This window comes from Treponema saccharophilum DSM 2985, assembly GCF_000255555.1.
Lineage (GTDB): Bacteria > Spirochaetota > Spirochaetia > Treponematales > Treponemataceae > Treponema_D > Treponema_D saccharophilum.
In genome coordinates, this window is record NZ_AGRW01000042.1 from 1 (window position 1) to 56,175 (window position 56,175).

Below are 56,175 nucleotides of genomic sequence, written 5' to 3' on the forward strand. Positions count from 1 at the left end.
CCGACCGAGTAGGAACGGCGGGGTTTTTTTCACTTTTGATTCTGGATTCCGACTTCTTTTTCCACGCAGGCGAATGCGTCCATTCGCGCCTGTATCATGATTTCCCTGTCGCGCGACGGGTCTGCAATCTTGAACGAAAGCTCGCCGCTTTGCGACGTTCCCGTAATTTCCCCAGGCCCGCGCAGCTTCAAATCTTCCTCGGCGATTTTGAATCCGTCTGTCGTCTCGTAAAGCACTTTCATCCGCGCGATTCCGTTTTCCGTAATGTCCTTCCGGTAAATCAGGAAGCAGTACGATTGCGCATCCCCGCGTCCGACGCGCCCGCGCAGCTGGTGAAGCCCCGCAAGCCCGAAGCAGTCCGCCTGCTCGATGACGATGCACGTCGCGTTCGGGACGTCGACGCCGACTTCGACGACCGTCGTCGCCACGAGAACCTGTATATCGTTTTTCCTGAAATCGTCGAGAATCCGCGCGGTCTCGTCCTCGTCGACTTTTCCGTGCACAAGCCCGACCTTGAATTCCGGGTAGATTTGCGTCCGCAAAAATTCGTACATCTCCTCGGCGCTTTTCATTCCCTTTTTGTCGTCTTCTGAAAATTCCCCGCTTTCGATTGCCGGATAGACGAAATACGCCTGATGGCCCGCGCGAAGCTCGCCGCGGACTGCCTCGTATGCGTTCCGCTCGTTTCCCTCACGCGTGAGGAACGTGCGGATTGGTTTCCTTCCGTTGGGCATCGTTTTTATCGTCAGCACGTCGAGGTCGCCGAAAACGGTCAGCGCGAGCGTTTGCGGAATCGGGGTCGCGCTCATCATAAGAAGGTTCGGTTCCCTGAGCGTCGCGTCCGCGCTGTCGCGTCCTTTTTGCAGAATTGCCGCCCTCTGCACGACGCCGAAGCGGTGCTGCTCGTCGATTATCACAAGGGCGAGGTCCTTGTAGACGACGCTTTTGGAGAAGAGCGCGTGCGTTCCGATAACGATGTCGATGTCGCCCTGCGCGAGCGATGACAGAAGCGGCTTCCGTCCCTTCGCGTTGATGTTCCCCGTGAGGAACGCGACTTTCACGTTGAGCGAGCCGAGCGTCTTCGCGGCGTTTTCCGCGTGCTGCCGCGCAAGAAGCTCTGTCGGTGCCATGAGCGCGCATTGACCGCCGTAATCGATTACCCTGAGCGCGGCGAAGAACGACACGAGCGTCTTTCCGCTTCCGACGTCGCCCTGAAGGAGCGCGCGCATGGAGAACGGACGCCCGCCGCTTTTTCCTGCCGCGGAATAGTTCCTGTCGATGTCGATGTTCATCTGCGTTATCACCGATTTCTGGTCGTCGGTCGGGGAGAAGGGAAGCCGTCCCAAAAGCTCAAGCTGCCGCGGCGAGAGCGTCTTTTGGAATTCCTCGTCGCTGTATTTTTTCTGCTCGTCAATCTCCGTCAGCCCCGTCTCCTCGTTCACTTTGGGGATTTTCCCTTTGTGCATCAGCGCAAGGTGCGCGATTTCCTTCTGGAAAAGAAAAAGTTCCTCGTATATGAGCGTCCGCCTTGCGTCCATCGCATCCTGAAGCGTTTCCGGCAGATGGATTTTTTTCAGCGCGTCCTGCTTCGTCATGAGCGAGCGCTTCTGCGCGATTTCCGGCGGAACCTCGTCGTCGATTCCGATTGCGTATTGGGCGATTGCGCGCTCGATGAACGCGCTTATCTGCCTGCTCGAAAGCCCCTCCGTCTGTCGGTAAATCGGGATGACGCGGCTGTTCGGAATCGGATGCGTGACGAAATCGGCGAGCCGCCCGCCCTCGCTTATTTTGACCGCCTCGAACTGCGAGCTTTGCAGCGAATTGTATTTTATGGAGAAAATGCCGTCGAGCGCGATAATCATCCCGTCCCTGAGCGATTTTTCGAGCCACGGCCTGTTGAACGCGACAAGCTCGGCCTGGGCGCTTCCGTCCGTCACGGTGAGCTTGAGCGTTTTCATCGTGCCGTAGCCGAACCAGCTGTGCTCCGTAATCTGCGCGATTGTGTGCGCTTTTGCCTGCGAGCCTGATTTTGCCGCGGAAAGGCATTCGAAAAGCGAGACCTTCCTCGTCCTGTCGTCGTAATCCCTCGGATAGAAATGGAGGATGTCCGCGATTGTGAAAATGTTGAGCCGCTTGAGCAGTTCCTCCGTGGAACGCCCGACTTTCGGAATCGTTGTGACCGAATTCAGTATTTCAGAAGATTTCATGCCGTTTTTTAATGAAGCCCGTGCGGAAATCCCCGTCATTTTCCGGTGCGGGCGGGTTCTCGTGTTCCGTTCGGCGGAGGCCCGCGGGGAAAGGCGTCCGCCGGAAAATCCGTCAGCGCGCCAGCAGCATAAACAGCCGCTCCGTCCCCGTTCTCAGCACGATATAGGAGACCGCCAGCGCCATGAGCGATATGACGAGCGCGCCCCTGAACGAAATCGAGCGCCCCTTGTAGAACGGCGCCGCGATTCTGAACAGCATCGGCGAGATTGAGCGGTCGAGCGTGTCCCAAATCGTTCCGTATGTCGATTTCGTCATGAAAAGGACGATGAGCCGTATCGCGATGACGACAATCAGAAGAATGAGAATCGACGAGATGATGTTCCAGACGAGCGAGAGCGCGAGGATTGCGATTGTCTTCGGCGTTATCGCGTTTGCCTGCGACAGCGAGCCGAGAACGTATGAGATTCCCCACAGCACGCACAGCGCCACCGCCGCCGAAAAGTCGAACCCCGCGAACCTGAGCGGCAGATGCCGGAACAGGTCGAGAAACGGGTCGCATATCCGCGAGAGCGTCCGCCCGAATTTGCTGTAATTTGCCTGCGGAATCCACGTCATGAATATCCGCACGAAACATACGAACGCGTAAACAGAAACTACCGTCGATGCGTAGCGAAAAAGTGCGCTGAAAGCCATTTTTTGTTCTCCTCCGGGACATATATATCGTCCCGTATTTCATTTTTTTTCAAATTTTCCGGAATTTCCGCTTCCGGAACACAAAAAGTAAAAAGCCGGACGCGCTGCCGGTTACGGTAAGACCTTTTTCGTCCTCATACCGTCCAGACGTTCTTGACGAGCGGATTGTCGCGCAGTCGTTCGAGGTATTCTTTTCCCGCCTGCGCAGTGATTTTTTCCGACGCCTTTATCATGTACGATTTTCCCTCCGAATTGACGTGTATGAAAAGCGAGCAGGGACCGGAACTGCCGAAGAAGAATTCCTTGAGGTCGAACAGCATTTTGTCGTTCGCGACATTGTCGGCAACCTGTATGTGGACCTCCGTCACGGCCCTTTCCTCTATCTTTTCGGGCAAGTCGATTTTGTCCACGATGAACGACGGCTTGTCGCGCTTCTCGTCCGTGCTGACTTTGCCGATGAACGCGTAGACCTTCTCGTTCACAAGTTTGTCCTTCACCTCGTTCCACGTGCTTTCGAAGAACGTGAGGTCGAATTCGCCGTTGAAATCCTTCGCCTTCGCGAAAGCCATGTTCTTTCCCGTCTTCGTCGTATACGGGTGCAGGTCGGAAAGCATTCCCACCGCGGTGAACGTCTTCCCCACGAACCTGTTCTGCCACGATGACTGGCCGGAACTCTCGAACGCCTTCCGCGATGCCTTCTCCGACTGCGTGACCTGCGCGATGTTCGCCGAGCTTAAATTCGCCTTGTCGAATGCGCTGCGGTACTCGTCGAGCGGATGGCCGGAAATGAAGACGCCGATGATTTCCTTCTCCATGTTCAGTTTCTCCAGGTTCGAGATGTCGGGAAGCTCCCTGTACTTGAAATCCGAGTACACTTTCTCGTCCGTGCCGCTGAACAAGTCGAGCTGCCCGTTGTCCGAGCCCGTCGTGACGTCCTCCGCATACGTGAACGCGGCGTCGAGGTTTTCGAGAAGGGTGGGGCGGTTCTTGTCGAGGCCGTCGCAGCCGCCGCACCTGATGAGAACTTCGATTGCCTTCCTCGTAATCGGAAGCTTGCCCGTTGCGTCCTTCCTCGACACGATTCTCTTGAGGAAATCGATGAAGTCGGTGAATTTTCCGTTCTCGTTGCGCTCGTCCACAATCGTGCGCGCCGCCGCCTCGCCCATTCCCTTGATGCCGAGAAGCCCGTAGACAATCTCGCCGTTCACGACGTCGAAATACACGTCCGATTTGTTCACGTCAGGCGCGAGGACTTTTATCCCCATGCGGCGCGACTCCGCAATGTAGAACGGAAGACCGTCCGTCGTCGAGATTTCGTTTCGGAGGTTTGCCGCCATGAATTCGGCGGGGTAGTTCGCCTTGAGCCAGCCCGTCCTGTACGCGAGCACGGAATACGCCGCCGCGTGCGATTTGTTGAAGCCGTATCCCGCGAACGGAATCATAATCTCGAAAATATCCTCGGCGTGCTCCTTCGTGAAGCCCTGCTTTATTGCGCCCTCGACGAATTCGACTTTTTTTCCCATGAGGACTTCCGGCTTTTTCTTTCCCATCGCGCGCCTGAGCATGTCCGCGCCGCCGAGGCTGAATCCCGCAATCCGCTGCGAGACCTGCATGACCTGTTCCTGATAGACCATGACGCCGTACGTTTCCTTGAGAATCGGCTCAAGGCACGGGTCGGGATAATGCACCGTCTCGGGTTTCCATTTTCCGTCGATGTAGTTCGGGATGTAGTCCATCGGGCCGGGGCGGTAGAGCGCGTTGAGGGCGACCAAATCCTCGAGTTTTTCCGGCTGGAACTGCCTGAGGATTTTCTGCATTCCCGGCGACTCGAACTGGAAGACTGCGACGCTGTCGCCTCTCTTGAAAAGGTCGAACGTCTTTTTGTCCGTCTCGCTCACGTTCGCGCAGACAAAATCCGGCTCGCCTTCCTTCTTGTGCCTGTTGATGATTTCCTCGGCGTAGCGGATGAGCGAGAGCGTCTTCAGCCCGAGGTAGTCGAATTTCACAAGCCCGCACGGCTCGATGATGTCCATCGTGTACTGGACGCCCACCTCGCCCGTCTTCGAGTCCTTGAATACCGGCGCCCAATCGGGGAGGGCTGTCAGCCCGATTACCATTCCCGACGCGTGGAGTCCCGTGTTCCGCTTGCAGTTCTCGAGCTTGAGCGCGATGTCGAACAGACGCTCGTATCTCGGGTCGTGCCGGTATTCGGCAAGCTGGCCGCCGTCGGGGAATTTCTCGTTCGGCGGGTCGAAGCAGTTCTTGAATTTCGCCTTGAGGTTCGTCGAAACCTTGCTTTTGAGCATGTTCACTTCGGGAATCGGGATGCCGAGAACGCGCCCGACGTCCGCGATGCAGTTCTTCGGCTTGAGCGTTCCGAACGTGACGATGTGCCCTACCTGCGGTTCCCCGTACAGGTCGCGCGTGTGCTGGATTATGTCCTGCCGGTAATCGAAGTCCATGTCGACGTCGAAATCCGGCATCGAGACGCGCTCCGGATTCAAAAATCGCTCGAAAATCAGCTTGTAGCGGAACGGGTCGATGTCCGTAATCGTCATGCAGTACGCGACGAGCGAGCCTGCGCCCGAACCGCGTCCCGGCCCAATCGGAATGTACGGCTTTGGGCGGTTGTTCACGTTGTCGTACGTCGATTTCGACCAGTTGATGAATTCCCAGACGATGAGGAAGTAGCCGGAGAAGCCCATCTGGAAGATTACGCCGAGCTCGTATTCCGCACGCTCGCGGATTTCCGGCGTGATTTCCTTGTAGCGCATCCGCAATCCTTTCTCCACGATGAAGCGCATGTAGTCGTCCTGGTTTTTCGTGTAGTCGTCGTGCTTCTGGAATTCCTTCGGAAGCTCGAACCGCGGGAGGCACGCTTTCAGTTCCGGCGTCGTGTACTGATGGATTGTCAGGTTGCACATGTTCGCGATTTTTATCGTGTTCTCGTACGCTTCCGGCAACTCGGGGAAAAGCGCCCGCATCTCTTCCTCGGTCTTGAAGTAGAATTCATCCCTGCCTTCGACGCCCATTTTCTGATGCGGCTCGTCGAGGAGGCGTTTGAAGCCGATACATCTGAGCGCGTCCTGCGCAATCGCGTCGTCCTTCTCCACATAATGGATGTCGTTCGTGACGACGAGCGGGATGTCCAGCTCGTGCGCCATCTTGATGAGCTTCTCGTTCACGAATTTCTGCTCGGGAATGCCGTGGTCCTGAAGCTCGATGTAGTAATGGTCCGGCCCGAAAAGGTTCTTGTACTTGAGCGCGAGCTCCTTCGCCTCGTCGTCCTTTCCCGCAAGGAGCAGCTGCGGAAGCTCTCCCGCGATGCACGCCGAGCAGCAGATGAGCCCCTCATGGTATTTTTCGAGAAGCTCGAAGTCGATTCTCGGCTTTCCGTAATAAAGCCCCTCCGTGAACGCGATTGACGAAAGCCACGACATGTTCTTGTAGCCCGTCTGGTTCTCGCACAGGAGGATGAGGTGGAAGTAATGCGCGTGCCTTCCGCCTTCCTCGCCCGATTTTGAGTATGGAACGTCGTTCTTTTCGGTGTGGCTTCCGTACGCGACGTAGAATTCCTCGCCGACAATCGGGTTGATTCCGTTCACGTGGCACAGCTTCTCGAAATTCAGCGCGCCGAACATGTTCCCGTGGTCCGTGAGCGCGAGCGCGGGCATGTTCAGTTTCTTCGCCTTCGCCACAAGGTCGTCGATTTTCGCGCACGAGTCGAGCAGCGAGTAGTCCGAATGCACGTGCAGGTGGACGAAGTTCGCGACGGGCGTCCCTTCCGGCGCATCCTCGAATTTATGATAATCAGCCATAATGTTTCCTTTCGTCGTTTTGTTTGATGTTTCCTGATGATTCTAGCAAAAAACGACATCGTTTTGCACAATTTTTTGCGCCGTGACGCGGGAGGAAGAAAAGTTTGTGAGTTTTCAGTATGACATATAAAAAGCCCGCGCTTCATAGAAGTGCGGGCTTTTTCGTTTAGCGAAGTTGGAAGGATTATTCCTCTACGACCTCGTCAGCAGCATAGTCTTTTGCAAGGTTCCAAGAGCCTGAAAGTGTTTTTTCGGGCTGGACATTAGCATAGACTGCCAAAGTGTGCTGTGTCGGCTCTGCTGTGTATCCTGTGATGTTTGTCGCGATTGTCTTCACGAAAACAGGATCACCGGGGGTGTCTCCTGTCGGATCAGCGGCGTAAACTTCAACAACGTAAGAACCTGCTGCGAGGTTGGCATGTGCAGCATAGTTTACACCGTATTTTGAGTTCTCAAAAACAGGATAGATATCGACCCAGAAGGTCAATGTCTTGTCGCTGGCTATGTCGATGTCGCTCAAATCTGCGACGTTCCATGCTTTGACAACTTCAAGCTCTTTCGGTTCCGTAGCTGTAATTCCTGCCTGATGTGTTGTGACAGTGGTCTTCGCGCCAAAGTTGTCTGCCTGAAGATCGCTGACGTTGAAGAACTTTGAGATATACATCTGCGGAGCGGTGGAGTTGTTCCTGAAGCCAACTACGAAGAAATTCTTGAGGTTTTCATCTGTGGCTACTGGGGTTATTGTTTCTGTGCCACTCGTGACAGGTGCGGCATCCTTTGATTTGCAGAGATCCCAGATGAATCCCATTGCACCGTTGTGTGTCGTGGTTTCCTGATTATTGAGTGTGATTTTTACAAGCTCGCCTTCATGCTTGAAAGTTGTTGTCTTGTATGCACGATAGATATCTGTCTTTGAAGAATTCGCATAGTTGATTTCGTAATTGCTTCCTGAACCCGTAATTGCGTTCTCAGGATCGTCGTCATCCTCTGCACAAGACACAAACACGCCAGCTGTCGCAAGCAATGCCGCTGTAGACAGTGCTGCCAACACTTTCTTTGAAAGTTTCATAATAATCTCCCTGAGCCTTCCGTATTTGCGCGGGGACGCCAAATCCGCTTTGCGTGCGCAAAAACCGCTGACCTTTGCGTTTCTTGCGCGTGGATTTCAGGTATTCCTTTGCTGAAAGACTCTGTGATAGAGGGTAACACAAAAAAAAAGGATTTGTAAAGTTTTATTCAGATTTTTTACAGAATGATGGAGCCCTCCCGTCCTTAGGTCCAAGCATTCTATGAATGGAGCTGTTCGATAACTTGGTTGCCGCTCAGGTCGACGGGTTCAAAATAGCCTGTTCTGAAACTGAAGTTTTCCGAACAGGTTTGCTATGGGCAAAAATGTGGTTGCCCGCGCCCGTCCTTCAAGGGGCTTTCGGCTTTTTCCGCTTTTTTCTATAATCTCGCATTATGAATACTAAACGAACAGTTGATGAGACAACGCTTGAGAATTTGTTGTATCTCTCACGGCTTTCCCCGGAAAGCACTGATATGGCGACGCTTAAGAAGCAGGTGGATGAGATAGTCGGCTATTTCGACATCCTTTCAAAGTACGACGACAGCGAGAATCCCTACGATGCGTATCCGTCCACCGATGCAGAGAAATTGCGTGAGGATGAAATCGTTCCCGGCCTTGAGATGAAGGACGTCAAGAAGATTAACGAGGCGGAATTCATGGACGGCTATTTCCAGGTTCCGAAAGTCCTCGGCGAGGGCGCGTAAAAATACTGCTCGGGAATTTTCCTGCGCCGCGTCCTGCCGCTTTTTGCGGATTTCGAAAATTGACGATTTGATAGGGGATTTTTTGCTATGATAAACATTTCGAATGATTCTGTGTTCAACCTCAAGCCGATTCCGCTTTCGGATGTCCGCGGGGAGCTTCCCGCGATGCTCATTCCGGGAGAGCAGATTGTCGCCGCGTTCAGGACGGTGCGCGACCAGCTTTTGTTCACGGACAAGCGCATAATCAGCGTGGACGTTCAGGGACTGACAGGAAAGCGCAAGTCGTACACGTCGCTTCCGTATTCGAAAGTGCAGTTCTACACCGTTCAGACGCCCGGGCTTCTTGAGCTTGTCGCCGATTCGGAGCTCGAGCTTATGTTTACGAACGGATTCACCGCGAAGTTCGAGATAAAAGGGAATTTCGACATCCTCGGACTTTGCAAGGTTATTTCGCAGTTCGTCCTGTAAAGGGAATGTCCCGTTAGATTCCGCCTGCGTTCTGCGATGGCGGACATTTTTTTGAGAAGGAAGGAAAAATTTATGTTCCATACAATAGAAGAGACCGTCGCGGCGCTCAAAGACGGAAGCACGACTTCCGCGGCGCTCGTCAAGGAATCGATTGACACGTTCGAGAAGGACAAGTCGGGTGAAAAGCCGCTCAACGCGTTCCTTGAGATTTACGCGTCCGCGCTCGAAAAGGCAAAAGCCGCCGACGAGGAAATTGCGGCGGCGCGGAATGAGGGAAAACTCGACGCGCTTTTTGCGGAGAAGCCGCTTTTGGGTGTTCCGTTCGCGAACAAGGACAACATCTCCGTGCGTGGCGAGCGCCTCACCTGCTCGTCGAAAATCCTTGAGGGATACCGCGCGCCCTACGATGCGACCGTCATTTCCCGCCTGGAGAAAGCGGGCGCGATTCCGCTCGGGCGCTGCAACCAGGACGAATTCGCGATGGGTTCTTCCACCGAATATTCGATTTACGGCGCGACGAGAAACCCGATAAACCGCGACTACGTTTCAGGCGGCTCATCCGGCGGCTCGACCGCGGCTGTCGCGGCCAACCAGTCGCTTTTCGCGCTCGGAACGGAGACGGGCGGTTCTGTCCGCCTTCCCGCAAGCTACTGCGGAGTCTACGGTCTCAAGCCGACGTACGGCGTTCTTTCCCGCTGGGGAGTAGTCGCCTACGGCTCGTCTCTCGACCAGGTCGGAATTATCGGGCACACGCCCCGCGACATCGCGCTTCCGCTTTCGGTGATGAGCGGAGTCGATTTCTACGACGACACGAGCGCGGATTTGCCCGAATCTTCAAAGCTGAAGAATCTTGAGGCGTTCTCCGATTTCGCTTCTCTCAAAATCGCCGTTCCGCGCCAGTTCGAGGAGACGAAGGGACTCGACGAGGACGTGAAGAAGGTTTTCGAGGGCGTGAAATCGTGGTTCGAAAAGAAGGGCGCGAAAATCGAGAGCGTCGACTTGCCCGTTCTTGACGCGTCAATCGCCTCATATTACGTCATCGCGCTTTCCGAGGCGGCGTCGAACCTTTCCCGCTTTGACGGCGTCCGCTACGGCCGGCGCGTTGACGAGGGCAAGGGCTACGACAACCTCTACGTCGACACGAGAAGCGACGGTTTCGGCCCGGAGGTCAAGCGAAGAATCATCATCGGAAACTATGTCCTTTCCGAGCAGTTTTCTGGCGACACGTACAAGAAGGGAATGAGCGTGCGCGCCCGCATCCAGCGCGAGGTTGCCGCTCTTTTCGAGAAATACGACCTCATCCTCTGCCCGACATGCCCAACCGCGGCGTTCCGTCTGGGCGAGAAATACGACGACCCGCTCGCGATGTATTTGAGCGATTTGTACACGGTATTCGTGAACCTCGCGCGCATTCCGTCCGTCTCCGTTCCCGCCGGATTTACGAGCGTGGAGAACAAGGCGTCGTCTTCAATGCCCGTCGGAATCCAGTTCGCCGGAAAAATGTTCAGCGAGGCGAAAATCCTCTCGATTGCACAGGCGTGGGAGAACGAGCACGCAGGCTGCGGTATCCCGGTGAAGGAGTAAATCAAAATGGCTATAGACAAATATGAAATCGTAATCGGCTGCGAAATCCACACGCAGCTTCTGACAAAGACGAAGGCGTTCTGCGCCTGCGAGAACCGTTACGGCGGAATGCCCGACACGCGCGTCTGCCCGGTCTGCCTGGGGCTTCCCGGCGCCATGCCGCGCATTTCGAAAGGCTACGTGGAGCTCGGAGCCGTCGCGGGACTCGCGCTGAACTGCGACATCGCGCGCTTCACGAAATTCGACCGCAAGCACTATTTCTACCCCGACCTTGCGAAGGGCTACCAGATAACGCAGTACGACATCCCGCTCTGCACGAACGGCCACGTCGACCTGCCGATGAGCCACTATCCGGCAGATTCGCTCGAAGGCGGCTCGAACTACCGCCCGAAGAATTTCAAGGGCGAGGACTGCATCGTCGAGTCCAACGGAAAAAAATACCGCCGCGTCAGAATCGAGCGCATCCACCTTGAGGAGGACGTAGGAAAGTCCCTCCATTTGCAGGGCGCGCACTCGTACATCGACTACAACCGCTGCGGAACCCCGCTCGTGGAAATCGTCACCAAGCCGGACATGACAAGCCCGGAGGAGGCGGCGCTCTTCATGCAGACCGTCCAGGAAATCCTCCGCTACGTCCGCGTGACGAACGGAAACCTCGAAGAGGGAAACATGAGGTGCGACGCGAACATCAACTTGAACGTGTGGGAAGACGGGAAACTCTACCACACGCCGATTTCCGAGATAAAGAACCTCAACTCGTTCCAGAAAATCAAGGACGCGTGCGCATACGAGGCGAAGAGGCAGCTTGAGGAATTCATCAACGACAGGCAGGAATTCAACGCCGGTTTCAAGGTCACGATGGGATGGGACGACGCGAAGGGAGAGACCGTCGTTCAGCGAACGAAGAATTCGTTCGTCGACTACCGCTTCACGACCGAGCCTGACATCAAGCCGTTCACCGTGGGCGACGACCTCATCGAGCGTGCCCGCTCCCGCGTAGGCGAGCTTCCCGAGGCGAAGAGAATCCGCCTCAAGAACGAGTTCGGGCTTTCCGACTTCGACGTGGAGACGCTCACGTCGAGCCGCGACCTTGCGCTGTGGTTCGAGGAGGCGGCGAAGGGCGCGAAGAACGTCAAGAAAGTCGCCAACTGGATTCTCGCCGAGCTTCTCGCCGTCCTCAACGAGAAGGGAATATCGATTTCCGACGTCAATATAACGCCCGCGCACATCCGCGACCTCGTCAACGCAATCGAGGACAAGAAGATTTCGAACGCGCAGGGAAAGACCGTCTTCGCGAAGATGCTCGAATCGGGAAAGATGCCCGCCGAAATCATCAAGGCTGAGGGCATGGAGACCGTAAGCGACACCGGCGCAATCGACTCTATCGTCGCCAAGGTAATCGCCGACAACCCGAAGGCCGTAGCCGACTTCAAGGGCGGAAAGACAAACGTCGTCGGCTGGCTCATGGGCCAGGTGATGAAGGCTTCCGGCGGCAAGGTCAACCCAAAAGTCGCGACGGAACTCGTGCAGAAGCATTTGGCAGCACTGTAAAACGCTTTTTAGTATTTTGTAAAAACAAAAAGCACACTTGAAGATAAAACTTTGAGTGTGCTTTGATATATATTTTATTTCGAGGGAATAAAATGAGTATCTTAAAAGATGAAAGCATTACAATTTATGAAGCTTTGCAAAATATCGAAAAAGGTAAATATGTAATGCCTGCTTTTCAGCGACAGTATGTTTGGAATATGTCCCAAATTGAAAAATTATGGGATTCTATTTTGCTAGGCTATCCTATCTCAACATTCTTATTTTGGCATGTCGATGATGAAAATATCACACGAGATACATATTTTTGCTCATTTTTGAAAGAATGTACATTCAATGCACAAAAGAAATCTGTTAGCCCAAATTATGAACTATCTGCCATTAATACAACCATTTCAGATACAGCAGTTCTTGACGGACAACAGAGACTTACTTCACTTTATTTGAGCCTTTTTTCTGATGACATATTTATTCGAGACCGATACGAACGCGGTCAAGGCGGGAAATTTACAAAGCTTTTAATTGAGCTTGATGAGAATAAGATTGAATCTGAATCAACAGAATTCAATTCAAAAAAGTTTGACATTGCATTCACAGAAAAAATAATGCGAATAAGTCCTACTCAGTTTGAATTGAGAAAATTGATTTCCAATTCTGATTTTCGAGACAGCCAAAAGAGAGATAATGCTATAGAAGACGCTATAAAAAGTGTGCCAGTTTCAAGTCGAGATTATGCCAGAAATCTTTTATCTGAACTTTGTGTAAAGGTTTTCGATGAAAAATTGATTCGTTTTACAGAAATCTACGGCATAAATCAAGATGATGCACTCGAGATGTTTGTTCGCTTCAACAGCGGCGGAAATAGACTTAGCAAAGCAGAAATCACAATGTCAATTCTTGAAGCATATTGGTCTGATTCAAAAAAAGAATTCGGCAAAGTCCTGCAAGGTGATTTTGAGGGATATAGCACCGACTTTATCATTAGAACAGCATTGCTTTTGTTTGGAGATGTCTTAAAGTCTAACATCAATGCAAAAACTGCGAGTGAATTAAAGCGAAATTGGGAATATTTCAAAGAAACTTTGAAAAAACTTGCATCTTTACTTTCTTCGCTGAATATTGAAACAAGTCATTTTGCGACAAGTTGGAATATTCTATTGCCTGTAATTTTCTTCATTTACAATAATCCAGATTATGAGCAGGATAAATATGCAATCAGAGCATATATTATTCGAGCAACACTGTTTACTTATTTTAAATCGGGCACAACAAGCAAACTTGTGCAGATGAGAAACAAAATCGTTGATGAATGTGAAAATCGCATTACATTCGGCTTGCTTGACAATATGAGAGAATTCCGAATTACAGATGAACGAATCGAAGATTTGCTCAATCTTGAATATGGAAGCAAAGTTGCAGAAGAGATTTTGTATTATCTAAGTTCCGAATGGAGGGATTCAAAACTTCAATACAATGTTGACCATTTGCACCCTGAAAATGCATTTAATTCAAAACCTCTTTCTCTTACAATGGAAGAATGGAACAAATGCCGTGCAGATAGGAATAAACTCCCAAATCTTGAACTTCTAGATGAATCTTGGAATAAATCAAGGCACGATAAACCTCTTTTCGATTTTTATGAAGATTCTGATGATACTTGGAAAATTCAATTCAAAGAACATGCAATTCTTCCAGAAAATGTATCTCTTGAATTAGAAAACTTCAGAGAGTTTTTTGAAGCAAGAAAGGAATTGCTGAGGGAAAAGATAAAATCAATGCTTCGCTAATACACAAAAAGCACACTTGAAGCTAAAACTTTGAGTGTGCTTTATTTTGGTGAATTAAAAAGAGGAGAAAATATGGAAGCAAGAACGACAATCAGAAAAATGCTTGCGGGAAACTACATCAGCGTTCCAAAATACCAGAGAGCGTACGCTTGGGACAGCGACAAGCAAGTTAAGCAATTTTTTGCAAGACATCGACGATTATATTGCAGGCAAATCTGAAACACCGTATTATTTTGGGCATTTTCTTTTTGAAAATCTCAAAAGCGACGGAGATAATTTTGACATAATCGACGGTCAACAGCGACTCCCTACGATTGAGATTTTTCTTCTTACGCTTGTCTGAATGAGTGCGCTTTCAAAAGCGTTGACAGAGGTAGTCGTTACAATATAATCAAAACTACAGCTTCTGAAATTCTCACAATCTGGGGATAAATGCAATGGATAGGTGGAATTTATGACAGGTGTTTTTACGGTTAGACCGAGCGAAATTACAGACGATTTTGTTAATATGCTCAAAACATTTTTCAAAGACAGAGAACTCGTCATCAGCACGAAAGACGATGACGAAACTGACTATCTGCTTTCAAGCAAAGCAAACAAAGCAGCCCTTTTGCAGTCAATCGAGGATATAAATCGACATAGCGATTTGGTTTCGTTCAAAGAGGCGGATTTGTGATTGTTTCATTTACTCAAAAGTCGCTTGCAGAGTATCAAAGTTGGGCAACGGAAGACAGAAAAATATTTAAGAAAATAAATGATTTGATAAAAGAAATCTGCTTAATGCGATTGAAAAGGTAACAGGTAAAAAGATTCTTGGTCGTGATAGCCAAGAAGTTATAAAAGCGTTCGGCGGAATTCTCTAACCGAATCTCAATAAACACAAACAGCGCACTGTAAGAAGTTTATCCCTTGCGGTGCGCTTTGTTTTGTGTTAGTCGTCTTCGGCAGAATCTCCTACAGGATCCCAATTCGGATTTAAATGACACCCACAATATTTTCTGAGTTTCCCATCTTTTTTATTCATCTCTGAACAAAAAATCTCTTCGACAGTCATTATATAGCAAATAAAAGCTGGGTGATTTGCAGAATTGATAAACTGATTTCGAAAGGCTTTATAACGATTTCTGAGGTCATTCCATAATTCTTCTTTCCTCAATATATCTGCTTTTTCGTCAATATATTTAGAATCCCGTGCAAGAGACCAAGTAAATCCATTATTTTTCTTGTTGTGAATCAATCTTTGAAGTTGTCCGCAGACATTTCGAGAAACGATTGCAACATCAAAGCTAAATTGAAGTTGATTTTCATCATCTTGAAAATGCAATGGAACAGAAATAACGGAAGTTGAATCCTGTCCGTCTGAAAAGCAATCTTTCTTAAAGATTTGCTTATTAAGCATCGTCCGAACAGTATCTTTTAAAACTTTCAAATCCTTGAATTTCTTTGGCAAAGAATCCAATTCGATTTCAAGATTAAAATCAAGGTCAAATGGTCGTTTTTCACCATTTACAACCTTTTGCATGACAAGATGTCTGCCACCGCTTCCGGTAAGATACAGTTTTGACTTGACACCGATTTTCTTGAGTTCTTTTACAAGTGGCTCAAGAAGATTTCGACAACGATTGATGTACTTTTTGTACACCTTTTTATGAACAAAGACATATTCTGAAGTCTTTTTCATAGAAACTCCTTATGTTAAAGATTTTCCCAAGCCGTCCATTCACTTTTCAGTAAATCGCTATAGAATAGTGCGTTTTATAGTTTTATGTAATAGAGAAGTTTTACACATGTCCTTCGATAGTATAAAAAACACACTTTCGAGTGAAAAATCCCAAGAATGCGCTTTGTGCATTCTTGATACCATCCTCCTTTTCCGTAAGATTCTTCACAAGCTCGGAGTTGTTTTCTGTTGTGCATGTTGCCTTGATGAGTTTTTTTAAGTTTTAAAAAAGAAATCCGCAAGGTTCTCTTCAGTTTGTGCACAAAAAAATATCATCTACGCGCATGATGATACTTTGCAAATTTTTTGAAACTAATTTATTATGGTTTTTATGAATTTGAAAACTATTCAAGCTATCATTCTTCAAAATCAGAAACTTTTGTCGGAGGGGGAGTCTGTGGTTCAGAGGACTCTTCGTATTGAGACGATACCGAAAAAAGCGGCGGTTTTGATTGGAATTAGAAGGTGTGGAAAATCCACTTACATACGAAATCTCGTTTCAAGTGAAGTTGATGACAAATCCCTTGTGTGCCATATCGATTTCGCTGATGACCGACTTGTCAGTTTGCAAACTGAGGAGCCGGCTCAAATAGCAGACGCATATTATCAACTCTATCCTGACCATCATGATAAAACAGTTTATTTCTTCTTTGATGAGATTCAATTGGTGAATGATTGGGCTCTTTTTGTGAACCGTCTGCAGAATACTGAAAAATGCCATGTCTTCATAACAGGCTCGTCGGCCAAGATGCTTTCTTGGGAGCTTGCTACGGAATTAGGGGGCAGGACAATGAGTTGGGAACTTTTTCCCTATTCATTCAAGGAGTATCTCTTTGCTCATGGCTTGGACTCAAAAATAAAGATGCTCTCTTCGATTGACAAAGTTCATAACATATTTTCACAATATCTCAAATGGGGCGGATTCCCAGAACTCTTGTATATTCAATCTGAGAATCAAAAAACTCGTTATCTGCAAAACATTGCGATGGATGTCATTTCCAGGGACATCGCTATGCGATACAAAGTCCAGGACCTCCCATTGCTGCATACGCTCATGCTTTTGTTGCTGGGCACCATGTCGAGATCTATCACCGTGAACAAGTTGAAGCAAAAGTTGTCTGGTATGCATTACTCAACTTCCAATGAGTGGATTTCAAAATACATACGCTATTTTTCAGATGCCTACCTTATTTTCCCTGTGGAGATTCTTTCTCCCAATATCGCTGTCCGCTCTGTAAATCCAAAGAAGATTTACTGTGTTGATCATGCACTGGCGCTTGCATGTGATTTCAAACTCTTTAACAATATGGGGGCAGTCCTTGAAAATATGGTTTTTGTCCACTTGAGAAGGCAGACGTTCGATATCCACTATTACAAAACATCGAATGGCCATGAAATAGATTTTGTAACAGGAACCGAGGGCAATCTTAGTCTGTATCAGGTCTGCGTTGATTTGGAGGACGAGGACACAAAAAATCGGGAACTGAGAGCAATAAAAGAAGCCTGCATAGAATTGCAGTGCCAAAGAGCCACGGTTGTTACCCTTCAGCAAACTGAGACGATACATGCCGAAAACTGCGAAATAATGATTGTAAAAGCCGTCGATTGGCTTGTTTGAAAAATCGCACAGGCGCCCGCTTTGGGCGTCTGTCAATTTCCCATCACGCGATGCGAATCTTGTCGAATTCCGAATACGGTTCGAGCATCTGGAGCATAAAGTCGTAAGGCGTCATTGATTTCAAATCTCCAGAAACCACGTCCTCGAATATGGCAGCGGAGGCTCCGCTCACGAGTTTTACGCCTTTCTCGTTTTGCGTCACAGGAAGATGCGCGCTCCGTGCGGCGACGTTCCAGAACACGATTTCTGGAAGTTCATAGCCTGCGTGCTCGAACTTCTTTTTGATGAATTCAAAAGAAGAATCCGTTGAAGAGCAGCAGTCGAATTCCATGTCGGAAACAATCAGAATCCGCTCAATCATTTCCTCTTTCGGAATTTCCGCATTTTTTGCGACGTCAAGAATGAGCTGGTAGACCTTTGCAATATCCGTGTTCGAAACGTCGTCGAATTTTTTTATGAAGTCGAGCTTCTTTTTTAAACTGTCGCAGTTTTCGGGAATCTGAATCAGCTCCGGCTTTTCGCTGAAAGTGATGAAGCTGTTCTTGTACGCGCCCTCAAGCTGCTCCGCAAAAAGAAGAGCCAGCGACGTTGCGATGTTGATTGGCGAAGGCTCGCTCGTCCTGTACATCGAGCCGGAACCGTCGCGGACTACGATTGTCCTTGAGTCGAAACTGCCGCGCTCGAGAGATTTCCAGCTGGCTTCCAACGGAAGTTCCTGTTCCTCTGTCAGACGCTCTGCGTTCCATCTGGTGAAAGGCTCGACAATCTGGTAGGGGTACAGAGTTTGCGTGTTGAGTTTTACCATCTCCTCTTCGGGAATTTCCTCGCCGCGGGATTTTTTTTCCTGCTGCTCGACAACTTTGTTCAGAAATTCCTTGTAGCGTTTTTCGTCGTTGCGCATGAAAGCCTTTCTGTAGCGGAGCATCGCCTGGCTCGGCTGTTTTGAGTAGTCGAAGGTGTAGTCCTTGCGGCGAAGGTTGTCCTCGATTATTTTGATTTCCCTGCGAAGTGCGGAACAGAGTTTCCTGTATTCAACCGCCTTCATTCCGAGCGCCGCCATCAGGATTTTTGCGTGCGCGACACTTTCTTTCGACGACGTATTGATTGAAGGAAGCCACTTTCCGAGGAGACTTACTTCTTCTTTGTTCTCCATCGCTTTCCGGTCTTTCTCAATCTGATTTTTTATCAAAGCGATTGCTTCGTCCTGCGCTGGCGTTCCGAACAGAACTAGAAGGTCGTCGTAGCGGCCGTATTCAGGAACCGCGCAAACGACCTGTTTTGCCACGTCCGGAGAAAACTGGGACAGTTCCTTCAAAAGTTCTCGGAAACTGTTTCTCTCTCCAAGTCCGCCTCTGATGTTTCTCATGTAAAAAAGAATCTTGATTGCGAGTAGAGGATTCTCGGCGTAGGCTTTTGCAAAAAGTTTTTCCAAATCGGGAAGATTCCGTCTCATTCCGCCGCACAGCGAGAAGAAATCAAGGCAGGCCGAGCCCGAAGTTTTGTAGGCAATGTCGCCGTTTTCAGTTCTGGTGTGATTCAACAACTTGCTGATTGCTTGCAACGCATTCATTTTTTTGCCTCCCAAAAAAAAATTGCCGCCGGCAAACAAGATTCTTGTATGGAATCGAACCATTTTACACCGTTGATTGCTGTTTGAATCTTTAAATTTTGCCGGCGGCACAAGGCACATTTTTTTTCCTAGTGCTCTACCTTCTGAGCTACAATCCGCAAAAGCGAACTGGCGGGGGTCGAACCCGCGACACCTGGGTCGGTAAAAGTTTTGCTGTCAGTGCCTTTATGTTTTTTACTTTACCACGAGTGATTTGGACAATCACGGAAAAAAAGGTGCGAAAATGAATGCGATGCTTTTAAATATTCAACGCTTTTTAGCAGAAGATGAATTTCGTGAGCCAGTGCAGGACGAAAATGGCGATGCAGCAGCCCATGAGGACGTATGTCGATATCCTCTTGACCTGCGGTTTCTTTCTTGAAGAAAAAAGCAAACGGATTCTTCACTTGTTTTGCGAAGAATCCGTTTTTTTGTTGCGGAAACGCCGGCCGCTAGACCGTGAACCTGTCCACCTGCTCGCCGATGTCGCTGATTGACTGTTTCATCACGCCTGTGATGTCGCCCAGAGCTGAGCCTGCGTCGTTAATCTTGCCCGCGTTCAAGCTCATCTGGGACATGCTTTCTTTGATTGTGTCGGTCTCGTTCTGGAGGGTGCCGACATCGTCGATAATCGTCTGTGAATTCGCCGTCATCTTTTTGGACGCGCTCTGAACCTACCGCCTGCATTATGCGCCTCCTAATTTTTGTATGTACATTGTGTATTCGTACCGACAAGGAAAAACTGTCAAGTGCCGTTTGAACTGCTATACTATGGTGAAATTCGAAATAACTGAATTTTTTAGATAGTCATATAATTAGGAACACTGTTATGAATGAATTTTTCGGAAAGGATAGGGCGGATGACTTGTTTTTGATTCAAATCCGCTTGTTTCGTCTTGCTCAGGCAAAATGGAATGTCGACGAAGAAAAATGCAGCAGCATTTTCAACAAGTACAAGGTCTATGATTATATTGGGACTTGCTATGATTTTTTTCACATTCAAGGTGATGATGCAAATCTTTTGGACATCGAATCTTATCTAGTGAACAATGGAGCGGCAATATGATTTTGACTAATGGAATAACGCTGTACCATGCAAGCTACAAACCTGTAGAAAAAATAGATTTGTCGCTTTGTGCTGCCGGAAAAGATTTTGGAAAAGGATTTTATGTTACGACTGACTACAAACAGGCTTGTCGTTTCATAAGGACTTCAATTGGAAAGGCGTTGAAAAATCATGTGGCAGATGTGAAAAGTGATACCGGATATGTTTCTGTGTTTGAGTATGGACAGAATTCGTCCACTGAGGTCAATTACTATGAATTCAGTTCTGCAGACGAGAATTGGATCCACTGCGTGGTTGCTCATAGAAAATTCGGTATATTAGATGGCGAGCTTGAGAGATGGAGAAACTACGATATCATCGCGGGGAAAATAGCAAATGATTCGACAAACCAGGTTCTTACGGCTTATATAAATGGATTTTATGGTGAAGTCGGTTCGTATGAGGCAGATGAAACTGCCATCAAATTCTTGTTGCCGAACAAGCTTTCCGACCAAATATGTTTCAGGACGGAAAAGGCTCTGGCAAATTTGACTTTTAAGGATTGTAAAATCGAAATACTGGAGGGATGACATGGTGTTGAGCAAGTATGAATACAGCATGGAGCTTCTTGCGGCAATGGCTTGCAAAACGATTGCGGAGCGGCATAAAATCGCGCCTATAGTTGCGTTTGATAGTTTTATAAAATCGCAGACCGCAAAAATGCTTTTTGATGAGAGAACCGCTTTTTGGTGCAATGGTCCTGATTACATCGCAGATGAATATGAGCGTGAAAAAACAATATGAATCCTGCCGCCTCTTCATTCTCCTTTCCCCGATTCGCTTGAACGCGAAAAAAATGATAATCTTTGTGCATGAACCAGATTCCTTCTCCTTCGCGAAAGCGGCTCGTGACCCTTTCGCAGATTCTTTCCTAGCTTGAAGAAAAAAGCAAACGGATTCTTCACTTGTTTTGCGAAGAATCCGTTTTTTTGTTGCGGAAACGCCGGCCGCTAGACCGTGAACCTGTCAACCTGCTCGCCGATGTCGCTGATTGACTGTTTCATCACGCCTGCGATGTCGCCCAGAGCCGAGCCTGCGTCGTTAATCTTGCCCGCGTTCAAGCTCATCTGGGACATGCTTTCTTTGATTGTGTCGGTCTCGTTCTGGAGGGTGCCGACATCGTCGATAATCGTCTGTGAATTCGCCGTCATCTTTTTGGACGCGCTCTGAACCTGCCGCGTGCTGTCCTTCATCTGTGAAAGCGCGTCGGTGATGAGCGTCGAGCCCTCGCTCTGCTCCTGCATAGCGGTCTTAATCTGATGGACAAGCGTGTCGGTTGAGCGGACTTCGCTTGCAAGGTCGGCAAATCCCTCGACGCCCTTTTCCGTAGCCTCGACGACTTCCTTAATCTTGCTCTGAATCTCGGAAAGCTGCTCGCCGATTGTCGCCGACTGCTCGCTCGACGTTTCGGAAAGCTTCCTGATTTCGTCGGCGACGACCGCAAATCCCTTTCCTGCCGCGCCCGCGTGCGCCGCTTCGATTGCCGCGTTCATCGCGAGGAGGTTCGTCTGCTCAGCGATTGATGCGATAACCGCGTTCGCCTCGCTCAGAAGGTTCGACTGGTTCTCGATTTCGCTGATTTTCTGCTGCAGCGCCTCCTGCGATTTCGCGCCGTCCTCCGAGCTTTTCGCAATCTTTGCGAACGAGGACGCCATCTTGTCGACGGAGCGGTTCACCTCGCTGATGTTTCCGACCATCTCTTCGACCGCGCTCGACGCTCCCTCGACGCTCTCGCTCTGGGTGCCAATCAGGTTCTCGAGCGACGTTATGTTTTCCAGGATGCTTTCCACGTTTGCTGACGTCTGCTCGACGCAGGAGCTCTGGCTTCTCAGGTTGCCGTCAAGGGCGTGTATTCCGCCCGTGATGAGCTCGATTGCGTCCATGGCGGCTGCCGTCGTTCCGCCGAGCTTTTCGCCCGCGAGCGAAAGCGAAGATTTCGAATGCTTCATGCTGCCGATAAGGGCCTGCAGTTTTTCCGAATAAAGGTTGAAGCTCTCGGCAACTGCGCCGATTTCGTTCTTTTCGTTGATGTTCAGCCTGTTCGAGAGGTTCCCGTGTCCCTCCGCGATTTCCTGCGCGTTCTTGCTGATGTCGTCTGCCATGTTTTTGAGCGGGCTGAGTTTCCTTTTCATAAAGAACGCAGTCGAAAGCGCGAAGAACAAACCAAGGACGACGCAGATGATGAGCGATTGCGTCATCGTCTGCATGAAGCTTTTGTTGACAGTCTTGAGCGGGCAGCAGACCACGATTTCGTAGTCCGTTTTTTCGTTGATGATGGATTTCGTCAGGTAAAATTTGTTGTCCATCATGATTTTGCCCTCAGTCTCATTTGTCTTTATGTATTCGGCAAGCTCGGGAATGTCGAGGTCGTTGATGTTCTTGAATGCCGCGCTCCTGCTTCCCGTGTCGGCAAGGATGAACCCGTCCTTCTGGAGCATGACGACGGAAGCGCCCTCGCCGAAATCCAGCGTGGAAAGAATGCTCGTCAGCTTTTCGAGAGAGATGTCAAGCCCCGCGTTTCCGAGAAAATTGTTGTCGAAATCCGTGACGCTGCACACGATGCTGACGACCAGAGTGCCGCTCGTCGTTTTGTACGCGCTCGTGATTACGGGATTTCCGCCGCCGTTCGTGGCGTCCTTGTACCACTGGCGGCTTCTCGGGTCGTAGCCTCCCGATTTTGAGTGTGAGAGGTTCGTCGCGTAGCCGCCCCATTTCGTGCCGAAAAAAACTTCCGACGTGTCCTTGTCGATGTTCGAGAATTCCTGTGCCGTGGCGCGGATTTTCAGCTCCGTCGGGCTTTTCTCGTATTCGGAAATCTGAATCGTTCCCGTCTCGTTTATGAACGAATGGATTGTTTCGTCAGCAGATTTTACAGACTCCGCTGTGCAGAAGAATTTGACGGAATCCTCTTTTGCCGTGAAAAAGATGTTGATTGAATTGGAAAAATCTTTCAGGACGTTTTCCGCCGACGTGTAAAAGTCGTACATCGCCTTTTTCTCAAACGAAAGTCCTACGACAATTTGCGAAATGCCGATAACCAAAAGAATTATAATGAACTCGCTGAGCGCGAATTTGCCTGCCAGTGACATTTTTTTTCGATGTTTCATACTGTATCCCCCGGAGTGAAAGTAAAATCTGACTTTTTATTATAAGATATGTCCGTATAAAATGTTGATTTAATAGTCGCGGACAAAGAAAGTTTTTATTCCGCTGCGATTCGTACAGAATCTTAGAATATCATTTATACCTCAACCAACACTGTTTTTGACGGCGCTCTAGTATACTGGTTTTCATTTCAAGAAGCTATTGCCCGAGGCGCTCTTCAGCCGTTTTTCTTTCATGAAAAAAATTGCCCCGGACGCGCATGTTGTCCTATAATTAAGGCAAGGTATGCGGAGCGGAGGAGAGAATGACGGAGATGCTTTCGAAAAAAGAGGTTGCGGAGATGCTTTCGAAGATGGAGGGGAGCGGCGGCGGAACGCGCGTTTCCAACGGGGATGTGTCGGAGGCTTCGAGGCGGCTCGTCCGCGATATGGGCGCGTATTTTTTTTCGGCGCTCGATGTCCCGTGCTATTTCGGGAACGGAATCGGGGGCGCGGATGTGGACAAAATCGATTTCGGTGACTTTATCCGCTCGATAAATTCGCGCGCGATTCTTACGTCGGCTTCGTTCGGGGGCGTGCGGGCTTTTGCGGAAATCGACCCGCTCCTTTTCGGCGCAATGTTCTATGACCGGGCAATCAGCTTCCTGAACGGCGAGCTTGAGGATGCGTCCGGCGAGGAAGAAAAGTTCATTGAGCGCCTTTTTGAGAAAATCGAGCGGAGCGGGTTCCATGAATACGGAAAAAAGCAAATCGCGGAGATGGAGCGCACCGCGACGAAACCGGTTCTCCTCATTCTCCAGCGCGATTTCTCCGCGTTTTTCGATGTTCCCGTGCCCGATGATTTTCGTACGGTGCAGTATCCGTCCGAGTTTTCGGAAATCATCGCGCCCGAAACGTCCGGCGTGCTGATTTCGGTTGAAAGCAAAATCGGCGAAAGTTCCGGTTTCGTGGAATTTTTCCTGCCCGACACGCTCCTGAAAAAAAAGAGCGGAAATTCGTGAGATTTTTTTAAAAAAAAGTATTCGGCTATTGACAAAAAAAACGAAGATACTATATAATCTTTCTCATTCGCGGGGATGGTGGAATTGGTAGACACGCTAGCTTGAGGTGCTAGTGGCGCAAGCTGTGCCTGTTCAAGTCAGGTTCTCCGCAATACGGTTTCGGATTTTTTTGATGCGAAACTTCTTGACAAATCAAGAAAATGAGACTAATATAGTTCTCACTTTCGGGCGACTAGCTCAGCTGGTAGAGCAACAGACTCTTAATCTGTGGGTCCGGGGTTCGATCCCCCGGTCGCTCATTTTTTTTGCGGGAATAGCACAGTGGTAGTGCGCCACCTTGCCAAGGTGGATGTCGTGGGTTCGATCCCCATTTCCCGCTCTTGCGACCCGATTATTTCGGGTCTTTTTTTTGTCTTTCCGTAATTTCCTTCGGCCTTTTTCCGTGATGGGGAACGCCTCCATCAAACAGGGCGAAATCTACCGGAGAAAGCGCAAACGTGTTAAGCAAGCGCTTCAAAAGGTGTATAATCCGATTCAAATGTCTGAAAATGCAAAAATATTGTTTTCAAAAATTACCGGGATGTACGGGACAATCCGCCGTGCGCGCGGGTGTTTCCTCTATACGTCGAAGAACGTCCGGCTGACGGACCTGTATCAGGCGGGCGGGCGCGCAATCCTGGGGTGGGGGAGCGGCGGCGCCGTTTCCGTCCTGAAAAACGTTCTGGAGCGGAAGCTTACGGGGATTTTCGACACGGATTTTTCCCCGATGTACGGCGCGGAATCTTCGAGGCTTTCGAAGGCCGTGTCGGAGCTTCTCGGCGGTTTTGACGACAGGCGCGTGTTCGTTTTCAATTCGTGCGGGCAGTGGGGGAATCCTGCTGAATTCGCGGAGAAGGAATTCGGGATAAAATGCGTCCGCTTCGTTCCGTGGAATCAGGATTCTGCCGATTGGCGCGAGGAGCTCGCCGTGCTGGTCGAGCCTCCGTTCGCGTGGGATGAGGAATGCTTCGTCATCGCGCTTGACCGTTCTGCCGGCTTTGACTGGGAAAAACTTTCTTCCAGGGCGTACCGGATTCCGTCCCCGCTGTGCGCCGCCTACACGCGCGCAATCTACGATTTGATACGCGCGCTTCAGGAGCGGAGCGAGAAGGACTGGTTCCGTTACGATGCCGTCCTGTCGAAATACTGGACGCGGAAGGGACCGTATCTCATCCCCGCCGTTCCCGCAGAATCGTACCGCGATTTCATGCTCCATTGCGCGGAATGCGGTCTTGTCGTTTCCCCGGACTACGAGGTGCCTAGCATCGTTCCTTTCGGCGCGGACAGGGGGAATTTCTCCAAGTTGAAGAACAATCCTTTTGAATGGTGATATGGGAATAACAGAATCCGAAATACTGCTCGGCATCGTGAAGGTCGTCCTCGGCGGAATCGCGGCTTTCCTTGCGATAATGCTTTGGAGCCGTACGCGCGAGCCTTCGTGGATGTGCGTCGTCGCGGGCGCCGTCACCGGATACGCGGGAATCGTCTACGAGCTTCTCGTAAAGCTCGGCATCGTCATAGCGCGCGATTTTGTCGTGCCGATGACGGGCGTCCTCGTGTCCTCGCTCGTCTTTACGGTTCTTCCGATGGTTTTTGTTATTCTGGCGCTGGTTCTTATGCTTTTTAAATCGAGGTAAAAAATGACGATTGGCGAATATTGGGACAAATTCCTTGCGGAATCGAAGCAGAATCCTGATGAGGTCGGTTTTTCCGGCGAGCTTTCGTTTGCGGAGCGGGGTGTCGTTGGGAACGAGCAGCTTGCGCTCGTCCTTTCCGGAAAGCGGACGGTGACGTTCACCGCGTTCGATTCGTATGCGATAAACAGGGAGCCGCTTCCCGTTTCGGGAGAGGTTTTCATCGTCGAGGACAAGGACGGAGAGCCGCGCGGAATCGTGGAGGTCACGGACGTCAGCGTCATCCCGTTCGGTGAGATTACGTGGGAGCTTGCGCGGCGCGAGGGCGAGGACGAAAGCCTTGAGGAATGGCGCGAGAAGCAGCGCGATTACATGGAGGACGAGGCGGCGCTCTGCGGTTTCGAGTTCACCGATTCGAGCAAGGTCGTCTGCGAAGTTTTCCGTCTTATCTACCGATAATAAATGCAGCTGCCCGGGAACGCGCTTTTTCGGAGACGTTTTCGGGCTGTTTATTTTTTTGTGTTCCGGCGCGGGAAAAATTTCCGGTTCCGGGACGAGGAGTTTTTAGGATGGCTCATAAGGCTGCGAAATTTTCTATTTTCTGGTTTATGCTGAACCTTGCCGTCGGCGTGATGCTTGCCGTCGGCGGAATCTGGGCTTTGCAGGGCGGCGGCGACTTTGCCGCGCAGGCGCTCAGCCATGTCGCAAGCGGCGATGTCGGCAGGATTGTCATCATCGCGTTCGGCGTCGTGGAGCTTCTTTCCGGGATTTTCATTATCCTCCAGTGCTTCATCGCGAACGGGTTCGGCAGGCTCGGATACATTCTGAAAATCATAATCTGCGTGATTTGGGCAATCGCAATCGTGATAGCCGACATTCTGAACGGCAACTTCGGCGATTTGCTCGGCTGGCTCTACACGTTCGCGTCGCACCTTATCGTTCTTGCGGCGCTTCTCGTGACGAGAAGCTGATTTGCTCCGGCTTTTGCGTTCTTCCGTGAAAGCCGTGCGCGTACAAAAAAATCCCGGACGAGGATGTTCTCCAGTCCGGGATTTTTTTTGACCCTAACACGAGTCGAACGTGCGACCTGCTGCTTAGGAGGCAGCCGCTCTATCCAGCTGAGCTATAGGATCGAATGAATGAATAATATATCAAAACCGATTATTGTTCAATAGTCGAAGAACTGCCGGCCAATAGACCTGTTCTGAAACTGGGGCTTCCGAACAGGTTTAATAACCGGAAACAGACCGTCTCTTTATCACGCGAGAATGTCGGGAAGCTTTTGTACGTCCTCGGCGCCTCCGACGAGAATTCCGCCCATGCCGAGCTCAATCGGAAGCTTGAGGTCGATGTCGAACCGGTCGCCGACTGAAATGCAGTCGCGCGGGCGCACTTCCTCACCGATGTCCTCCGACGCCCAGCCCATCGCCGTCTCGAGAAGCTTCCTCGACGGCTTCGATTCCATGCACGTGTCCAGCCCCGCGATTCTCGGAATCAGGTCGGCGATTCCGATTACCTCAAGCGTGCGCCTCGCAGGCTCCACGGGATTGTTCGTGACGCACACGAGGGCGAATTTTTCCTTGAGCTTCCGTATCGCCGCGATGAGCTTCTCGTCCCTTTTCAGGTAGTCGGCCGGATTGAAAAGCGTTTTCCGCCATTCGATGCTCGTCTCGATGGGGATTCCGAACGACGTGAGCAGGTTTCCGAGGCTGATTTTCAGCCCGCCGTGCTCCGCCGCCCATTTTCTCCTGAAATCGGCGACCTTTTTCCGCGCCTCGTCGGCAGTCATTCCGTTGAGCGCGGCGTAGTGGCGTACCTGCGCGTCAATCTGCTCGTGCGCGTATTCCGGGCACGTGTAGAGCGTCGCGTCTATGTCGAATATCAGGGCTTTCGGTTTTTCCGGCAGATTGTAGATTTCCATTTCTTTTTCCTTCCTCAAAAAATCGTTCGTGCTGACCGTTCACATCCCGCAGAGGACGAAGCACGCCTCGTCCATGTCGTCGTAGTCGCCGAGCGCGAGCCGTGCCAGGACGAGGTCCCCGATAAGCTCCGCGTCGTTGCAGAACGGGACGCGGATGTTCATGCCCGCCGCTTTTTCCTTTCGCGAAATCCACTCCTTGTCGAGGCATTGTCCGCCCGTCATCGCAAGCTCGTCCGGGAACAGCTCCCCGTTCGATTCGGCGGCGTTCCGGAGCTTTTCGATTGCCGACGAGAATTCCTCAAGGAGCGCGTCAGGCGACTCGTCTTTCCTGCGCCCGCTGTCGGGAATAAGCGCGCTCGCGTTCCACAATCCGGGAATCGCGCTCGGGAGCGTCCTTATTCCGTCGGCAAAAATCGGCCTCGACGTGCAGAGGTTGATTCCTTCGCTTGAGCCTGCCCGGTCGCATAGTTTTCCCGGGTAAATCGTCCCCGTTCCGATAAGCGCGACGACGAAATCGGGCGCGCCGGCAAAAACGAGCGTGCCCTCAAGCAGTCCCGTCCCGATTGCGGCTTTTTCGCAGATTTTTCCGGCGAAGCTGCCCATTTTTTTGAACGGCGGAAGCTTTGCGCGCTCATCCGCGCCGAACCCGAACCGGCGCAGCTCCTCGTCGCTCCAGTACGCCTTTTCGAATCCTTTCGCGGGAAGAATCGTAAGCGCGTTTCCTGTCAGGAATTTGATGAGGAATTCCGGCCCCGACATGACGGAGGATGCTTTTTCCCATTCGCCCGGGAACACTTTCCGTGCGGCAATCATGCGCGGGATGTAGAGGGATTCTGTTTTCGGGCTGTCGCTTTTCGGGGTGGGGGCGTTCCACAAAAGCGTCGCGAGCGCGTCCCCGTCCCGCTCAAGCACGAGCGTCGGGCCGTTCCCGCTGACGCAGATTGCCTCGATTGCGGCTGATTCGTTTTCGCTTTTCAGCTCCGCGACAGCTTTTTTGAGCGCGGAAATCCATCCGTCCGCGCCGCTTCCTTTTTCGAGCGCGACGCGCGTTTTTGCCTCCACGGTGCGCCTGTCAGAAAGGAGCGCCGCCTTGAGCGATGTCGTTCCGATGTCGATGCAGAGAATCGTGTCAGTCATGGCGACATTGTACCGTATTTGCGGAGAAAATTCCGTCGGTAAGCCGCCGTGCGCGCCCGGAAATTACCGGCGGATTTCCGCTGTTTTTGTGGCCGCGTTGAAGGCGAAAACGTAGGCGCCGCTTTCTTCCGGCGTGAACGAGAAATTCGTTCCGACACCCGTCGCATCGTCTGCCGTGAACGGCTCGTTCAGATTGACTGTCCCGGAACTTCCCGACGTTCCGAACGAATGCGACCAGTCGCCGAATTCGTCGAATTTGAATTCGTATGCGAGCTCCGCAGTGAGGTCGGCGCTTGCGGAGAATTCGCTCCCGTCGTAATCCATTTTCGTCGCGTTCCAGCCGTTCATCGTTCCTCGCAGGTACATCGTCGGCTCCGCGTCGTAGTCCCAGATGTCGAGGACGTTTTCCCTTCCCGCGGATGAGAAATCGTATACGCGGATTTCGTGCGGGCTGAAATTGCGGAGGACAGCGCAGCCTGAATCGTTTTCGATGTCGGCGTTTTCGTCCCCGTTTCCTACGATGAGCGAATAGCCGCCCCGTTCCGAAACGTCGAAGCCGGAAAACGATAGTTCTGCCGCGCTTTTCCTTGCCAGATTCGCGACGACGAGCAGTTCCGTGCTTTCGTCGGAAATCGTGTACGCGAGCGCGCCGGAATTCTCGCTTTCCAGCACGCTGATTTTTCCGTTCGCGAACACATCTTTGTATTCCGCGGATTTCCGCAGCGCGATGAGCGTTTTGTTTATGGAAAGCACTGAATCGCTGCCGCTTTTCTGCGTTTCTGCCTTTGTCCAGTCGAACGGCTGCCGGAGCCTGAAGTCCCCGTCTTGCGTTCCCGATTTCTGCGCGATTTCGTTTCCGTAGTAGATGAACGGGACTGTCGGGCGCAGGAGCGAGAGCGATGTGGCGAGGATTATTCCCGTTTTTCCGATTGACGTCTCGCTGTCGCCGAGCCTGTCTGCATATTCGTCGTGGTTCCCGAGGAACGTGCCGTAGCTTTTCGATTCGTCGGGGTTCCCGAAAATTTTCGGCGAGTCTCCCGCTGCCTGATTCGCGATTTCCCCGAGGACGGCTTTCCCTTGGTCGAAGTCGAGCACCATGTTGAATTCGTCGCCGCTTCCGAAATACCCGTCGAGCTTCGTCCTGTTCCCTTCAATCCACGCCTCGCTGACCATGAATTTCGGGCTTTCGTATTCGTCAAGCACGCTCCTGAGCTCCTTGAACCATTCGTGCGTTTCGTCCGTGTCCTCGCGCGATTTTTCCGTCTCGACAAGGTACCTCGCCGCGTCGATTCTGAGCCCGTCGAACCCCTTGTTGAGCCAATACCGGACGACGTTCTTCATCTCCTCGCGCACCTCGCGGTTCCTGTAGTTCAAATCGGGCTGCGTGTCGGCGAACGCGGCGTAGTAGTATTTCCCGTTCTTCTTGTGCCATGCGCTCGCGCCCCAGGTGTTCTTCCAGTCGAGCGCGGTCTTGCTCCACACATACCAGCCGCTTTTTCCGTTATCGCCGTTCGCGGAATCGACGAACCAGCCGTTGCTGCTTGACGTGTGGTTCGGAACGAAGTCGAATATGATTTTCATCCCGCGCTCGTGGCACGCTTTTATGAGCGAGACGAGCTCCTCCTCCGCGCTTTCCGCCGTGGCGTTCCCGCTTCCGAAAAATGCGTTCACTTTGTAGAAGTCGCTCACGTCGTAGCCGTGCATGTTGATTTTCGCGCTTTCTTCGTTCGTGCTTCCTTCGTACGCGCATTCCCAGAACGGGCTGAGCCAAATCGCGTCGCATCCGAGGTCGTCCTGGATGTAGCCGAGGCTTTCCTCGATTCCTTTGAAGTCGCCGCAGTTTTTGGAGCAGTCGCCCACGTCTGAGTCCCTGAACGACTTTATCCATATGTGGTAGAAGACCGAATTCCGCCACCAGTTTTCCGAAAGGCCCTCGCTCTGGTTTTCAGTTTCCGGAAGCGCGACGGGGCTTTTGTAGTTCTCGTCGCCCGTCAGCGATGTCAGGTCGATTTTTTCCTCGGTGTAGTCGTCGTTCCTGATTTGGCACGACGAGAAGAGCGCGATCGCGGCAAAAAATGCTGATGTGATGATTTTTTTCATGATGTACCCGTTTTCGTTTTTTGATTTTCTGGTACGCCTATTCTATTCCCGCATCGGCGGTGCCCGCTTGTCCGATTTTCCGTTTCGTTTGTAGGATTTTCTCAAAATGCCGGAATTCCCGCGCGGACAAAAAAAGGCTGCCCAATAAGTGGTGCACGGTGCCGTTACGAAACGCGTTCGGCATGGCACTGCTTTTTGGACAGCCCACGGGTTTGTTTTTGCCCCCGCCGGAATTTCTGGCGGGGATTCGTTTTTTTATTCGGCCTGCTCAGGCTTGTCAGTCTTCTCGTTCGAGTCGGACTTCTTTATGAGCTTGTCGATAATGTTGCGGTTGTCGAGGAGGTCGGAAAGTCCCTGGTTGTGGTGGATTCTCGTGATGACGTTCGCGAAAAGCCCCGAGACGTTCGTCGAGATGAACCATTCCTTGTCCTTGAGGTTCGAGTGGTAGACGGCGTTCGTTCCGATTACGCGGTAGAACAGCCCGTCCTTGTACGCCTGGTCGAAAAGCTCGATAGCGTTTCCCGTGAAGAACGGAAGGGAGATTGCGGCGATGACCTTCGTCGCGCCCTGTTCCTTCAGGAAGCCCATCGCCTTGAGGAGCGTGCCGCCCGTTCCTAGCATGTCGTCGGCAAGGAACGCGACTTTGCCCTTCACGTCGCCGAGAAGCTTTATCGACTTGATGTTCGTGTTCTTCGCGTCCTGCGTCACGACGGAGTAATCGCGCTCCTTGTAAATCATCGCGAGCGGAACCTTCAGGCCTGACGCGTAGAACTTGTTCCTGTCGATTGCTCCCGTGTCCGGCGAGACCACGACCAAATCTTCCTTGTTCGGGCCGGTGAGGTTGACGACTTTCGTAAGCTCGCGGATTATCTGGTATGAGGCGTGCAGGTTGTCGAGGTACGTCGTGTTGAACGCGTTTACGATTTCGCGCGAGTGGATGTCGAGCGTGACGACGCGCGTCACTCCCTTCATCTCGTAGATGTGGCTGAGGAGGGATGCGGTCAGGCCTTCGCGGCTCTTCTTCTTGTGCTGCCGAGAGTAGGGGAACGCGGGGACGACGAGCGTTATCGATGCCGCGCCCGCCTGCTGCACCGCGTCAATCGTGACGAGGAGCGTCATGACGTGGTCGTTCACGGAGAAGACGACTTCGTTCTTTCCGCCGTTCATCTTTATCGGCTCGTGGTTCTCGACGTCCTGGAAGATGTAGATGTCCTTTCCGCGGACGCATTCGAGAATCTCCGCCTTGACCTCGCCGTTCGCGAACCACGTGAAGAGCGTGTCCACCTTGAATTTGGGAACGCGGTACTGGTCGGTCGAGCCGCGCACTACGAGGTCGCTCGTCGCAAGGTCGTTCCTGAAATTCATGTCCTGGACGAGCTTGTCCTTCTCGATGTTGTACCTTTTCGCGATGACATCGGATTTGAGCGTGAAGCGATGCTTGTACATCTGCCTGAGATGAGAGATTACCTCGTCTGCGAAGATGGCTCCGCCCGGACAGGCGATGACGCCAAGGTTTGTCGGTTCTGAATATGGCATTTTAGAATCCTTGTTAGTGAATTTTGGGAAAAAGATGATTCATTTTATATTTTTCGCAATATGTCGTCAATTCACTGAAAACAATGGAAAATGTTGCGCTTTTTTGCGGTTCTTTTTCATTCTTTGCGGATTTGCAGTGCGTTTCCCGAGAACAACCGCGGGGAATTGTGCTAAAATCTCCGCATTATGATTAGACTAGTTGCATTCCTCGGGAATTATGGTCAGGAGTATGAGCTGACAAGGCACAACGTCGCGTGGCAGTTCGCGTCGCAGCTTCCTTTTTACGGACGTTTTTCATGGCAGCAGAAATTCAGGGGCGATTACGCGTCCGTGGAGACGGAAACCCTCGCGCAATGGTTCGCGGAAACGGGCGTGCTGTCGAAGAAGGACGGAAGCGCGCCCGCGGTTCCGTCCGGTGCACCCGACAAAATTTTCTTCCTCAAGCCGCTCACGTACATGAATCTCAGCGGCGAGTCCGTCGGGGAGCTTGCGCGGTTCTTCAAGATTGAGCCTTCCGAGATTCTCGTCGTCCACGACGAGCTTGAGCTTCCGATTGGGACGGTCAGCTTGAAATGGTCGGGCGGGCTCGGCGGGCACAACGGGCTCCGGTCGATGAGGAGCGTTTTCGGGACGCAGGATTTCTGGCGGCTCCGGTTCGGGCTGACTAAGCCGGTCGGGCGCGACATCGCCGATTACGTGCTTTCGAATTTCACCCCGGACGAGCGGATAATCCTCGCGCAGGAATTTTCGCAGACGAACGAGATGCTCGCGAAATTCCTCCTTTCGACGGATGAGAACCAGAAGCGCATCCTCCAGTCGTGGTCGAAGCGGAAAATCGTGGAGGCGGAGAAGAAATGAGCGGGTTCGAGAATCTTCTTTCCGTTGTCCGCGCCCTCCGCGGCGAGAACGGATGCCCGTGGGACAAAGCGCAGACGCCGCTTTCCCTGCGCCGCTACATGATTGAGGAATGCTTCGAGACGATTGACGCTATAACGCAGGGCGAGCCGTCCCACGTCAAGGAGGAGCTCGGCGACCTTTTCTTCAACGTCCTCCTCGACGCGTGCATTTACGAGGAAAACGGCGATTTTACCGTGGACGAATGCCTCGGCTCCATCGCGGAGAAGCTCGTCCGCCGCCACCCGCACGTGTTCCCGCGCTCCGAGGGCGCGTCCGAAGCAAACGATGACCTCGGGCGGCAGTGGGACGACATAAAGGCGAAGGTGGAGGGGCGCGGCGACGAATGCGCGCTCGCGTCCGTTCCCGACGGGTTCCCGCCGCTCCTGAAGGCGCAGAAAATGCTTTCGAAGGCGGCGAAGCGCGGGTTCGAGTGGGAGAAAATCGAGGACGTGCGCGCGAAAGTCGCCGAGGAGATGCGCGAGGTTGACGATGCCGCAAAAAGCGGCGACGGTTCCGCCATCGAGGAGGAAATCGGCGACCTTCTACTTTCCGTGGTGAACTGGGCGCGATGGCTCGGCGTCGATGCAGTCTCCGCGCTCGACCGCGCGAACCGAAAATTCAGCGGCAGGTTCGGCTACGTCGAGTCGTCGATGCGCGCGCAAAAAATCGCGATGGACAAGTCGAGCCTCGGCGAGATGATGCGCTTGTGGCGCGAGGCAAAAAAGGAGGGGCGGTAAGGCGCTTCCCGCGGGCGGAGCTATGATGACGGCTGGCTCTGTTCCCCGTATATGCGGCACGTTTTCCTGCCGCTTTCCTTCGCCTCGTAGAGGGCTTTGTCGGCGTTCTTGTAAAGCTCGTCGCTGTATCCCCCGTCGGAGTAGGCCGCGCCCGCGGAGATTGAGACTTCCCCGAGGTCGCCGAGCCGTTCTGCGAGCTTTTTGTTGACTATGCTGATTTTTTCGATTATGCGGTTTTGAGCCGCCGGCTTGAAATTCTGCAGGATGACCGCGAATTCGTCGCCTCCAATCCGCGCGACGTAATCGTCCTTCCTGAACGTCTCTCGCAGTATCGTCGCGATTGACCGCAGCACCGTGTCGCCGCCGGAATGCCCGAACGTGTCGTTTATGCGCTTGAAGTTGTCCATGTCCACGAGCACGAGCGCGATGTTCTGCCTTTTTTCCGTGGATGTCGCGCAAATCTGGTCGAACGCGCGCCTGTTCAGAATTCCCGTCAGCGCGTCGTATTCGGCTTTTTCGAGGAGCGCACGCTCGTTCCTCGCCTTGATTTCGTATATCTCGTTGTACGATATGGCGAGGTTCCGCAGTTCCGTCGAGCCGATTATGTTGAGTTTCTCGTCGTTCTTTATGGCGTGGAGGAATTTCTTCAGCGGTGTTATGACGAGCGACGAAAGGACGGTGAAAATCGAGAGGTTCATGACGAGCAGTATGATGAAAAGCGTCCGGAGTTTTTTTATGTTGCTTCCGAGTGTGCGGGCGTTTACGCCAAGCTTCTCCTTTATCTGCTGCTCGATTGCCATCATCGTGAGCTTGCAGTTCTCGTTTATCCTTGTCTTGTAAATCAGGTATCCGTCCCCGAAAAGGTTTCCCACCGCAAGTTCCTGGATTTTATCGGCGGGGATGTTCCTGTCGGCGGGGCGTATGTCTATGCTTCGGAGCCGCTCCGGCATTTTTATGCGTTCGTATTCGTCGAGAAGCTCGTAGGCGAGGCGCATAGCGTACAGCTCCATGTTTATGAGGCTTTCCGCCTGCGTTATCGCGATTTTGAGCCGCTGGTAGGCGATGTCCTTCTCCGAGCAGACTTTGAGAAGCTCCGCCATCGCGGCTTCCTTCCGCTTCTTTACCGTGATTTCCGCGATGTAGTTCTCCGCGTGCTCCACCTTGTGCGTGATGACGAACAGCCGCGCCTCCTCGGTGAGGTCGTTGGAGCATTCCATAATCTCGTTCGAGCTCCATTCGCATATGATGAATTTGTTTATGGCGTCCTGGACAATCCTGAATTTTTTGTTCACGCTTCCCGATATCAGCAGCGTGAACAGGAACACGATTGCCGTGAGGACCGTGAGGAATGTGTTGAGGAAATTGATGTTTATGCCGTTTGCAGCTGATTTTTCCATAAACGTGCGAATCCTTCCGATGTTTTATTTTCCGAGCTCCAGTATTTTTTCGTAGAGCGCCGGATATGCCCGGCTTTTTTCCTCAATTATGTCCCTGCAGGCGTTCTGCCAGGGCGTTTTGTCGGGCACCTCCGTGACCGTCCCTCCCTTCGCCTTTATCTTGGCGATGGCGTCCGCGTTTGCCTTGTCGAGCGTCTGCCTGCAGAAATCCTGCGCGTATTCTCCCGCCCTGACGATGATGTCCTTCTGCCGCTCGTCGAGCGAATCCCACGTCCCCGCGTTTATGATTACCTGCCCGGCGCCAATCATGTGCCCGTCGAGGAGAAGGTGCGGCGCGACGATGTTGAACGAATTCGAAAGGTAGTTCGAAATCGGGTTCTCCGCGACATCGACGGCTCCCGTGAGAAGCTCGGCGTACAAATCCGTGAAATCGACTTTTTTGCCGACCGCGCCGAGCGATTGCGCGAGCGACGTGAGGATTTCGCCCGAGACGCGGAACTTCATCCCCTTCATGTCCTCGACGCTTTTTATCGGGACCGTCGCGAACAGGTGCCGGAATCCTTCCTCGATGTAGAACAGCCCCTTTATGCCGAGCCCCTCCTCGTACGGCTCGTCGAGAATCTCCTTGGCGACGTCCGACCGCGTGAACTTCCAGAAATGCTCGTCGTTCCTGAACGTGAACGGAATCGAAACGAGCGCGGATTTTTTTCCGCCAATCTGCGACAGGTTCGCCGGCCCGCGCATCATATGTATGGAGTTGTCGTCCGAGCGGATTATGTCGAGGACCTGCTTCTCGCTGCCGAGAATGCCGGAGCATTTCAGGTCTATGATGATTTTTCCGTCGGACAGCTCCTCGACTTTCCTCTTGAACGCACGGTCCGTGCGCCCGGCAACGGTGTCCTCCGGGTTGACTTCCGCCATGACGAGCGTAAGAGGCGTTTCTTTCGGAGCGTTTTCCTTTCCTCGGCAGGAGATGAAGGAAAACGCTGCTGTTGAAGCTATAATAAGAGCAAAAATCCTGGACATTGCGTTCCTCTTCGGAAAGCCATCAAACCGCCCGTATGGCCGTCTTCGCGGAATGACTGCCGTTCCTTATATTTCCGATAGAAATCCTTTGCAAACTGATTTTGGAGACGACTTTTCCAAATACAGATTATTTCGAGTTTACCATATCGCCGAGAATCTTTCAAAAGCTTAACGGCACATTGACATGTCAGTGTCGCAAAATTCATAATTTTAGACGGCAAAAATCCCTATCTGCGCGCATATGAAAATCGTCGCGAAAAGCGTCAGCGCCGACGCGAGCGTCGTCCACACGACAAGCTGCCCGGCAAGCTCCGCGTCGTTTCCCATTTCGGCGGCCATCGGCACGCTTGAGACCGCGATTGGCGTCCCGTACAGCGCAATCAGCGCGGGAAATTCGAGCGAGCGGAATCCTGCGGCGTATGCGGCGCAGAGGCAGACTGCCGGGCAGACGACGACGCGCATGAGCGTTCCCGTCGCGATGAGTTTCTTGAGCTTCGAGACTGCCGAGAATTCGAAATTCCCTCCCAGCGCTATGAGCGCGACCGTCGAAGCGGCGGAGCCGAGCGATTTTACCGTGCTGTAGATGAACGGGATGTCGCGGCTTATCAAAAACAGTTTCCGCCCGTCGGATTCCGGTATAGCCTCCCGTACCGCAAGCACGACAATTCCAGCGGCGACGCCTTGTATCAGCGGGTTTTTGCAGACTTTCAGCGCGATTGACAATGCCGTCCTCAGCTTTGAGCCGCCTTTTTTGTCGCCAACGAATACGGAAAGCGCGATTGTCGCGAGCACGTTGAAGAGCGGAATCGTAATCGACGAAAGAATCGAGGCGATTTTGACGGGCGTCTTGTCCTCCCCGCACAGCGACATGGCGAGAGAGATTCCGATTATCGCGTAGTTCGAGCGGTACGATGCCTGGAGCAGGACGCCTTTCTGCGTGTCGTCCTTCGTCGATGCGACCGCGACGACGAATCCCACCGCGTAGAAGGCCAGTATCGAAAGAATCGCGAACAGGACGACCGGCGCGCATCCGGCGATTTCCCCGATGTCGCCGACGTTGTATACATTGCAGAAAAGCAGGCACGGAAGCAGGCACCTGAAGCTCAGCTTGTTCAGCATCTTGAAAAAATCTTGGGGCAAAAGCCTGATGCGCTTGAGCACATATCCGACGCAAATGAGCGATATAATCGGGAAAACTGCGTTGCAGGTGAAAAGAAGCTTCTCTAACATGTCAGCATTCTACATCTTTTGTTTTGTTCGTTCACCCCGTTTGCGGACAAAAATGCGGATTCCGCAACACTTGGGGAAAAAACGTGTCTAAGACGGTGCAATGCTCATGCAAAAACTAAAAAACGGAGAAGAAAAATGAACGAATTCAAGCAGTTCCACGACGAGTCGGGAAAATTCAACTTCCAGACGATGGTTTATTTTTGCGAGGCGAACGACAACAAGAACCTCTCGCTTTATGATTTGCTGAAAATATCGTCGGATGCCGCCGTCGAGGATTACAACCAGCGCGGGATGAGCCGCGACGCGTTGAGCAGGAACGGGTACGCAATCCTCGTCAGCCGCGTCTCGTACCGCTTCCACCGGCTTCCGCGCGAGAACGAGAAAATCGTCCTGAAAACGTGGGAGGAGAAGCCGGAGCCGCTCCAGCTCGTCCGCGCGTATGAATTCGAGTCGATGGACGGGGAGAAACTCGTCAGCGGCTTGAGCTCGTGGGTCGTCGTGAACCCCGAGGGGCACCGCATCATCCAGACGAAGAATTTCGCGATGAGGAAGGCGCCGGATTTTTCGACGGAGCACGACTGCCTCAAGTACGGAAAGATTCAGCATCCTGACGACATGGTTCTCCTTGACGAGCGCATCATAAAATATTCCGACCTCGACGGGAACGGCCACACGAACAACGCCCGCTACGGCGCGTTCGTCGCTGATGCCCTTCCGAAGGAACTCCGACGCGTCGCTTTCACCGATTTCCGCCTGAACTACGCGAAGGAGGCAATGCTCGGCGAGAAGCTGCAGGTGTTCGGGAAGCTTGACGAGGAGGCGAAAAAGCTTTCCGTCGTCGGGCGGACGGAAGGCGGCGTCTCGTTCGAGGCGGAGCTTTTCTACTAGAATCGCTTTCCGATTGCGGCGCGTTTTTGAAGGCTCTGCCCAGATTTCTCGCGTCATCCCGAATCTGCAGGCATGGCAAAATCAAAATCAACCGATTTTTAGGGCGCGCCGCTATTCGAGAATGTATCCGACCGCGTTCGAGTAGTATCGCTTTTTGTCGCGCGGGCCGTATTCGCTTGCATCCGCAGCCGTTATGACGATTCTCATTCCGTCCTTGTCAATCAGGAGGGGCTCCTCGCTGTTCTCCACCGCGAGAAGCTCGTCCGTTATGTCGACGTAAATTCCGCCCGCCGTTATGGTGAAGCGCGTTCCGTCCCATGACGAGCCGTCGATTTTCCGGATGCGGCTGAATCCACGGACGTTTATCCACTCGTTTTTTTCAGCATCGACAAACGTATGCTCTCGCGATTTTGAATAGTCCGGTGGCTCGAATCCGAAATCGTTCGCGGAATGTATGTTTTCGAGCCAGCCGATTCTTCCTCGCACGTTACTGATTTCTCCCCATGCGTCGTGAATCAGCGTTTTTTCCTCGTCGGAAAGCTCCGCGTCCGTGCGCCCGACGTCGATTTTCCCGTCCCGCAGGAGATTGTGCGCCTTCAGGACGCGCTCGATTCTCGACGCCTGCTGGAATTCGGGAAGGTCGATTACGTTCACGCGGGGAAGGCACGCGAATATCATGAAGAACGCGAGTATGAGCCACGACCATTTGTCGATGTCGAACGCGCGGAAATTCGAGATTATCGCGCCGAGAATGCAGAGAACCGAGAAGATAATGTAGAGGAGGCTCGCGTACCGCGCCGTTGTCAGCCCGTATGCGCCGACCCTGATTCCCCATGCCGCGCACTGCACGATTACGAGCGGGACGAGCGCGTACGCCCCGTATTTCCTGAACGCGCCGACTGCCTTTCCCCCGAACGCGCCGAGCGTCATCCTCAGCTCGATGAATGATGCCGTCGCAATCGAGACGAAGATGTTTATCATGTTGCTCGGCATTTTGCGTATAACCGCCGATTTGAGGAGATATGCGTAGAGAACCGCGATGTATACGGCGAAAAGCGGAAGGAGCGCGTTTTTGTAGGAGAACAGCACTGCTTTTGGAATCCTGATTTCCTCGTATTCTTTCGTCTCGCCTTCCGCGAGCATCGGCATGAAAACGAGGAATGCCGAGCCTGCCGCCGCCCCGACGAACAGTCCCTCGTCAATCGAGCCGAAAAGCGTGTTTATCGCCGTCAGTATGATTTCGAGCGACGCCGATACGCATCCCGTGATGATTCCCGCGACAGAGAGCGATGCGCTCAGGTGCGCCGCCGCCTTCTCCCGGTGTTTTTTTGCGGCGAGAAACCCGCAGGCGAGCATCACCGCGCATATCGTCGAAAAATAGGTGAGCGGAAAATACGGCTCGTTGTCGTATTGCGAGCGGCACCAGACGCAGACAGGAACGAAAACTGCCAGGGAGATTGCGTTCGCCGCGATTTTTGAATTTGGCTTTTCCTTCAGCGCGCCCGCCGCCATCGAAAGCATGACCGCCATAACCTGCGACCACATCGAAGCGAGCGTGAACGGCATGAACTTTTCGATGTCGTCGGAAACGAACGTGAGCGTCGTCACGGCCGCCCCGATTGCCCCGATTATATAGACCGCCGGGAATTTCCTCGCGCCTGCGGCGATTTCCGATGGCGCCGAAAGAATCGCGCCCCTTATGCCCTTTTTGTTTTTGCCGTTTTCTTTTTCGTCCATGGCGACGATTATACTGCGAAAGAGGGAAGAGGGAAGGGGAAAGCGGAGAGAGGAGAGCGGAGAGAGGAGAGCGGAAAGGGGAGAGCGGAGAGTGGAAAGGGGAGAGGGGAGAGCGGAAAGGGGGAAGAGGAGAGTGGAACGCAAAAAATCCCGTCTTCGTGCAGAAATGAATCTTCTTACAGGGTAAATCCTTAAAGGGTTATAATATTTAAATTAGAAATGGAGGTCAGTATGAAAACAAAATACATGTATTCTGCGGAAAAATGGAATGGTGGTTGGATAGGGATTTTACTGTATGATAAAAACTATAAATCGCACGGTAATGTAGAAATTCTGCATTCTGAAAAAGAGCTTGCAGACTTCCTAAAAAACTATCCGAAGACTGGTGTTATGTATTGTGATGACGAATCTAAAGATGAGGCAAAAAGAATCTGCGACTTATTTAACATTGAGTTTATTGACTCTTAATTATCTAATTTTATCATCAAGTGTATCTACCTTAGAATCTATCCAGCCATCGTCTCTATAACCAGTTAAATATCTATTACATAGAATGTTTGGTGTATCTCCTGCTCTAAACTGCTCTGGCAGTTCGTCCCAAATTTCTTGATTAAACTGGTTTCTAAACGCCTCTTTTTCACAAAGTTCCTCAGTTTGAGTTGAAGCACATCCAATCAAAGCGGCGGCAAGCAAAGCTGCCGAAACAAAAGCGATAAGTTTTTTCATTTTTAATCCTCCTGAAAACAACTTTAATAAACTGTACAAAAAAAGTATCATTGCAACAATTTTTTATTCGTTGAGCAGACAGAGTTTTTTGCTATAATGGCAAGCCTAAAAACCTAAAAGGTCTTGGAATGTCAGAATCAAATCTATCAGAAATAAAAGAAATCACCGTGCTTTGCAAAGTGCTCGACAACTTTGGCGACATAGGCGTTGTTTACCGTCTCTGCCGCTCACTTTCGGACGTTAACGGCTCGCTAAAACTGAATCTTGTGGTGAGCGATTTGGAAACTTTTAAAAGAATGGCACAAGAAATAAATCCGGAGCTGAGTTTTCAAACGTACCGAGGGTGGAACATTTTTGACTGGAACGACGCGGAAACGTGCACAAAATACTTTTCAGAAAATCCGCCGACTGTCGTTTTGCAGACTTTCCAGTGCGGGCTTCCGGACTGGCTTGACGAAATCATTTACGGCGAAGAATTTTCCGCGTCAAAAAAACTTTGCAGAATCGTGAACATCGAATATCTTACGGCAGAAAAATGGGCGGAGGACTTTCATCTTTTGAGGGGGGCGGCAAGGACTGCAAGCGTTCGGAAATACTTTTTTATGCCGGGTTTTACTCCAAAAACGGGCGGACTCATTCTGGACAAAAATTTTACAGAATGCCTCAAAGACAAAAATTACCGGAAAAGCAAAATCGAATCCCTGACAAAATCAATTCCGTTTTCAGACGAAGATTTCAAGATTCTCGTTTTTTCTTACCCAAAAGATTTTTCATTCTTTTTTGAGGCGGTTAACGAGTTTTCACAAAAATCCTCAAGAAAAATTCACGTGTACGTGGCTCCGGGAGCCGGGCTTGCCTCGTTCAAAAAAACGGAATCCGAATATCAAAAGGCGAATTTCTGCGTGGATTATCTTCCGTATCTGAGCCAGGAAGCGTGGGACGCTTTTCTGTGCTCGATGGATTTTCTTTTTATCCGCGGCGAAGACTCGTTCGCACGGGCGGCTCTTTCAGGAATCCCGTTTTTGTGGAACATCTACCAGCAGGACGAGGAATTTCATCTCGTAAAGCTCAAGGCGTTCCTCGACATTTTGAACTGCCCAAAAATCAACGAAATTTCATGGCTCTACAACAGGAATTTCGGGCTTGAATGCGGTCCGGAAGCAATCGACGCGTGGGGAAATATTTCCGAATGCAAAAACGAAGCGGACGCGCAGAAAAAAATGGCGGAGCTTCTCAAAGCGATTCTCTTCAATCTTGACGGGATAAAACCAGCGTTCCGAAATTTTTCGAAAAAAACGCTCGATTTGGGAAATCTCTCGGAAAAGCTGCTGGACTTTTTGCCATTGATAAAATAGCGGGTTTTAAATATAATCAAGCAAACGTCTTTAATGAAAGGAATTCAATCATGGGTACAATTGTTACAAATGAAATCAAAGTCGGCACAGCTTTTATGTGCGAAAATGAACCGCTCATCGTTCAGAAAAAGCTTGGCCAGAAGGGTGGCCGCCAGGGTATCACAGTCAATCTCCGCGTAAAGAATATTGTAACAGGTTCGACAAAGGACCTCGGTGTTGATGCCGGCGATAAATTCCAGGAAATCGAGCTTGAGAAGAAGGCCGTGAAGCTTTCTTACGTCGACGGTGAGGATTACCACTTCATGGACGAGAACTGGGAAGAAGTCGTCCTCTCGAAAGAGGATTTGGGCGACAATGCCGGTTACATCAAGCCGTCTGAAGCGGAAGGCGACGATGACGACTACGCCCTCGAAATCACATACTACGAAGGAAAGGCTGTCGGTATCGACCTCCCCATCAGGATTACGCGCAAAATCACTTACTGCGAGCCTGGAATCAAGGGCGACACGTCAGGAAAATCATCAAAGCCCGCTACATTGGACACGGGAATCGAAGTGATGGTTCCGCTTTTCTGCAACACTGATGACCGCATCGTCATCGACACACGCGACGGCTCATTTGTCGAGCGCGCGAAGGACAAATAATCAATCTGAATATGTCATCGGGGCTGTCCGGAAATCGTGCAGGCGCATGTTTCCGACGGTCTCGGTAACAGCGGAAACGCCCGGGCTGGAAAATGTCCCGGGCTTTTTTTTGCCGTTTTGCCTATTCGAGCGACTCGATGTAGTCGAGCAGATGGTTCACGAGGTCGCCGTTTGCGAGAAGCGACTGCGTGAAATTCATGAACCCGTCGGCAAGGCTTATAGCGGCGGCCGATTTCAGAAGCTCGCGCAGATTGTCGGAAGCCGCATCGCTGTCCGGTGCCGACGTCGTGTTGTACCATTTCCAGAAAATCGAGAGAATCGCGAAGTCCGCGCCGCAGAAATGGCGCCTCATCCGCTCGAGGAGGGCGTCCACTTTGACGAGCTGGTAATCGTCATCCAGAACTGGCGCGTGCCAGACGAACGGCTTTCCCGAAAGGCAGGCGCGCGCGAGCGAATCCTCGCCCCGCACGAACGAGAAGTCGGCCGCCTTGATGAGCGCGTCCCACTGCTCCTGCGGGAGGAACGGCAGCTCCTCGACCTCGAACGGCTTGTCGGCTTCCGTCCACGCTTTCATGAACGGGCTGTGGTTCTTGCTGTTCGCGAGGAGAATCCGCACGGGTTTTCTCGTCGTCGACTGGAAATCGGAAATCGCCTTTACAATCGAGGTGAAATCGCGCTCATACGAGGAGACGAGAATGTCGAACGTCTTTCCCGTCCCGACGGAAAGCTGCCGCGCGAACTGGCTTTCCGCGTCGTGCGCTATTATCAGGCCGCCCGTCTTTTCCGTGAACCCCGGCATGAAATTTATCTTGTGGACGCACGCCTTGCGCGTTCCGCTCTTGAGAAGGTGGAATTCCTCCGCGTACTGCTCTGCCGTCAGGTTGTCGATGCTCACAATCTGGATTGTCTCGGTGAAATTCTTGGAGAAGAGCCGCTTTTCGAGCCACGCGGGGCGGCCGCAGTGGAAGCATTCGAGGATGATGCCGAGCTTTGGGGGAATGATGATGTCGGCGTCCCATGCGATGAGCTGCCAGGTCGAGCCGTTGAACACGATGTCCTGCGTCTTTTTTAGCGGATCGGCAGCCCTGCATATTTCATGGAACGAGCCGAGGTCGGAGACGACAAGCGTCAGGTGCATTTCGGGCCTGCATTCCGAAAGCTTCTTTGCGAGCCTGTATACGATGCCGATGTCGCCGAAATCGTCGGCAGCCCTGCAAAGAATCATCACTTCGTTTTTATCCATGTATTTCTCCGTTCCTTTCCGATTGAGCCTATCGTAACGCCTGCCACCATAAAGTGCAAACGGACTTTTTAGAATCGGGGCCGAAATTGCATCTGAGGAAAACAGCGGGTCAGAATCTGATTCCGAGTCGGAAATTCGGGGCGACGGACACTCGCGTGCTTCCGATTCTGTGCTGCCCCAAATCGCATTCCCGCCTGCAGTTCTCGAACGCGTCGTCGTTCTTTCCGTCTATCCGGAAATCGAACCCCGCCGCGGCGAAGAACTGGAATCGCCGGTACGGTTTGTACGAAAGCGAGAGCCGGACCGACGGAACCGCGGCGACGAATCCGTGCTTGCCGTCGCCGCCCGTCCGCCAGAAAAGCCGTGCGAGCGCGTCTGTTCCGAAATAAATGCTTCCGAAAATGCATTCCTGATGCCCGATTCCCGGCGCAAGCTCGGCGCACTTGTTCATCGTCAGCGGCGACTGCGACGTCGTTGCGAGCGCGTATATGTCGTGGCACCCCGCGAGAATCCCGAAACCGAATGCGGCGTCCGCGTTGACAGTTATTTCCGGCTGAATTAAAGGCGTCCGCTGCGGGTATATTTTCGCGCGTCGCACCGTTTTCCGCATCTCATTTCCGGAAAGCGTTTCCGCCGCGACCGTTTCCTGCGCCACGGTGACCGCGCCCGCGCCGAATTCGTATGCGCGGAACCGCGACGGATGCAGTTTCGTCTTCGGGCACGTTTCCGTGTGGACTCCGCAGGCATCGTACTTTTCGATTTCCGTCGGGATGATTGCGGGAATCAGCCCCGCGTTGTAGACGACGACCGTGAAATCCTCGTTTGCGGGGAATCCGATGACTGTTTTGTTGAAGAACGAGAATGCCGCGACGGGGTTTCTGATGCTCTTGAACTGGACAAGCCCGTCCTTGATGAGCGCGAGCCGCTCGCCGTTTTCGTCGAAGACCGCCGCATCGTAATGACGACCGAGCGAAATCTGGCTGCTTCCCATCTCGGAGAATGCCTCGCTCCCGTCAAGCGCGACCATCCACGCGAGGTACGACTCGCAGGCGTGCATGTCGACGAGCGCGTCCGTCGTGTAGTTTATGAGCCCGTCCGTCTCTTCGTTTATCATCTCCGCGATTGCCGCCATCAGGAACGAGCTTCCCCCTGACGCGCCGATGTCCTCCGGCAATGTGTCGGTCTCCGTTTCATCGGCGGGAAAATCCTCCTCGTCCCCGATTTCAGCCTCGTCTTCGGGAAACACTTTGAGGAAAATGGACTCTGCCTTTTTCCTGAGCCCGAATATCGGCGCGTAGTATTCCGGGACGTCGTCGTACAGCGAGGTGAGGACGCGCGAGACCTGCGCCGGGATGAACGGGCCCGTCCTGAACGGGGAAAAGTCCCGCCCGAGAAATCTGCGGTAGATTTCGTTCATCCGCGGGAGGAATTCGTCCTCGTACCGTTCCTTTTTTGTGTTCCACGCGTTGACGAGCGCGCGCATCCGCCCGAATTTGCGGTATTTCCAGCCGTTCCTGTTCGGCGGGACTGTCGGAACGATGTCCTCCGCGTTGATGATGTTCCATATGAAGCCGAATTTTTCGTCGCCGCAGTTTTCGTCCGTCGTCACGTTGGGGCTTGCGAACGTGAAATCGTAGACGCGCGCCGTGTCGAAAATCCCGTCCGCTGCCATGCGCGCCCCGAGAAGGTTCGCGATTGCCGCGCCGCGCGAATGGCCCGTAATCAGGAAGAACGCATCTTTCGCGGGAATGCCTTTTTTCAGGAGGAACGTCATCAGCGCGTGATGAACCTGCTCCGCCGTGACGGAAAAACCCTCGTGGGTCGGAATCGGCTTTTTCGATTTGTCGCTTATGTTGAGGTTGGAAATCCATTCGTTCGCGTTGAGCGGCGTCCCGCGGATTGTCACGAACACGAGCGGGAATTCCCCATCGTCCGTCTTTATCGTCCTCGATGCGATGCTGAACGCTGCCTGGTCGTTTCCCAAAATCGGTTCGCCGTAGTCGATGTCGTAGTGCATCTCGATGTCGGAGAAATCGACGCCGAGCATCGCGTAAATGTCTTCGATGATGTGCGGCTTTCCCGCGCTGTAGTCGTCGTACGCGACCTCGGAAAGAACCGCCGCAATCCGCGCAATGTCGTGGTCGTACTCGAACGAGGATTTCCGCCCGAACCATTCCTCGTTCCAGCCGACGTCGAGGGGAACCGGCTCCTCCCAGACGGTTTCAAGTCCCGCGATGGGGAACGTTTTTCCCGCCGCGAGCGATGTCGCCAGCGCGAAAAGAAGCAGAAATGATGCGCGCGAGAATGCCGTCCGCATGTTCCCTCCTCAATCGAGCTTCACGGAAAGCTTGACGTATTCGCCGTCCCTGTAGACCGTCACGCTCACGGTGTCGCCCGGATGCTTCGATTCGAGCGCGCTCATGTAGTCGGCGTACGTCGCGACCTGGACGGAATCTATCTGCGTGATGATGTCCCCGCCCAAGTTGAACGAATTCGATCGCGAGTAGCGCTGCCTGACGGGGAACGTTCCTCCTCTGAGCCCCGATTTTTCCGTGGAGCTTTCCGCCGTGACCGCGCTCACGAGAATCCCGTTCGTTATGCGCACTTTTGAGAGACCCGCCGCCTGCCCCGCCGCTGAATTGATGTAGTTCGCGATTGTGCTGGACATCTGCACGGGCGTTATCGCGATTTTTCCCCTGTTGACCTTGCCGAACTGAATCAGGTCGTTGACGACGCGCTGCGCCGTGCTGACGGGAACGGCAAATCCGAGCCCCGCCGAGCTTCCCGAATTCGAGATTATCATCGTGTTTATGCCTATCATCTTTCCGTTCGAGTCGAGGAGCGGCCCGCCCGAATTTCCGGGGTTTATCGCGGCGTCGGTCTGAATCATGTTCCTGATTATCACGTTCGAGCTTTCCTGAATCGGGCGCCCGAGCCCGGAAATTATTCCCGTCGTCATCGTGCGCTCGAGCGCGAACGGGTTTCCGATTGCGATGACTTTCTGCCCGACCTTGAGGTTGTTGCTGTTCCCGAAGTCTATCGTTCGCAGCTCCTTTCCGTTCGGGTCGAATTTGAGGACCGCGATGTCGCTTTCGACGTCGGCGCCGACGACTTTACCCTCGTATGCCGAGCCGTCCGCGAGGGAGATGTTTATCCTGCTCGCGTTCGATATCACGTGGACGTTCGTCACGACGTACCCGCGCTTGTCGATTATCGAGCCGGAACCGCTTCCGCCGTCCTCGAGCATCGGCTCGAAAAGCCAGTTGTACGCCATTTCCTGCGTCGTTATGTTGACGACTGCCTCGTTGCATTTTTTGTACACGGCGATGTTCTGCTGCTCGTCAATCGTGTATTTCGTCTCCGCGTTGGCGATTGTGGAGACCCGCGAGAGCAGGTTCTCGTATTTCTGCGAAAGCTCCGCGATTTTCTCGTTCTGCAAATCGGCTTCCGTCTTTTCGGGGACGATTTCGCTTTCCGCGGGGATTTCTGCGATTTCCGCCTCCGGAATTTCCGCATCGTCCGCCCCGTTTCCGCCGTTCCTGCCCGCGATTGTCAGCGGCACCGCCGCGATTGCGGCACCGGCTGCTATTCCGATGAGCGTGTTGCGCACCATCTCTCGTCTTGAATACAACTTCATGGGTTCGATTATAAAAAAAAGCACTCCGTCGATGAAGTGCTTTTGACGGGCGCTTTCCCGCGTTTAGAATGAAATCGTGTCGCCGACTTTTATTCCCGCGCGCGTGAACCATCCCTGCGGGACTTCGAGCGCGTACCGCACGCTTACCGTGCTGGAGACGTCCGCGAGGCTGTACGGCGTCATGTCGAATATGTCGCGGATTCTCATCGACGAGTCGATGTACGCGATTGACAGCGGGTGGGGCGTGTTCTTCATCCAGAACGAGAGAATCTGGTCTTTCTCGAAGACGAAAAGCATTCCCGTCCCGTCGGGGATGTCCTTCCGCTCCATGAATCCGTGCTGCCTCGTCTCGTACGTGTCGGCGATTTCTGCCGTCACGGACACGCGCGTGCCGTCTGTCTTTTCGATTGTTATGGTCTTCGCGGGAAGTTTTTTTGCCGAGCATGAAAAAGCGAGCGCAAACGCCATAAAAATGACGGCGGCCGCCGATTTTGCCGTTCTCATCTCAAAGCCCCTTGAGGAATTCGTCTCTTGCCCGCTCCGCCGCAGTTTCCCGCACGGTCGCCGATTCCTTCTTCTGCTTGAACGCTTTAGCGTCGACGTATTTGAGCGAGAGCGGCTTTTCGAGCGAGAGCGTCACGGAATCAGATTTCCATACCGATTTTTTTGGGGAAATTTCGTCGGGGATTCCGTATTTTTCGCAAAGCTCCTCGAATACGGAATGGTAGTCCACCATCTCCTCGTTCAGGTTCAGCGTGATGACGGAAAGCTTCTCGTCCGAAAACTGGAACCAGCACCGCTCGAAGAACGAGTACACCGCATAAATCGTCGGGTCAGTCTCTATGACGGTCTCGTGGCTGCTCGGGGAAAGCGATACGTCCCTGTCGCCCCGGTACCCGAACTGGTGGTCGCTTTTGAGCGCGCTCTTTACGGAATCGACGTCCATCCCGAGCTTCACTTTCCCGTATCCGGAAGGAAGAGAGGCCGCCTGAAAGCACGCAATGAGCAGCGATGATGCCGCTATAATCAGTTTCCGCAAATTCATCGTTAGTCCTTGCCCCGCCTAGTGCTGCCGTTTGAGGAGGTTCTTCCTGTACGTCGCCGCGTAATCGATGAGCGTGGAGCATTTCTTTATGAGAATCTTGTTGTTCACAATCTTGAAGAAATTCTGGTTTATGAATCTCTTGCTGTTGCGCGCCTGCTCGAGCTTCGTCAGCCCGCACATCGTCGCGATGTCGTTCGTGGTGAAGTTCGTCTGATACGGCTGCGCGAGCTGTTCCTCGGTAAAGTTGAGCTTCTCAATCTGGAGCGAGAGCATGTCGAGCATCTTCTGCACCAGGTCGTCCCTGATGAGGCTGTTCGAAAGCTGCCGCTGCATCGCCCAAAGCCTGTCGGAGAACGTCGTCGTGATTTTCGTAATCATCGCCGGGTTCGTCTCCGTTATCTTTATGAAGTTCGACATGCTGACCGCGGTGAGCTTGCAGTTCTCGTTTGCGATTGCCGACGCCGAGCGCAGGTCGTTGTTCAGGAGCGCCATCTCGCCGAACATGTCGCCCTGCTTCAGTATGGCGAGCGTCACCTCGGTGTCGTTCGTGACCTTCGAGATTTTTACAGAGCCTTCCTTGATGATGAACATCTCGGAGCCTGGCTGGAAGTCGGAGAAAATCATCGTTCCGCGCGGATAGGTGCGCTCCACCTCGTTCGTCGGCTCAAGGTAGACCGCCTTCGTCCCGCTTTTCTTTATCGCGAGGAACCGGTGCTTCGCGTCCTCAAGCCCCGGACCGGGAATGTTCAGCTTCAGGTACTGGTAGTAGGCGAACAGCGCGACGTCGGTCTGGTCATCGTTGTCGTAGTGCTTGGCGAGGCTGTAAATCATCTCCGCCTGGTTGTCCCGCGCCTTCTTGTTCGTCGTCTGCTGCATGAGGATTTCGTTCAGCGCCTTCATCCTCTTTGAGAATCCGCGGATGATTTTGAGCGCGACCGGCGTGTTTAGCTGAATCAGGTCCGGGTACTGCGACTTCCGCACGAGAATCGCGCTTACGTCGGTCATCGCGATTGCCGTCTCTATCTGGGTTTTGTTCGACATGCACGAAATGACGCCGATGAAGTCGCCGGGCCCCATCATGTTGAGGCTTTTCTCGCTCGACACCTCGTTGGCGTGGGTTACGTAAACCTGCCCGCTTTGTATTATGAAAAAGAAATCCGACTGTTTGTTCTCCTCCACAAGAAGATAGTCACCTTTTTTGAAGATTTTCGCTGAAAGTTGCAGCCTTGGTTTCTGTGTGTTCTGGATTGCTGGCATAAAGCTCCCCGTATTTTTTTTATAAAACCCGTCCGGCAGCAAGGCATCGGACTGGTCTATTGTGAACCGTGCAAAACAGCGTTTTCCATCGGCTCCCGTATTTATTCCCCCGAACAAGCCGGCGGATTGACTTTTTCCTGCGCATTCCGCACGTCTATCAAAGATAAACCCAAAACCTATATTTTTGGATTTTTTCTAAAATCTGTATCCGCGCTATCGATTGCTCTGAATATCGGCATTTTTGTTTTCTCCATTTAGGACGGCTTTTCGCTCACGCGAACACGACCTCGCACTCAAGCTCGATTCCCGTTTTCCTGCGCACTTCCTCCCTGACAAGCTCAATCAGGGAGCGCACGTCCGCTGACGATGCCGTTCCGTTCGGGTTGATTATGAAATTCCCGTGGAAGTCGGCAACTTTCGCGCCGCCGATTTTCGTTCCCTTCAGCCCGCACTCGTCTATGAGCTTCCCCGCGATGATTTCTTTTTCCGGGATGTTCTTGAATATGCTTCCCGCGCTCGCCGCCATGAAGTGCCCGCGCGCCGCCCGTTCCCCGAGCGCCTCCTGATAAATCCGCGTCATTTCCTCGTCGCTTTTCGAATCGTCCTTCTCGAGCGTGAAGTCGGCGGAGAGGACGAGCTTCCCGCGCTGGAACGGGGAGCGCTTGTAGCCGAAATCGATTTCGCTTTTCGTGTATTCCTTCAGCTTCAGGTCGTCGAGGTCGAGGTAGCGGACGGAAACGAGCCTGTCGCACGCGCTGAACCCGAAGCATGTCGCGTTCATCGAAACCGCGCCGCCGACCGTTCCCGGCAGCCCCGAAAATTTCTCGACGCCGAGCAGCTTCTCCTTCTTGCAGTGCGCGCAGATTGCGCCCCACGTGAGCCCCGCGCCGAACCTGAGCGTGCATTCGCTTTTTCCGATGCTCATCGCCTTCCTGTAAAGCCCTTGCGCCGCGCTTTCGACGCGCTCGATTCCCCGGATTGTCTTTGTCGAGATGACGGCGAAGTCAATCTTGTCGCCCGCGATGACGTTGCTTCCTCCTCCCAATATGAAAAAGGGAATTCCCCCCTGCGTGCAGTAAGTCACCGCGAACACAAGCGACTCCTCGTCCTCCGGCTCGAGGAATATCGGGGCGTCGCCGCCGACGCGCATCGTGGTGTGCTTGACCATCGGCTCGTCGGTCTTGATGTTCCCCCTGAACCTCGCCCTGAAATAGTCGTTGAAAGAAATCTGTGAAACCATGGCGTCCATTATAACGAACATTTCGAGAATCGTAATCGAAAAGCCGCCCGCGCGCCCGTTTTTTTTGCGCCCCGTGCCGGCATTTTTGACGCGGAATTTCGGATTGCGGCGGCCCGCCACGCGCGTTTGCGCCCCGTGCATAGCGATTTTTTTTTGCGATTGATGTAGAATCATCATCCGACAAACGATATTACGGCGGCTTCTTGAGCAAACGGAGATGGCCGCCTTCCGGAGGAGATAAATGGCACTGAGACTGTACAACACGATGGGAAGGAAGATGGAGGAGTTCAAGCCGATTGTCGAAGGGCATGTCGGCTTTTATGGATGCGGCCCGACGGTCTATAATTACGCGCACATCGGGAATCTCCGCCCCTACGTTTTTCTTGACATCCTTGACAAGACGCTCACGTATTTGGGCTACGACATAAAGCACGTGATGAACATAACTGATGTCGGCCATCTTACGGGCGATGCCGACGACGGAACCGACAAGATGGTGAAGTCGGCTGAGGAACGGCATCAGTCCGTGCTCGAGATTGCACGCTTCTACACGGACGCGTTCCTTTCCGACATCGACGCGATGAACATCCGCCGTCCCGACGTCATCTGCAAGGCGACGGAGCATATTCCCGACATGATTGAGCTCATCAAGAAAATCGAGGCGAACGGGCACACGTACATGGCGGGCGGAAACCTCTATTACGACATCTCGACGTTCCCCGATTACGGGAAGCTCGCCAACCTCAACCTGGACGAGCTGAAGGCGGGGGCGGGCAGGCGTGCCGTCTCCATAATCGACCAGAACAAGCGCAACCCGAACGATTTCGTCCTCTGGTTCACGAAAAGCAAATTCGAGGACCAGGCGATGACGTGGGATTCCCCGTGGGGGCGCGGATATCCGGGCTGGCATATCGAATGCTCCGCCATGAGCATGAAGTACCTCGGGAAGCATTTCGACATACACACGGGCGGAATCGACCACGTTCCCGTCCACCACACGAACGAGATTGCGCAGTCGGAAGGCTCGTTCACCGCGGAGGAGCGCGCCGAAGGCCCGTGGGTCAAGTATTGGCTCCACAATGAATTCCTCGTCATCGAGGGCGGGAACAAAATGTCAAAGTCGTCGGGGAAATTCCTCCGCCTCCAGACAATCCTCGACAACGGATACGCCGCTCTCGACTACCGGTTCTTCCTGCTCGGCGGGCATTACCGGAAGCCGCTCGCGTTCTCGTGGGGCGCGATGGATTCGGCGAGGAGCGGCCGCGAGTCGCTCAACCAGCGCGTCGCGAAGCTCATCCAGAAGGCGAATGCGGAGGAGAACCTTTCGCTCACGAAGGAGAATTTCCGCCAGGTCCTGTCGGCGATAAAACCGACCGTGACGGACAACATCGACCGTTTCCGCGAGGGGCTCGAGAACGACCTTGCGACGCCCGTCGCGCTGTCGGCGATGCAGAAGGAATCGAACGGGAAGGGAAGGAAAGCCTCCGAGGCGCTTTCGAACATCCTCGTGATGGACGGAATCCTCTCGCTCGACGTCATTCCGTGCGCGTTCGACGCAATCGAGAAGCAGGCATCTGCGTCAATTCCCGACTCGCACGAAGGAGACCCTGAGGCGCAGGAGATTGACGCGCTCGTGGCGAAACGGACGGCGGCGAAGAAGGCGAAGGATTTTGCCGAAAGCGACCGCATCCGCGACGAGCTTTCCGCGCGGGGAATCGCAATCATCGACACGCCTTCCGGGGCGGTGTGGAAGCGCGTCTGAGCCGTTTCTGTAACCACCGTATCGGAAAATGGTTCTTTAGAGGATTTCAAAAGTGGAAAATCAATCGACGACGGAGAAATCGTACAATGCCGCTGATTCCGGCGACTTCCGTGCGATTTACGACGCGACTTTCAAACTTCTGTACACAATCTCATTCCGCATAGTCTGCGAGGAGGACGCTGCCGAAGACCTCGTTCACGATTCGTACATAAAGGCGAACGAGAAGGGCATGGTCTTTCCGAGCCTCGACGACGCAAAATTCTGGCTCATACGGGTCGTGAAGAATGCCAGCCTGAACTATGCGATGCGAAAGTCGAGGGAGAGGAAGGCGTACCACAAGGCTTTTTACGAGGACACGCGGAAAGTCGAGACGGGCGAGCAGAGCGTCCTGAAGGAGGAGGCGAAGAGGAAAGCCGTCGAGGCGCTCAACAGCCTTCCGAAGCATCTCCGCGAGGTTCTCATCCTCAAGGAATACGGGAACCTGAACTACAAGGAGATAGGGAAAGTTCTCGGCATTTCCGAGGGGAACGTGAAAGTCAGGGTTTTTCGCGCGAGGGAGAAACTCGAGAAATTCATCGGCGACGGCGATTCGGTTTTTCTGAGCTGATTTTCAGAAAATGAGCCGCCTGCGGGAAATTGTTTTTTCCGGGCGGCTGTGTTTTGAAAAGGTTCTGTCCGGATTCGGTGGATACATGGTTTCTCGTGTCATTCCGAATAGATTTTTTGGAAACAGAATCAAAATCAACCGTCTTTTCAGACGGAAGTTTGAAAAAAGTAACGGAACCTGTCCGGAATTTTTTCCGGCAGTCTGATTTCAAAGTTTGCGACGGAAGGATGCGCTTCCGGACGTCTCTATTGAAAAAAGGAGTTGCGATATGGCATGTCACAAGGATTTGCATTCGGTTTACATCGACGGGGAAATGCCCGATGCGTTCGTCGGGAAATACGAGTCGCTTGTCTCGTCCGACCCGAAAATCGCTGAGGCTTGCGAGCGTATGGTTCGCGTGCACGAGCTTCTGAAGGAGGATTCCGACGACGTTTCCTCCGCTGTCAGCGACGAATTTATGGAAAAAAGTTTTGAGCGGCTTCAGAGCAAGATGCGCCATTCAAAAACGGTCCAGTTCTCGCGCCCGAAGAAAATTCCGTCTGCGGCCATTCCCGTCTCCGTGTCGGCTGCCGCCGCCGTTTTCGCGTGCGTCTACATTCCTTCGAGCATGAAATCGTACGAGGGAATTTCCCATCCTGTCGAAATCAGCGCGATTGCCGGAAGCGAGCTTACTCCGCTCGACGAAATCGACGTGAAGATAGACGGGAACATCCACAGCGAGAAGCTTCCGGAGGTTTTTGCCGCAGTTGCAAAGGACGTGAAGTCGTCTTCCGCGCCGTCCGAGCAGCCGTCTGCCGTTTCCGATGACGCGGAAAGCGCGGATTCGTCCGTGCAGAAGACCGTGCGCGCGTCCGCCGTCGTGTCGAACAGCACGCGCCGGTTCAGCTCGAGCATGACGTCCGTCGATGTTTTCCGTCCGAACTTCATCAATTCAGACGAATGAGCATGAAATTCTCCCTCCTTTTCAGAAAATCGCCTGCGTTCAGGACGCTTTTGTATGTGTCCGTCATCGGCGCGGCCGTTTCCGTGTTCTCCCTTGTCGCGGTGAATTCCCGGCGCGTTCCCGTAATCGCGTCGCTCGACCCGCCCGTCGGTTCCGCGGGGGACATCCTCACCATTTCCGGGGAGAACTTCGGAATCCTGAGGGAATCTTCCTTCGTGGAGATAGCGGGAAGCCGGATTACTTCGAGCGGCTACATTGAATGGAGCGATTCCCTCATAAAAGTCGTAATCCCGTCGAACGTGCAGGACGGTCTCGTGTCCGTCGTGACGGGCGAGGGGCGCTCGAAACCGGGCTTTTTCGCGAACTCCTCGGGGATTCCCGTCGTGGCGCCGCCCGACACGAGCACTTCCCTTCCTGTCGTCTCTTCCGTCTTGCCCTCGTCCGCATTCATCGGCTCCGTCGTCACGATAACGGGGACGAATTTCGGCTCCGTGCGCGGCTCGTCAAGCGTCGTTTTTACGGCGAACAGGAGCGGCGAGGCGTCCGATTCCGCGGACAGTTTTTCGATTCCCGCCGACGAGAGGAGCTTCGATTACGAGTCGTGGAGCGATTCCGAGATAAAGGTGAGGATTCCTGACGGCGCGGCTTCCGGAAACGTCTTCGTGAGGACGGAGAAGGGCGTGAGCGGTACGAAGCGGCTCGACGTGAAGTCCGCCGGGACGAAGAAGGTGTTCTCCGGAAAAACATACGTCGTCAAGCTCGACGAGGACGTCGATTCGATCGACTCGAAGAACGCGACGAACATCACGCTCCGCGTTCCCCGGCCCGTCGTATCGTCCTTCCAGCCGTTCGTGGAGATGAACGAATGCGTTCCCGAGCCGCTTATCGCGGATTTCAACAATTCCGTAATCCACCAGATTGAGCTGCAAAAGTCGCGGCAGAACCAGAGCTACAAGCAGAAATTCTCGCAGTCGTTCGTCGTGACGACTTTCTGCGTCGAGACGGAGCTGAATCCGCGCAACGTCAAGGCGTACGACAAGGAGCGCGTCCTCTACCGGAAGTCCGTCGCGCCCGACCAGCTTGTCGAGAGCGCCGACAGCGCCGTCGTGGAGATGGCGCGCGCGATTGTCGGCAAGGAGTCGAACCCGTACCTTCAGGCGCGCGCCGTCTACGATTACATGCTCGCGAACTACACGGTCCTTCCCGGAATGCGCCCGTCCGATTCCGACCCGAAGGAGCTTCTTTCGTGGAAGCGCGGCGACGCGTACGATTTTGCGATACTGTACACGGCGATGCTGCGCTCGCTCGGCATCCCGTCACTTCCCGTCGCGGGAATCCTCGTCTCTCCGAACGAATCGTCTGAATCAGGCGTTTCGGTGAGGAACCATTGGTGGTCGGAAT

General features: G+C 52.7%; 52 protein-coding genes and 4 tRNA genes (1 of these 56 only partly in view). 31 read left to right on the forward strand and 25 right to left on the reverse strand.

What is annotated here, in order from left to right; translation table 11 throughout:
* Positions 1-29 precede the first annotated feature (29 nt).
* The 4 genes from recG to TRESADRAFT_RS05200 all read right to left on the reverse strand — a co-directional run bounded on the left by recG (position 30) and on the right by TRESADRAFT_RS05200 (position 7,788).
* Entirely contained in the window at positions 30-2,207 is a 2,178-nt protein-coding gene (gene recG, locus TRESADRAFT_RS05185; protein WP_040842336.1) for an ATP-dependent DNA helicase RecG, read from the reverse strand.
* A gap of 112 nt (positions 2,208-2,319) precedes the next feature.
* Positions 2,320-2,901, reverse strand: a complete 582-nt coding sequence (locus TRESADRAFT_RS05190) for a YggT family protein (RefSeq protein ID WP_002703497.1) — start codon at positions 2,899-2,901, stop codon at positions 2,320-2,322.
* A 134-nt stretch (positions 2,902-3,035) separates the two neighbouring features.
* A complete protein-coding gene (gene dnaE / locus TRESADRAFT_RS05195) occupies positions 3,036-6,719 on the reverse strand; it encodes a DNA polymerase III subunit alpha (RefSeq protein WP_002703498.1) in 3,684 nt (1,227 codons plus the stop codon).
* 184 nt (positions 6,720-6,903) lie between these two features.
* Positions 6,904-7,788 (reverse strand): hypothetical protein, encoded by an 885-nt coding sequence (locus TRESADRAFT_RS05200; RefSeq protein ID WP_002703499.1) that lies wholly within the window; start codon positions 7,786-7,788, stop codon positions 6,904-6,906.
* A gap of 392 nt (positions 7,789-8,180) precedes the next feature.
* Between TRESADRAFT_RS05200 and gatC the strand changes: the two genes are divergently transcribed.
* The 8 genes from gatC to TRESADRAFT_RS16810 all read left to right on the forward strand — a co-directional run bounded on the left by gatC (position 8,181) and on the right by TRESADRAFT_RS16810 (position 14,677).
* Positions 8,181-8,492, forward strand: a complete 312-nt coding sequence (gene gatC, locus TRESADRAFT_RS05205; protein WP_040842326.1) for an Asp-tRNA(Asn)/Glu-tRNA(Gln) amidotransferase subunit GatC — start codon at positions 8,181-8,183, stop codon at positions 8,490-8,492.
* An 87-nt stretch (positions 8,493-8,579) separates the two neighbouring features.
* Positions 8,580-8,960 (forward strand): PH domain-containing protein, encoded by a 381-nt coding sequence (locus tag TRESADRAFT_RS05210; RefSeq protein WP_002703501.1) that lies wholly within the window; start codon positions 8,580-8,582, stop codon positions 8,958-8,960.
* Between the two features lie 72 nt (positions 8,961-9,032).
* The gene (gatA, locus tag TRESADRAFT_RS05215; protein WP_002703503.1) at positions 9,033-10,544 is read left to right on the forward strand and encodes an Asp-tRNA(Asn)/Glu-tRNA(Gln) amidotransferase subunit GatA; all 1,512 of its coding nucleotides are present in this window, start codon (positions 9,033-9,035) and stop codon (positions 10,542-10,544) included.
* Positions 10,545-10,550: 6 nt separating this feature from the next.
* A complete protein-coding gene (gatB, locus tag TRESADRAFT_RS05220; protein WP_002703506.1) occupies positions 10,551-12,095 on the forward strand; it encodes an Asp-tRNA(Asn)/Glu-tRNA(Gln) amidotransferase subunit GatB in 1,545 nt (514 codons plus the stop codon).
* A 92-nt stretch (positions 12,096-12,187) separates the two neighbouring features.
* Positions 12,188-13,879: a DUF262 domain-containing protein gene (locus TRESADRAFT_RS05225; RefSeq protein ID WP_002703508.1), complete on the forward strand. Its 1,692-nt coding sequence runs from the start codon at positions 12,188-12,190 to the stop codon at positions 13,877-13,879.
* Between the two features lie 103 nt (positions 13,880-13,982).
* Complete coding sequence (locus TRESADRAFT_RS16805; RefSeq protein ID WP_040842327.1) at positions 13,983-14,222, forward strand: GmrSD restriction endonuclease domain-containing protein; 240 nt, start codon at positions 13,983-13,985, stop codon at positions 14,220-14,222.
* A 111-nt stretch (positions 14,223-14,333) separates the two neighbouring features.
* Positions 14,334-14,555, forward strand: a complete 222-nt coding sequence (locus TRESADRAFT_RS05235) for a hypothetical protein (protein ID WP_002703512.1) — start codon at positions 14,334-14,336, stop codon at positions 14,553-14,555.
* Positions 14,552-14,677, forward strand: coding sequence for a type II toxin-antitoxin system YoeB family toxin (locus tag TRESADRAFT_RS16810; RefSeq protein WP_081478499.1), 126 nt, complete (start codon positions 14,552-14,554; stop codon positions 14,675-14,677). The genes TRESADRAFT_RS05235 and TRESADRAFT_RS16810 overlap by 4 nt, the downstream gene beginning before the upstream one ends.
* A gap of 133 nt (positions 14,678-14,810) precedes the next feature.
* Here the strand turns inward: TRESADRAFT_RS16810 and TRESADRAFT_RS05240 are convergent, their stop codons facing one another.
* Positions 14,811-15,560 (reverse strand): hypothetical protein, encoded by a 750-nt coding sequence (locus tag TRESADRAFT_RS05240; RefSeq protein ID WP_002703514.1) that lies wholly within the window; start codon positions 15,558-15,560, stop codon positions 14,811-14,813.
* 370 nt (positions 15,561-15,930) lie between these two features.
* Between TRESADRAFT_RS05240 and TRESADRAFT_RS05245 the strand changes: the two genes are divergently transcribed.
* Entirely contained in the window at positions 15,931-17,217 is a 1,287-nt protein-coding gene (locus TRESADRAFT_RS05245; protein WP_159100032.1) for an ATP-binding protein, read from the forward strand.
* A 43-nt stretch (positions 17,218-17,260) separates the two neighbouring features.
* On the opposite strand, the gene TRESADRAFT_RS05250 is transcribed toward TRESADRAFT_RS05245, so the two are convergent.
* Positions 17,261-18,787 (reverse strand): DUF2828 family protein, encoded by a 1,527-nt coding sequence (locus TRESADRAFT_RS05250; protein ID WP_002703521.1) that lies wholly within the window; start codon positions 18,785-18,787, stop codon positions 17,261-17,263.
* A gap of 491 nt (positions 18,788-19,278) precedes the next feature.
* On the reverse strand, positions 19,279-19,479 hold the full coding sequence (locus tag TRESADRAFT_RS05255; protein WP_002703522.1) for a hypothetical protein: 201 nt from the start codon (positions 19,477-19,479) through the stop codon (positions 19,279-19,281).
* A 176-nt stretch (positions 19,480-19,655) separates the two neighbouring features.
* Between TRESADRAFT_RS05255 and TRESADRAFT_RS05260 the strand changes: the two genes are divergently transcribed.
* Genes TRESADRAFT_RS05260 through TRESADRAFT_RS05270 form a run of 3 tightly spaced genes read left to right on the forward strand, consistent with a single transcriptional unit; the run spans position 19,656 to position 20,675 of the window.
* Positions 19,656-19,892: a DUF3791 domain-containing protein gene (locus TRESADRAFT_RS05260; RefSeq protein WP_002703524.1), complete on the forward strand. Its 237-nt coding sequence runs from the start codon at positions 19,656-19,658 to the stop codon at positions 19,890-19,892.
* Positions 19,889-20,461 (forward strand): DUF3990 domain-containing protein, encoded by a 573-nt coding sequence (locus TRESADRAFT_RS05265; protein ID WP_002703526.1) that lies wholly within the window; start codon positions 19,889-19,891, stop codon positions 20,459-20,461. The genes TRESADRAFT_RS05260 and TRESADRAFT_RS05265 overlap by 4 nt, the downstream gene beginning before the upstream one ends.
* A gap of 1 nt (position 20,462) precedes the next feature.
* The gene (locus TRESADRAFT_RS05270) at positions 20,463-20,675 is read left to right on the forward strand and encodes a hypothetical protein (RefSeq protein WP_002703528.1); all 213 of its coding nucleotides are present in this window, start codon (positions 20,463-20,465) and stop codon (positions 20,673-20,675) included.
* A 206-nt stretch (positions 20,676-20,881) separates the two neighbouring features.
* Here TRESADRAFT_RS05270 and TRESADRAFT_RS14975 read toward each other — a convergent pair whose 3' ends face one another.
* Positions 20,882-23,038 (reverse strand): methyl-accepting chemotaxis protein, encoded by a 2,157-nt coding sequence (locus tag TRESADRAFT_RS14975; protein WP_002703530.1) that lies wholly within the window; start codon positions 23,036-23,038, stop codon positions 20,882-20,884.
* 302 nt (positions 23,039-23,340) lie between these two features.
* On the opposite strand from TRESADRAFT_RS14975, the gene TRESADRAFT_RS05280 reads away from it, so the two are divergent.
* From TRESADRAFT_RS05280 to TRESADRAFT_RS05315, 8 genes are all read left to right on the forward strand, one after another.
* Positions 23,341-24,036: a hypothetical protein gene (locus TRESADRAFT_RS05280; RefSeq protein WP_002703532.1), complete on the forward strand. Its 696-nt coding sequence runs from the start codon at positions 23,341-23,343 to the stop codon at positions 24,034-24,036.
* Between the two features lie 69 nt (positions 24,037-24,105).
* Positions 24,106-24,187: transfer RNA gene (locus tag TRESADRAFT_RS05285), tRNA-Leu, on the forward strand.
* A gap of 75 nt (positions 24,188-24,262) precedes the next feature.
* A tRNA-Lys gene (locus TRESADRAFT_RS05290) sits at positions 24,263-24,335 on the forward strand.
* Positions 24,336-24,343: 8 nt separating this feature from the next.
* Positions 24,344-24,415: transfer RNA gene (locus tag TRESADRAFT_RS05295), tRNA-Gly, on the forward strand.
* Positions 24,416-24,574: 159 nt separating this feature from the next.
* A complete protein-coding gene (locus tag TRESADRAFT_RS05300) occupies positions 24,575-25,405 on the forward strand; it encodes a hypothetical protein (protein ID WP_040842329.1) in 831 nt (276 codons plus the stop codon).
* 1 nt (position 25,406) lies between these two features.
* Positions 25,407-25,712: a hypothetical protein gene (locus tag TRESADRAFT_RS05305; RefSeq protein ID WP_002703535.1), complete on the forward strand. Its 306-nt coding sequence runs from the start codon at positions 25,407-25,409 to the stop codon at positions 25,710-25,712.
* 3 nt (positions 25,713-25,715) lie between these two features.
* Positions 25,716-26,168, forward strand: coding sequence for an ASCH domain-containing protein (locus TRESADRAFT_RS05310; protein WP_002703537.1), 453 nt, complete (start codon positions 25,716-25,718; stop codon positions 26,166-26,168).
* A gap of 110 nt (positions 26,169-26,278) precedes the next feature.
* A complete protein-coding gene (locus TRESADRAFT_RS05315; RefSeq protein WP_002703540.1) occupies positions 26,279-26,680 on the forward strand; it encodes a hypothetical protein in 402 nt (133 codons plus the stop codon).
* 88 nt (positions 26,681-26,768) lie between these two features.
* Here the strand turns inward: TRESADRAFT_RS05315 and TRESADRAFT_RS05320 are convergent.
* The 5 genes from TRESADRAFT_RS05320 to prs form a co-directional block, all read right to left on the reverse strand.
* Positions 26,769-26,842: transfer RNA gene (locus TRESADRAFT_RS05320), tRNA-Arg, on the reverse strand.
* Positions 26,843-26,967: 125 nt separating this feature from the next.
* Positions 26,968-27,630, reverse strand: a complete 663-nt coding sequence (locus TRESADRAFT_RS05325) for an HAD family hydrolase (RefSeq protein ID WP_002703542.1) — start codon at positions 27,628-27,630, stop codon at positions 26,968-26,970.
* A 39-nt stretch (positions 27,631-27,669) separates the two neighbouring features.
* The gene (locus TRESADRAFT_RS05330; protein WP_002703544.1) at positions 27,670-28,767 is read right to left on the reverse strand and encodes a hypothetical protein; all 1,098 of its coding nucleotides are present in this window, start codon (positions 28,765-28,767) and stop codon (positions 27,670-27,672) included.
* A gap of 63 nt (positions 28,768-28,830) precedes the next feature.
* Positions 28,831-30,867, reverse strand: a complete 2,037-nt coding sequence (locus TRESADRAFT_RS05335) for an alpha-amylase family glycosyl hydrolase (RefSeq protein ID WP_002703546.1) — start codon at positions 30,865-30,867, stop codon at positions 28,831-28,833.
* Between the two features lie 255 nt (positions 30,868-31,122).
* Positions 31,123-32,403: a ribose-phosphate diphosphokinase gene (gene prs, locus TRESADRAFT_RS05340; protein ID WP_002703549.1), complete on the reverse strand. Its 1,281-nt coding sequence runs from the start codon at positions 32,401-32,403 to the stop codon at positions 31,123-31,125.
* A gap of 186 nt (positions 32,404-32,589) precedes the next feature.
* Here prs and pth point away from each other — a divergent pair, with 186 nt between their 5' ends.
* Positions 32,590-33,261: an aminoacyl-tRNA hydrolase gene (gene pth / locus TRESADRAFT_RS05345; protein WP_002703551.1), complete on the forward strand. Its 672-nt coding sequence runs from the start codon at positions 32,590-32,592 to the stop codon at positions 33,259-33,261.
* Positions 33,258-34,037, forward strand: a complete 780-nt coding sequence (mazG, locus tag TRESADRAFT_RS05350) for a nucleoside triphosphate pyrophosphohydrolase (protein WP_002703553.1) — start codon at positions 33,258-33,260, stop codon at positions 34,035-34,037. Before pth ends, mazG begins: the two co-directional genes overlap by 4 nt.
* 20 nt (positions 34,038-34,057) lie before the next feature.
* On the opposite strand, the gene TRESADRAFT_RS14980 is transcribed toward mazG, so the two are convergent.
* From TRESADRAFT_RS14980 to TRESADRAFT_RS05365, 3 genes are all read right to left on the reverse strand, one after another.
* Positions 34,058-35,434: a GGDEF domain-containing protein gene (locus TRESADRAFT_RS14980; RefSeq protein WP_002703555.1), complete on the reverse strand. Its 1,377-nt coding sequence runs from the start codon at positions 35,432-35,434 to the stop codon at positions 34,058-34,060.
* Positions 35,435-35,458: 24 nt separating this feature from the next.
* Positions 35,459-36,460, reverse strand: coding sequence for a TRAP transporter substrate-binding protein (locus TRESADRAFT_RS05360; RefSeq protein ID WP_002703556.1), 1,002 nt, complete (start codon positions 36,458-36,460; stop codon positions 35,459-35,461).
* A 210-nt stretch (positions 36,461-36,670) separates the two neighbouring features.
* Positions 36,671-37,690, reverse strand: coding sequence for an AEC family transporter (locus TRESADRAFT_RS05365; RefSeq protein WP_002703558.1), 1,020 nt, complete (start codon positions 37,688-37,690; stop codon positions 36,671-36,673).
* A gap of 135 nt (positions 37,691-37,825) precedes the next feature.
* Between TRESADRAFT_RS05365 and TRESADRAFT_RS05370 the strand changes: the two genes are divergently transcribed.
* Positions 37,826-38,578, forward strand: a complete 753-nt coding sequence (locus TRESADRAFT_RS05370) for an acyl-[acyl-carrier-protein] thioesterase (RefSeq protein ID WP_002703560.1) — start codon at positions 37,826-37,828, stop codon at positions 38,576-38,578.
* A gap of 111 nt (positions 38,579-38,689) precedes the next feature.
* Here the strand turns inward: TRESADRAFT_RS05370 and TRESADRAFT_RS05375 are convergent, their stop codons facing one another.
* Complete coding sequence (locus TRESADRAFT_RS05375) at positions 38,690-40,315, reverse strand: DUF4153 domain-containing protein (protein ID WP_002703561.1); 1,626 nt, start codon at positions 40,313-40,315, stop codon at positions 38,690-38,692.
* Here TRESADRAFT_RS05375 and TRESADRAFT_RS15965 point away from each other — a divergent pair.
* Together TRESADRAFT_RS15965 and TRESADRAFT_RS05380 are read left to right on the forward strand one after the other, a co-directional pair.
* Positions 40,314-40,502 (forward strand): hypothetical protein, encoded by a 189-nt coding sequence (locus TRESADRAFT_RS15965; RefSeq protein WP_159100033.1) that lies wholly within the window; start codon positions 40,314-40,316, stop codon positions 40,500-40,502. The two genes, TRESADRAFT_RS05375 and TRESADRAFT_RS15965, sit on opposite strands and share 2 nt — an antisense overlap.
* A gap of 44 nt (positions 40,503-40,546) precedes the next feature.
* On the forward strand, positions 40,547-40,783 hold the full coding sequence (locus TRESADRAFT_RS05380) for a hypothetical protein (RefSeq protein ID WP_002703563.1): 237 nt from the start codon (positions 40,547-40,549) through the stop codon (positions 40,781-40,783).
* On the opposite strand, the gene TRESADRAFT_RS05385 is transcribed toward TRESADRAFT_RS05380, so the two are convergent.
* Positions 40,784-41,041 (reverse strand): hypothetical protein, encoded by a 258-nt coding sequence (locus tag TRESADRAFT_RS05385; protein WP_002703565.1) that lies wholly within the window; start codon positions 41,039-41,041, stop codon positions 40,784-40,786.
* 128 nt (positions 41,042-41,169) lie between these two features.
* Between TRESADRAFT_RS05385 and earP (TRESADRAFT_RS05390) the strand changes: the two genes are divergently transcribed.
* Together earP (TRESADRAFT_RS05390) and TRESADRAFT_RS05395 are read left to right on the forward strand one after the other, a co-directional pair.
* Entirely contained in the window at positions 41,170-42,396 is a 1,227-nt protein-coding gene (gene earP, locus TRESADRAFT_RS05390; protein ID WP_002703567.1) for an elongation factor P maturation arginine rhamnosyltransferase EarP, read from the forward strand.
* 50 nt (positions 42,397-42,446) lie between these two features.
* Positions 42,447-43,040: an elongation factor P gene (locus TRESADRAFT_RS05395; RefSeq protein ID WP_002703570.1), complete on the forward strand. Its 594-nt coding sequence runs from the start codon at positions 42,447-42,449 to the stop codon at positions 43,038-43,040.
* Positions 43,041-43,161: 121 nt separating this feature from the next.
* Here the strand turns inward: TRESADRAFT_RS05395 and earP (TRESADRAFT_RS05400) are convergent, their stop codons facing one another.
* The 7 genes from earP (TRESADRAFT_RS05400) to murB form a co-directional block, all read right to left on the reverse strand.
* Positions 43,162-44,283: an elongation factor P maturation arginine rhamnosyltransferase EarP gene (gene earP, locus TRESADRAFT_RS05400; protein ID WP_002703572.1), complete on the reverse strand. Its 1,122-nt coding sequence runs from the start codon at positions 44,281-44,283 to the stop codon at positions 43,162-43,164.
* 109 nt (positions 44,284-44,392) lie between these two features.
* On the reverse strand, positions 44,393-46,600 hold the full coding sequence (locus TRESADRAFT_RS05405; protein WP_002703574.1) for a lipase family protein: 2,208 nt from the start codon (positions 46,598-46,600) through the stop codon (positions 44,393-44,395).
* 9 nt (positions 46,601-46,609) lie between these two features.
* Positions 46,610-47,920: a S1C family serine protease gene (locus TRESADRAFT_RS05410; RefSeq protein WP_040842331.1), complete on the reverse strand. Its 1,311-nt coding sequence runs from the start codon at positions 47,918-47,920 to the stop codon at positions 46,610-46,612.
* A gap of 63 nt (positions 47,921-47,983) precedes the next feature.
* Positions 47,984-48,424 carry a DUF192 domain-containing protein gene (locus TRESADRAFT_RS05415; protein WP_002703585.1) on the reverse strand — a complete coding sequence of 147 codons (441 nt, stop codon included), beginning with the start codon at positions 48,422-48,424 and terminating at the stop codon, positions 47,984-47,986.
* 1 nt (position 48,425) lies between these two features.
* On the reverse strand, positions 48,426-48,965 hold the full coding sequence (locus TRESADRAFT_RS05420; protein ID WP_002703586.1) for a hypothetical protein: 540 nt from the start codon (positions 48,963-48,965) through the stop codon (positions 48,426-48,428).
* Positions 48,966-48,983: 18 nt separating this feature from the next.
* Positions 48,984-50,222 (reverse strand): Crp/Fnr family transcriptional regulator, encoded by a 1,239-nt coding sequence (locus TRESADRAFT_RS05425; protein WP_002703587.1) that lies wholly within the window; start codon positions 50,220-50,222, stop codon positions 48,984-48,986.
* A 271-nt stretch (positions 50,223-50,493) separates the two neighbouring features.
* The gene (gene murB / locus TRESADRAFT_RS05430) at positions 50,494-51,462 is read right to left on the reverse strand and encodes a UDP-N-acetylmuramate dehydrogenase (RefSeq protein WP_159100034.1); all 969 of its coding nucleotides are present in this window, start codon (positions 51,460-51,462) and stop codon (positions 50,494-50,496) included.
* A 241-nt stretch (positions 51,463-51,703) separates the two neighbouring features.
* Here murB and cysS point away from each other — a divergent pair, with 241 nt between their 5' ends.
* The 4 genes from cysS to TRESADRAFT_RS05450 all read left to right on the forward strand — a co-directional run.
* Complete coding sequence (cysS, locus tag TRESADRAFT_RS05435; protein WP_002703589.1) at positions 51,704-53,224, forward strand: cysteine--tRNA ligase; 1,521 nt, start codon at positions 51,704-51,706, stop codon at positions 53,222-53,224.
* A 52-nt stretch (positions 53,225-53,276) separates the two neighbouring features.
* Entirely contained in the window at positions 53,277-53,831 is a 555-nt protein-coding gene (locus TRESADRAFT_RS05440; RefSeq protein ID WP_002703590.1) for an RNA polymerase sigma factor, read from the forward strand.
* A 268-nt stretch (positions 53,832-54,099) separates the two neighbouring features.
* The gene (locus TRESADRAFT_RS05445; protein WP_002703591.1) at positions 54,100-54,774 is read left to right on the forward strand and encodes an anti-sigma factor; all 675 of its coding nucleotides are present in this window, start codon (positions 54,100-54,102) and stop codon (positions 54,772-54,774) included.
* Positions 54,771-56,175, forward strand: partial view of a transglutaminase domain-containing protein gene (locus tag TRESADRAFT_RS05450; RefSeq protein WP_002703592.1) — the 5' portion only. The gene runs 299 nt beyond the window's last position; 1,405 of the gene's 1,704 nt are visible here — the first part of the coding sequence; the start codon lies at positions 54,771-54,773; its stop codon lies off the right edge, out of view. Before TRESADRAFT_RS05445 ends, TRESADRAFT_RS05450 begins: the two co-directional genes overlap by 4 nt.

Bases quoted from the DNA above. Each gene is read 5' to 3' on its own strand.
- mazG (WP_002703553.1), top strand. From the start codon at position 33,258: ATGAGCGGGTTCGAGAATCTTCTTTCCGTTGTCCGCGCCCTCCGCGGC.
- TRESADRAFT_RS05265 (WP_002703526.1), top strand. From the start codon at position 19,889: ATGATTTTGACTAATGGAATAACGCTGTACCATGCAAGCTACAAACCT.
- TRESADRAFT_RS05425 (WP_002703587.1), bottom strand. From the start codon at position 50,222: ATGCCAGCAATCCAGAACACACAGAAACCAAGGCTGCAACTTTCAGCG.
- TRESADRAFT_RS05325 (WP_002703542.1), bottom strand. From the start codon at position 27,630: ATGGAAATCTACAATCTGCCGGAAAAACCGAAAGCCCTGATATTCGAC.
- TRESADRAFT_RS05255 (WP_002703522.1), bottom strand. From the start codon at position 19,479: ATGACGGCGAATTCACAGACGATTATCGACGATGTCGGCACCCTCCAG.
- TRESADRAFT_RS05380 (WP_002703563.1), top strand. From the start codon at position 40,547: ATGAAAACAAAATACATGTATTCTGCGGAAAAATGGAATGGTGGTTGG.
- TRESADRAFT_RS05395 (WP_002703570.1), top strand. From the start codon at position 42,447: ATGGGTACAATTGTTACAAATGAAATCAAAGTCGGCACAGCTTTTATG.
- TRESADRAFT_RS05235 (WP_002703512.1), top strand. From the start codon at position 14,334: ATGACAGGTGTTTTTACGGTTAGACCGAGCGAAATTACAGACGATTTT.
- TRESADRAFT_RS05210 (WP_002703501.1), top strand. From the start codon at position 8,580: ATGATAAACATTTCGAATGATTCTGTGTTCAACCTCAAGCCGATTCCG.
- TRESADRAFT_RS05410 (WP_040842331.1), bottom strand. From the start codon at position 47,920: ATGAAGTTGTATTCAAGACGAGAGATGGTGCGCAACACGCTCATCGGA.
- TRESADRAFT_RS05360 (WP_002703556.1), bottom strand. From the start codon at position 36,460: ATGTCCAGGATTTTTGCTCTTATTATAGCTTCAACAGCAGCGTTTTCC.
- TRESADRAFT_RS15965 (WP_159100033.1), top strand. From the start codon at position 40,314: ATGGCGACGATTATACTGCGAAAGAGGGAAGAGGGAAGGGGAAAGCGG.
- dnaE (WP_002703498.1), bottom strand. From the start codon at position 6,719: ATGGCTGATTATCATAAATTCGAGGATGCGCCGGAAGGGACGCCCGTC.
- gatB (WP_002703506.1), top strand. From the start codon at position 10,551: ATGGCTATAGACAAATATGAAATCGTAATCGGCTGCGAAATCCACACG.
- TRESADRAFT_RS05335 (WP_002703546.1), bottom strand. From the start codon at position 30,867: ATGAAAAAAATCATCACATCAGCATTTTTTGCCGCGATCGCGCTCTTC.
- TRESADRAFT_RS05310 (WP_002703537.1), top strand. From the start codon at position 25,716: ATGACGATTGGCGAATATTGGGACAAATTCCTTGCGGAATCGAAGCAG.
- TRESADRAFT_RS14975 (WP_002703530.1), bottom strand. From the start codon at position 23,038: ATGAAACATCGAAAAAAAATGTCACTGGCAGGCAAATTCGCGCTCAGC.
- earP (WP_002703567.1), top strand. From the start codon at position 41,170: ATGTCAGAATCAAATCTATCAGAAATAAAAGAAATCACCGTGCTTTGC.
- TRESADRAFT_RS14980 (WP_002703555.1), bottom strand. From the start codon at position 35,434: ATGGAAAAATCAGCTGCAAACGGCATAAACATCAATTTCCTCAACACA.
- earP (WP_002703572.1), bottom strand. From the start codon at position 44,283: ATGGATAAAAACGAAGTGATGATTCTTTGCAGGGCTGCCGACGATTTC.
- TRESADRAFT_RS05315 (WP_002703540.1), top strand. From the start codon at position 26,279: ATGGCTCATAAGGCTGCGAAATTTTCTATTTTCTGGTTTATGCTGAAC.
- TRESADRAFT_RS05300 (WP_040842329.1), top strand. From the start codon at position 24,575: ATGTCTGAAAATGCAAAAATATTGTTTTCAAAAATTACCGGGATGTAC.
- cysS (WP_002703589.1), top strand. From the start codon at position 51,704: ATGGCACTGAGACTGTACAACACGATGGGAAGGAAGATGGAGGAGTTC.
- pth (WP_002703551.1), top strand. From the start codon at position 32,590: ATGATTAGACTAGTTGCATTCCTCGGGAATTATGGTCAGGAGTATGAG.
- TRESADRAFT_RS05270 (WP_002703528.1), top strand. From the start codon at position 20,463: ATGGTGTTGAGCAAGTATGAATACAGCATGGAGCTTCTTGCGGCAATG.
- TRESADRAFT_RS05365 (WP_002703558.1), bottom strand. From the start codon at position 37,690: ATGTTAGAGAAGCTTCTTTTCACCTGCAACGCAGTTTTCCCGATTATA.
- TRESADRAFT_RS05415 (WP_002703585.1), bottom strand. From the start codon at position 48,424: ATGAGAACGGCAAAATCGGCGGCCGCCGTCATTTTTATGGCGTTTGCG.
- prs (WP_002703549.1), bottom strand. From the start codon at position 32,403: ATGCCATATTCAGAACCGACAAACCTTGGCGTCATCGCCTGTCCGGGC.
- TRESADRAFT_RS05405 (WP_002703574.1), bottom strand. From the start codon at position 46,600: ATGCGGACGGCATTCTCGCGCGCATCATTTCTGCTTCTTTTCGCGCTG.
- TRESADRAFT_RS05245 (WP_159100032.1), top strand. From the start codon at position 15,931: ATGAATTTGAAAACTATTCAAGCTATCATTCTTCAAAATCAGAAACTT.
- TRESADRAFT_RS05305 (WP_002703535.1), top strand. From the start codon at position 25,407: ATGGGAATAACAGAATCCGAAATACTGCTCGGCATCGTGAAGGTCGTC.
- TRESADRAFT_RS05240 (WP_002703514.1), bottom strand. From the start codon at position 15,560: ATGAAAAAGACTTCAGAATATGTCTTTGTTCATAAAAAGGTGTACAAA.
- TRESADRAFT_RS05445 (WP_002703591.1), top strand. From the start codon at position 54,100: ATGGCATGTCACAAGGATTTGCATTCGGTTTACATCGACGGGGAAATG.
- murB (WP_159100034.1), bottom strand. From the start codon at position 51,462: ATGGTTTCACAGATTTCTTTCAACGACTATTTCAGGGCGAGGTTCAGG.
- gatA (WP_002703503.1), top strand. From the start codon at position 9,033: ATGTTCCATACAATAGAAGAGACCGTCGCGGCGCTCAAAGACGGAAGC.
- TRESADRAFT_RS05200 (WP_002703499.1), bottom strand. From the start codon at position 7,788: ATGAAACTTTCAAAGAAAGTGTTGGCAGCACTGTCTACAGCGGCATTG.
- TRESADRAFT_RS05260 (WP_002703524.1), top strand. From the start codon at position 19,656: ATGAATGAATTTTTCGGAAAGGATAGGGCGGATGACTTGTTTTTGATT.
- TRESADRAFT_RS05190 (WP_002703497.1), bottom strand. From the start codon at position 2,901: ATGGCTTTCAGCGCACTTTTTCGCTACGCATCGACGGTAGTTTCTGTT.
- recG (WP_040842336.1), bottom strand. From the start codon at position 2,207: ATGAAATCTTCTGAAATACTGAATTCGGTCACAACGATTCCGAAAGTC.
- TRESADRAFT_RS05370 (WP_002703560.1), top strand. From the start codon at position 37,826: ATGAACGAATTCAAGCAGTTCCACGACGAGTCGGGAAAATTCAACTTC.
- TRESADRAFT_RS05385 (WP_002703565.1), bottom strand. From the start codon at position 41,041: ATGAAAAAACTTATCGCTTTTGTTTCGGCAGCTTTGCTTGCCGCCGCT.
- TRESADRAFT_RS05330 (WP_002703544.1), bottom strand. From the start codon at position 28,767: ATGACTGACACGATTCTCTGCATCGACATCGGAACGACATCGCTCAAG.
- TRESADRAFT_RS05375 (WP_002703561.1), bottom strand. From the start codon at position 40,315: ATGGACGAAAAAGAAAACGGCAAAAACAAAAAGGGCATAAGGGGCGCG.
- TRESADRAFT_RS05280 (WP_002703532.1), top strand. From the start codon at position 23,341: ATGACGGAGATGCTTTCGAAAAAAGAGGTTGCGGAGATGCTTTCGAAG.
- TRESADRAFT_RS05225 (WP_002703508.1), top strand. From the start codon at position 12,188: ATGAGTATCTTAAAAGATGAAAGCATTACAATTTATGAAGCTTTGCAA.
- TRESADRAFT_RS05420 (WP_002703586.1), bottom strand. From the start codon at position 48,965: ATGAATTTGCGGAAACTGATTATAGCGGCATCATCGCTGCTCATTGCG.
- TRESADRAFT_RS05250 (WP_002703521.1), bottom strand. From the start codon at position 18,787: ATGAATGCGTTGCAAGCAATCAGCAAGTTGTTGAATCACACCAGAACT.
- gatC (WP_040842326.1), top strand. From the start codon at position 8,181: ATGAATACTAAACGAACAGTTGATGAGACAACGCTTGAGAATTTGTTG.